This is a genomic window from Acinetobacter sp. ANC 4648 (genome assembly GCF_002135345.1).
Lineage (GTDB): Bacteria > Pseudomonadota > Gammaproteobacteria > Pseudomonadales > Moraxellaceae > Acinetobacter.
This window is the reverse complement of the sequence record NZ_NEGI01000005.1, coordinates 1-57,671: the sequence shown is the minus strand read 5'-3', so window position 1 is coordinate 57,671 and position 57,671 is coordinate 1. Positions and strand designations below refer to the sequence as shown.

The following is a 57,671-nucleotide window of genomic DNA, read 5'->3' as shown; positions in this document are numbered from 1 at the left end:
ACCTTGAAGGTGTTGGAGCAAGATGGTTTTATTTTACGAACGGTTTATCCTGAAGTTCCACCGAAAGTAGAGTATCAACTCACAATTTTAGGAGCACAAGCAGCAGAAAAAATGAATTATTTGATTGGCTGGATTGAACGAAGTTTGCCTGAGATTTTAGAAAATAAAGATCGTTTATCTAAATAATTGTAATTAATCGGTTGGCTTGTCTTTTTTAGTGAGCTATTTATTGCGATGTATCTGAATTTTTAATGATGAAGAGTAAGAGTAAGAGTAAGAGTATACAAGCCCATTAATATGATGAGCAAAGTATTGAGCCAAACTGACTTTAAGTGTTAGATGGTTAAAAATAAAATAATGGGTATAACGTTGAAGGTTGCTGTATTGCCATGAAATAGAGCTGCAATTTTATGTATAAAGCACACTTTTAGCGATGAAATTGGACAGCAATAGTAAAATTCATGTAATGCTGAATAATACTATTCGAGAAATTCTTTAAAATATGGCAGAATATGCGGTTTTAAAGTATTTAGAGGATTGGCAGCATGCGCTTTGTTGATGAAGCAGTCATTACCGTAGAGGCTGGCGACGGTGGCAATGGCGTAGCCAGTTTTCGCCGTGAAAAATTCGTACCATTTGGTGGTCCAGATGGTGGTGATGGTGGTCGTGGTGGGATGGTTTATGTTCAAGCCGATGATGACACTAGTACCCTCGTAGATTTTCGTTATACCCGTAAATATCGTGCAGAACGCGGTAAAAATGGCCGTGGTGCGAACTGTGCTGGTCGCGGTGGGGAAACGATAACATTGAAAGTTCCTGTGGGAACGACCATTGTTGATACCGAATCAGGCGATATTATTGGTGACTTAGTCGCAGATGGTCAAAAAGTATTGGTGGCATTGGGTGGTGATGGTGGTTTGGGTAATACCCATTTTAAAACTTCAACCAACCGTTCACCACGTAAGTGTACGCATGGTATTAAAGGTGAATACCGTGAAATTCGTTTAGAACTTAAAGTTCTTGCGGATGTTGGTTTGTTGGGTATGCCAAATGCAGGTAAATCTACCTTTATTCGTGCAGTGTCGGCAGCAAAACCAAAAGTTGCAGATTATCCATTTACTACTATGGTTCCAAATTTGGGTGTGGTCGATGCAGATCGTCATCGTTCGTTTGTCATGGCAGATATTCCAGGACTAATCGAAGGGGCTTCTGAAGGTGCAGGTTTAGGTATTCGTTTCCTTAAACATTTAGCACGTACCCGAATTTTGCTTCACATTGTTGATGTGCAGCCAATTGATGGTTCAGATCCAGCATACAATGCGAAAGCGATCATGGAAGAGTTAAAAAAATTCTCTCCAACGCTGGCGCAATTACCAATCGTTTTAGTTTTGAATAAATTAGATCAGTTGGATGATGATACGCAGGAAGAATGGTGTAATCATATTCTTCAAGAATTACAATGGGATGGTCCAGTATTTAAAACTTCAGGTCTACTTGAAGAAGGGACGAAACCCGTTGTTTATTATTTAATGGATCAAATTGAGCAACAACGTGAGTTGGAAGCTGAAGATCCTGAATATGCTGCAAAAATGAAAGCATTCCGTGATCAACTTGAAGCTGAAACACGTGAACAAACTCTTGCTGCCAAAGAAGCATATCGTGAAATGCGTCGTCAACAACGTCTTACAGGTATATTGGGCGATGATGAAGATGAAGACGACGATGGTGAAGATGGCGATATGGAAGTGTTTTACGTACGTTAATTTCTAATAGATAAGTAGCTAGAAGCGTAACTGAGGACAGGATGATAGAAGTGGTGGATGGGCAACGTCAGCTCAAGGCTTGTAAACGAATCGTTGTTAAAATCGGATCATCTTTACTCACAGCAAATGGGCAAGGTTTAGATATAAATGCAATTTCGCATTGGGCGAAACAAATTGCAGATCTACACAATGCAGGACACGAGATTATTCTGGTGTCATCAGGTGCTGTGGCTGAAGGGATGGTGCGCATGAAACTTGATAGCCGACCCACCGATCTACCCAGTCTTCAGGCATGTGCTGCGATTGGTCAAATGGGCCTCATTCATACTTGGTCGAGTGTGTTAGAAAAACATACTATTCAAACGGCTCAAGTTTTATTGACCCATGATGACTTAGCAGATCGTCGTCGTTATTTGAATTCGTGTGATGCTCTACAAAACTTAATTGATTGGAAAGTTATACCTGTCATTAATGAGAATGACACTGTTTCAACGGATGAAATTCGCTTTGGTGATAACGATACTTTGGCTGCGATGGTCGCGGGTCAGGTGCATGCAGATTTGCTGATTATATTGACAGATCAGCAAGGTATGTTTGATTCAGATCCACGTTCCAATCCAAATGCAAAACTATTTCATACCGTTCGAGCTTTAGATGAGAGTCTATTTGATATGGCGGGCGGTGGTGGCAAGTTTGGTCGAGGTGGAATGTTGACCAAAGTTCGTGCTGCCCGTTTAGCTGCGAAATCAGGTTGTCCAACATTAATTGCCAGCGGTGAAAGTGACCAAGTGCTTGCTCGCTTAATGCGTGGTGAGATGTTGGGTACTTTATTCATTACTGATAATGACCGAATCACTGCGCACCAACAATGGTTAGCTGCACACCTGCAAACAGCAGGACGTTTGGTTTTAGATGATGGTGCTGTTAAAGCCATTAAAGAAAACCATCGTAGTTTGTTGCCTGTGGGGGTGAAAGCAGTTGAAGGGCATTTTGATCGGGGTGATGTGGTTGAATGTGTGGATACGCAAGGCCAACGCATTGCGGTTGGACGAGTGAATTTTGGTTCACGTTCTGCTGAAATTGTGAAAGGTTTATCATCAGATAAAGTGCATCAAGTTTTAGGTGAGGCGCGTTCTTTAGAGATGATTCATCGGAATCATATGGCAATATATTAGCAATAACACACCATAACGTAACATAACACTAAGGCTTGATTCTGAAAGGGATTGAGCCTTTTTGTTGTGTAGTGCAAAAACATGCAATAGACTAACGAGAGGTTAAATTGGGAGGTTAAATGGGAGGTTAAAAAAATTAATCGCCATAAAATTTAAAAACTCTTAATTACCTGAAAGCTAAATAATTGCTGTGAGGTCGCCGTGTTATCTAAATTGCAGATTGATGCTATCAAGCCAACGAGTAAATTACAGAAAATTAATGACAGTGAAATGCTGTATTTGTTCGTATCCCCAACAGGTCGCAAGACATGGAAAGTCCTCTACACGCTTGATGGTAAAAAGAACACAGTCACACTGGGAGAGTATCCAAAGGTACTCAATGCCAAAGATGCACGGTTAAGACGTGATGAAATAAAAAAACAAATATCTGAGGGTATCCACCCAACAGAACAAAAACGACAGGACAAGATTAAAGATTTATCAGAAATGTCATTCGCCGATCTGATACAGCTCTATGCTGAAAAAGTGACACCGCATAAGCGTGGTGGACGTGTGGAAATTATCATTTTGAATGGCTATATAAAATCATTCCCTAGGTTGATGAAAAAGCCTGTTAATCAGCTTGGACAATTGGACATGATTCAGTTTAGGGATGAGCGTTTAAAAAAGGTTAAGAGTGCAACAGTAGCAAGGGATTTAGGCTTATTAAGTGCTGTATTTAAATATGCACGACAAGAACTAAGAATTATGACCAATTCCCCATTGGATGATGTAGCCAAGCCTAAACAGTCAGTGAGTAGAAACAGACGTATTTCACAAGATGAGATAGATAGAATCCTAGAGGCATTTAAATATGATGGATATTCACAGCCAATAACTAAAAAACAGCAGACCGCTTGGGCTTTTTTATTTGCTATTGAAACGGCGATGAGGGCAAGTGAAATAACAGGCTTAAAGTGGACTGATGTTTACGACAAGCATGTTGAACTTGAAGTCACAAAGAATGGCACAGCGAGAAAAGTCCCATTATCTAAGCGAGCAATTGAGCTTTTAAGCTATATGAGGGGAATAGATGAGATAGAGGTATGTACCGTTAAGAATAATGTTGCTGAGGGTGAAACAGGTAGAGGCGGATTGTCTGCATACTTTACCCAGGTGGTAAAAGGTAAATTAAAAATTAATGATTTAACTTTTCACGATACCCGACATGAGGCCATTTCTGAAATGTGGATTTAAAATCTGAAATTCTACCGGTACCCAAAATCAGGGCATACCTGACCACCAAAAATAACGAGCAGCATAAGATCGTCAAAACTGGCGAGCTTTACCACAAAGGACAAGATTCTAAATATGACCCTATCAGCATTTTAAATGTGGATGGGCGCATTTTAAATATGCTGTTTTGGTGCGTACTGACTGCGTACCGCGTACCAGTGCGTACCTGATCCACTAAATAGATGAGCAGCCTAAATGCTCACTCCATCAAATGAAGGAGGCCAAAAAACACAGCAAACCAATAACGACAAAGATAGATAATTCAAAAATAAAAGGCATGGGTGGGCTAGGCAGGGCAGTCATTAATAAATGGGTCAATACTTTTAAATATCCCCCTATACCGATACAGGAGTATTTGTATTGTTCACAGTGAATAAAAATAATTTATCACTTGAAAGCAGGGGGTATAGAACACGATGAGAGGTTAAATTGGAGGTTAAGTATTTAAACTTGTTAAAATAATATAATAAAAACAGTTATTTACATGGTTTATATATCGCAATCATATGGCGATTTACTAGATTCCTTATTCATAAAAAACTCGCTTAAATTAAGCGAGTTTTTTTTCATATTCTAACAGTGGGAAAGTTTGATTTTCACCGACCATATAGGCATGGCTGGCTAGACTTAGCATTGCTAAATCCTCTTTGCTATTACCATAAGCATAAATATTTTGGTATTGATTTATATCGTATTTTTCTAGAATACGTAACCGTTTTTGCTCACAACTACAATCTGGCGAGGTATAGCGACCTGTAAAATTATTATCTTTAATTTCGGTCTTGGTACAAATTAAATCAACCGCTAATAATTGGCAGACTTGTGCTAAATATAAATCAATAGATGCTGAGACAATCACAATATCATCACCATTTTGTTTATGTTTTAAAAGTTGCTGATAAATGTCTTGATCTAACTGTGATAGCAATTTCGGGGCATATTCTGCTGCTAATTCTAAAATTTCATCTGCATTAGCATTAGCAAACATCGCATTGAATAATTTTGGGCGCATTGCATGAGCAGGATAGATATTTAAATAATAGGCTTGAATCCATGGCAAAATTTTTATACCTTGCTTAACGATGTGTCGTTTGGATAAAGCATAAAAAATAAAGCCTGTGAAGCTATCTTTCTTGCACAGTGTCCCATCGAAATCAAATAGGGCTAAGTTTTTATTCGTTTTGCGCGTTGCATGCATGTTTCATATCGTCCGTTTACGCGGCTTGCATACCAGTTTGTATTATAATCACGACTGAGTTTAGGGCCTGAGATGACCACTTCGGGCATGATTGCATAGATTGGATCTTTACCGGTTTTTTCTTTGTATATCTTCGAGACAGCAATGTAGGTCTGAGTTTTTTCAAAGCCTTTTTCTTTTTCTTTTTTCAAGTCACTGCGTAATTGCCGCGGAGTTATTAAGACATTATTGCGAGAGAATAATGTAATGAGTGCTTTTTCTGTATCTGTTGTGGCAGGGCGAGCATCACCATTTTTATCATAAGACAATAAGTCACCATCCAAAGATAAATCAGATTCTGTCACTTTATTAATCATTTTTTGGAATGCAGCATTACGACTTGAATATATACCCGAGTTATAATCTGCAAACCGATAAATAGGTTTGTCATAGTTCGCTGGATACATCATTAAACGATGAATTCCGTAATAGAGTCCACCATATTCTGTATATAAATCATCACGTAATTCATTGATACTCATGCTGCTGCGCTTATTTTCTTTAGCGTAGTTAATATGTACCTGCATGGAACCTAATGTGGTAATTGGATTTAATTTTTCAGCAAAATCTTGTCCAACCAGTTTGGCAGCGCCTGTGAGGGCACTGACATGATAATGCTTTGACATATAGTCGAAAATTTCACGATATAGTACATCAAGCTCTTTTTCATTTTTAACACGGCTCATCTGTTTTAGATAATTATCTTCAGGTGAGGGTTGGTTTTTTAAAACTTGTTCAAAATATTCGGCAATAGGACCACCGAGGGTGACGCCTAATTTATCTTCAAATTTTTCTTTAAGCCGAGTGCTAACTTCATGGACTGCTTTGACACCTAAGCCAGGCACATTGGGATTGGCAATAAAGTTAGATTCTTGATCGACCACGGCTATGATGGTGCAAATATTATCTTTGCTACGTGGAATTTTTAGTTCTTCTGAGATGTCAAAAATATCTTGTGCCCATGATTTACGATCATTGACACGACTGGGAATTAGTTGTCGAATTTGTTGACTATCCAGTTGAGGATTATCTTCATTTGACCACCATGAACTATTACTACAAGCACTTAATCCTGAGACTAATGCGAGCAGATAAGAAGAATGAAGAATACAACGATGAACCGATTTTTTCATATTGATGAAAACACATTTAGAAATAGATGAGCCAAATAAGCCGCTATATTATACTATTATCATTATTAAAAGTATGGAGATATATGTATATCGCCCATTAACCACTGTCAAATAATTTAATCCTTGTTCCGATGGGAGGAGAATAACTTTTACTGTTTTTTATTGAGTTAGCTATGATTGGCTTGTGTATATTTTAATCATTTATTATCAGTGATTTATTTGTATATTTTTTGTGTATTTTATCTATCTATATCTAAATATTGGTGTAGATATTTACTGAAATTATTTCAACTTAAATACTCAATGTGTATTAAAAGAACTCATAACGTGAAAAATATTTTTGAAATTTACTAATTTTTTGATTGTGCTTAAGTTTCTTATTATTCTTTAAAGTGCAAATCAGCGTAGTACATGCTATTTATGCTGATTAAAGTTACTTGTTTAAAATAGGTTTATAGAAGATATTCTGCAAATAGATAACCTAGAACAACACCAATGATTGAATATAAGCTGATAATAAAGAATACAAAACTAACTTTATTTTTCTTTTTAAGAATTTAAAAATTTTGATATTTAGTCTCGGTAGTATGCTCTTATCTCACTTCTTAAAGAAATATCATATATCTAGCTTTCTTTTGTATTTAACAAATTAATGTTTTTTTAAATAAAATTTCATATCTTTAAGTTTAATAAAATAAGACTTATAAATTTAAGATTATCTTTTTGTAAAACTTCTATAGAAAAAGCACCTGATCCAATACATAGGAATAGAGTTACATTACTACATCAAGGGGAACGCTTGAACCTGAGAATAAATCAGATATGATTATAGTCAATATAGATATTTTTATCATTTCAGAAAACTTAGCTGAAATAAAAAAGCAATATATCAATAATAATATATTAACTTAATAAATTTCATATGATGAGCCGGCAGTCACTGCTAGCTCATTTTTATTTTAGATAGATTGTTAATTTATTTAGATATTTCAATATAATGACTTTATAAAACTAAAAAAGCAGAGCTGCATTTTGCAATTAATTTACCTTGTTGCCAAGCTTCGCTTTCAATATTTAAAACTTTACTCCCTTGTTTAATAAACCAAGCTTTTGCTTCTATGTTACCAACATGACACGGTCTTAAAAAATCGATATTGAGATTGACTGTTGTTGCAGGTTTTTCTGCTTTATTGAGTGCAGCTAAAATTCCCATAGCATCATCTAGCATGGCACAAATCATTCCACCTTCAACGGTACCTCTTGGATTGGTAAAACTTTCTAAGGTAATATATTTTACATGTATTTGAGCTAAATCTTTATTCCAGTGTAGATCATGACCATTTAACAGATGATGGATCGGTGGTAAGTTTTTTAAATTGAACATTTTTATTTCCTTAAAATAATCAGCCTTCATTAAAAAATGGCTGATTAAAATGATTATTTAAACTTCCATGTGTAATCGATATTAATTCGCGTTTCATTGTTAGGTTTAATATTGGCAGTAGGTAGCATGTTATTATCGTAAATTGCATAACGTGCACGTAAACCTAAATTTTTAAGTAGACCCGTTTGAAGGGTATAGCCTAGGTCGAAGTCGAGTTCATCTTCTTTTAAGTCTGTTCCACCCAAATGTGGTGCGTCAATATTATGACCAGTTGTATAACGCGTCATAAAATGAAGTCCTGGTATCGTATTTTTAAAATCATATTCGTAGCGAAAGCTATAGACTTTTTCTTTGGCATTTAAAAAGTCACCAGGCCATGTATCAATCAGTAAACCTGTTTCACCGCCTGATAAATAAGGAAATGCAGTTTCACCATGATGTTGGAATGTGCTCAAAATAAATTTATGGCTATCATGCTTTAATTCAAAATGTGCATGAAGCAGATCATTATCAACTAATCCAGCTTTGGCTTGCCCCTCATCACGACTTCGGTAATAACGTAATTGTGAGGTAAGATTCGTTCGTTCATTCAGCACATATTTATGCTGTATACCAACTAAGGCTTGATCATATAAATCTTCGACACCGAGATAAAATGACGTAAATTTAAAGGCTTTATTCAAATCATAATAACCGCCAGCGTAATAAAGACCATCTGTTTCCGCAGGTATGAAGCGTTTATTCACTCCAGAGATTTTAATATTTTCATAGTTGGTCGAGTCACGATGATTAACTTGATTGATATATGCCGCTTGTATATCTAAATGTTGAATATCCTTGGATTGAACCGAAATACCTCGATAGGTTTGAGGCAATAAGCGTGCAGGGGAAGCCACTAAAACAGGATTCATTGGCATGAGTGTTCCGACTTTAACTTCGGTTTGACTCATTTTAGCTTTTGCTGTTACACCGACCTCACCATAACTATCAGCAGGTTCATTGCTACGGGCATCACGCGGTAAGTTTCCAGTGCCAGCATGTTCCGCATCTGCATCAAGTTTAAATCCAGCAGTTGCTAAAATATCTAAACCAAAACCTATTTTCCCTTCGGTATAGCCTGAGTTTGCTTTAAGAATAAAACCTTGAGACCAATCTTTTGAAGCAGGATAAGCCGATTGTTCTTGAAAATCTCGATCAAAATAAAAATTCCGAGTGGTCAGTTCGACACTGCTGTTGTCAATAAAATTATTTGCAAAGACTGGTGTAGATAAAAGCATGGATGACGCGATCCAAATTTTCCACATAGTATTTCTTCCTGAAATATTTTTGTTTTCAAAATAATATTTTTTAATGGACAAGGAGGGAATGATGTTTTATTTTCCCAAGAGATCACGAGCAACGATTTCTTTCATAATTTCGTTGGTTCCACCGTAAATTTTTTGCACGCGTGCATCTACAAAAAAGCGTGAAATTGGGTATTCTTGCATATAGCCATAACCACCAAATAACTGGAGTAACTGGTCCATAATTTCGCATTGTGTATCGGTAATAAAGCATTTAAGTGCCGCAACTTCAGTGACGGTAAGTTGTTCACAACGATATAATTCGGCACATTGATTTACAAAAGCCTGTGCAGCCTTTGCTTTGATTTGAGCTTGTGCAAGGACAAAACGAGTATTTTGAAATTGGCTTAGTGCTTGACCAAAAGCTTTACGTTCTAGTACATAGGTTTTCGTCAGTTCAATTGCGCCTAAGATGGAACCCAACGCCATCATGGAAATGCTGAGTCTTTCACGTGGTAACTCTTGCATTAAATAAGCAAATCCTTTACCCATTTCACCTAAGAGCTGATGGGCTGGAACTCGAACTTGATCAAAAAAAAGTTCGGCGGTGTCTTGTGCATGTAAGCCAATTTTTTTAAGCGTACGACCTTTTTTTACGCCTTCAAGATGTGCATCGACCAATAAAATTGAAATACCTTTCGCTCTAGCTTGAGGGTCAGTTTTTGCCACCAATACGATCAGATCGGCATGATGACCATTGGAGATAAATGTTTTTGAACCATCTACTAAATAGTGATCATTTTGTAAAATAGCTTGCGTTCGAATGGCTTGTAAGTCTGAACCAGCATTGGCTTCTGTCATGGCAATAGCACTAACGACTTCACCTGTCACCATTTTGGGCAACCAAAAGCTTTTTTGTTGTTCTGAACCTATATTTTGAATATAAGGTGAAACCAGTTCACTTTGTCCACCTATTGCAACAGCGAGGGAAGTAAACCCAGCTTGAGCAGTTTCTTGTACTAACATCAGTGAATAGTGGACAGGAGCTCCATATCCACCATATTGCTCTGGTACATCTACGCAAAGAAATCCATTTTCACCCAGTTTGTTCCATATTTCACGTGGGATCAAACCTTGTTCTTCCCATTGCTCATAATAAGGTGCAACATATTCATGCAAAAAACGTCGAAAATTATCTCTAAAAAGTTCAAATTCACTATCTAATGGCATAGTTTTACCTTTTTTATAAAAAATAGAGTCGAAAAAGGGAACAACCCCAAAAAAGAGTTGTATAACTTTAAAATTTAGGAATGTTAGAGCTTAGTTATTTAACGTAGGAATTCTAATCAGCAGCGGATGGTCATTAACTTTGTTATATAAGGCATCTACGAGATTACTACGTCTTTTTAAAATATTGCTTTGATTCAGATTACCTTTATCTGTGACTTCCCCCAGATCTAACTGTGGTACTTCCGTCATCAAATACACCATCGAGACTCGATTTGAACTTCCTGTTGAATCTTTATTAAATTCAATTAAAAATTGTTTAAACCATTGCTGAACTTTGGGGTGCTGTAAAATGTCTTGAGCAGAATGTTGAGAAATGGACAAGCCTGCATAAGTTGCACAAGCTTCTAATTTGGGGAAAATCAAGAAACCAATAGCATTTAAATTTGAGCCTGTGATACAAACATCATGAATGAGTTGATTGCCTTGAATGAGAACTTTATTGCGTAGTGTGCCGACATTGACAAAAGTTCCTGTATTTAATTTAAAATCTTCCGCAATTCGTCCGTCGTACATTAAACCTTGGTTTGGATCAGAGACATCTACTAAACGAACAGCATCACCAGTACGATAAAATCCTTCATCATCGAATACTTCAGATTTTTGCTCTTCGGTTAAACGCCAATAAGCGTGCATTACATGTAATCCACGAACACAGAATTCTAGTTTATCGTTGTTAGGTACAAGTTTAATTTCGCAGCCAGGTGCGGGGAAACCGACGAAACCTGCCATGACATGCGGACCTGTAGAAAAGGTGCAAGATGGTGCTGTTTCAGTCATGCCTAAACCACACATAATACGAATTCGTTCGCCACAATGTTGTTGTGCAATATGGTCTAGTCGATTCCAACCTACTTCTGAAAGTGCTGCGCCTGCAAAAAATAGGATTTTGACGTTGCTAAAAAATGAGTCTCTAAGAACTGGATCATTTTCCAAAGCTTCGGTCAGTTCTTCCCAACCTTTCGGAACATTTAAATATACGGTGGGTGAAATTTCTTTTAAGTTTCGGATGGTTTCATCAAACTTACCTGCAACGGGTTTACCATCATCAATGTAGATTGTTCCACCGTTATATAAGGCAATCCCCACATTATGACTGCCCCCAAAGGTGTGGTGCCAAGATAACCAGTCTAATAAGATGGGTGGAGTCTCTTCAAATTCAGGGAAAGTTTGTAAAAGCATTTGCTGATTTACACATAGCATTAAATGTGTCGTTGGAACTGCTTTAGGTAGTTTTGTTGAACCTGAGGTGAACAAAAATTTAGCAATTTGATGTTCATTTAGGGTTGAATAATGCTGTTCGATATTTTGTGTGGTTGTATCTAATAAACTTTGAAATGACGTACAGTTTTGATCAGCAACTTTTCCAGAATAAGTCACAATTTCTACATCATCTTTTACACAAGTTTGAATCGCTTGAGCAAAGGCATTTCCATCATGCGCAAAGACCATGCCTGGGGTTAATACTTCGAATATATGTTTAAGTTTGGCAAAGTCTTTTGAAATAAGTGAGTATGCAGGGGATATTGCAGAAAAAGGAACGCCAGCAAGCATTGCAGCCATTGAAAGTGTCAAATGCTCAAGATCATTGCCAGATAGAATGACTAGAGGGCGTTGAGCAGAAAGTTCTGAGCGATTATGTAATGCCTGAGCAATATTCCATGCGCGTTTAACGGTTTCAGCATAACTTAACTTTATCCATTCACCGTGTTGATCTCTTTTAGCGGCAAAAGTACGATCTGGATGAGATTCAGCATATTGTAATAATCGATCTGTCAGTTTTTGCGGATAATTTTTCAATTGTTCTTTTGGAGAGATATAGAGCATTTCATTGTCATAATGAAAATTAATTTCATGTCCACCAAGTTTTACTAAACGCTCAGGATAGTTCCGCGGGGCAGCATTCATTTGCGCCATTGTCTTACTCCATGTAAATTTTTTATTACTATTTTTCATTATAGAAGGATAAAGAGTAATCATTCCTATTCTTTATCCTTACATCTGTTTAAATAGGATAGTGTCGTGGTGTCGTTTGAATGGTGATCCAGCGAAGTTCAGTAAATTCTGCAACTGATACTTTACTACCAAAGCGACCGTATCCACTTTGTTTTACACCACCAAAAGGCATTTGTGCTTCATCATGCACGGTTGCACCATTGATGTGGCAAATTCCTGATTCAATTTGTTTGGCTACCGCTAAGGCTTGTACAAGGTCTTGACTAAAAATAGCAGAAGACAAGCCAAATTCACTGTCATTTGCAAGTTGAATAGCTTCTTCATCCGTTTTAAAGCGTTGAATCGTGCAGACAGGTGCAAAAGATTCTTCACTATAAATCTTCATATCTTTAGTCACATCAATAATGACCGTCGGTTGCATCACTGTTCTCTGAATATTTATTCCGAGAGGTAAGCTTGCACCTTTGTCTTGCGCATCTTTGAGTAAGCCTTGTAGACGATTTGCAGCACGCTCACTTTCTAAAACACCCAAAGGGTAGTTTTCATTCATAGGATTACCTGCATGAATGGATTTGGTTTTTTCTACAAGTTTTTCAATAAATTGATCTGCAATTTTATCATCAACCAGCACACGCTCAGTTGACATGCAAATTTGTCCCTGATTGAAGAAAGCACCAAAAGCAATGGCATTCACAGCATCTTCGATATTGGCTTTATCCAGTACCACGACAGGTGCTTTACCACCAAGTTCAAGCAATACGGGTTTTAAATATTTTGCTGCAGTTTCTGCAATAATTTTTCCGACATGGGTTGAACCCGTAAAATTAATACGTTTTGTCAGTGGATGTGAAATGAGTCTTTCCACAATTTTAGGTGCATCTGCTGCGGAATGGGTAATCACATTTACAACGCCTTCACCAAGCCCAGCTTCTAATAAAATCTCTGCAATCAAGCGATGAGTTGCAGGGCAAGCTTCTGAAGCTTTTAATACAATGGTATTTCCACAGGCCAAAGGCATTGCAAGTGCGCGTGTTGCAAGAATTACAGGGGCATTCCACGGAGCCATGCCAACAATGACACCACATGGGGTTCGAATCCCCATTGCCATATTACCAGGCACATCAGATGGAATAATACTGCCATCGATTTGCGTCGTCATGCCAGCGGCTTCTCGTAGTATATTGGCTGCAAGGTGAACATTAAACCCATACCATGTTGCAGTTGAACCTGTTTCGCGCATTCCAGTCTGTATAAACTGTTCAGTTTTTTGATCCATTAAATCCGCTGCTTTCAATAATCTTAAGCGACGTTCCGTTGGTGATAATGTAGACCAGATTGCAAATGCCCGATGTGCAGATTCAATCGCACGATCTACATCTTCAATCGTTGCAGCCGCAGCTGTTGATGCGACACTTCCATCAATCGGACTAATACGCTCAAAAGTTTGTCCTGAACTTGAATTTATAGATTGTCCGTGAATCAGTAACTGTACATTTTGCATGGGGGATGTTTCCTTACATGTCCATTGATGAATAAATTAGCCTGTACGTTTGTAGCTTTGTAAACCTGGTTTAATGGCTTTTTCATCCAAGAATTGTTTTAAACCTTCTTGGCGACCACCTTCAGTATCACGGTGAAGGCATTGATCCAGTTTTGCGTACAAGTAATCTTCATTCTGATCCCAAGTAAGTTCACGGCAACGTTTAAAACCATTTTTTGCAGTACGTAGTACGACAGGATTTTTCTCAAGTAGAGTGTTGGCTAATTCTGTAACTTCAGCTTTTAATTGTTCAAGTGGGACACTTTTATTCACTAAGCCCATTTTTTCAGCTTCTTGACCACTAAAAGTTTTGCCCGTCATGATGTAATAAAGTGAAGTACGGTGACCAACGGTATCTGCCATAGCTTTACTGACTAAATTTCCTGGTGGAATACCCCAGTTAATTTCAGATAAACCAAATGTGGCTTCATCAGCTGCAATGGCTAAGTCGCAAGCCACTAGAGGTGAAAAACCTCCGCCAAAACACCAACCATTGACCATTGCGATGGTCGGTTTTGAGTACATGCGAAGCAATTGCCACTGCCAACGACATGAATCACGACGAATACGTTCGTTATAAATTTCAGGTTGTGAATCCACTTCACGGAAGTATTCTTTTAAGTCCATTCCTGCAGTCCACGAATCGCCTGCACCAGTAAGTACGACTACACCTGCTTCTTGATCTAATTCTAATGTTTCTAAAACATCAATCATTTCTTTATTGAGCGTAGGACTCATTGAATTTTTCTTTTCTGGGCGGTTTAACGTCACCCAAGCAATACCAGCTTCAACTTTTACATCCACTGTTTTCCAACGATTTTCATAAGTCATTATTATTTCTCCGTGATGACTAGGTCTGCTTTATGGTTTTTAATTTAATATCAGTTAAACTTACATTCAAGTCTTTTTTGCATTATTTTGCTTTTATTTTTTAAGTACATGTATTTAATAATTTAATTTAAAAAAAATAAAATTTAATAAAAATAATTGTTGTTTTTTATATAAGTTTAGGTGATATTTTTAACGTTATTTTTCGCAAAGAAAAATAGCTATACAGGAAGTGTATTAATTAAAATTGAAGACAAGGACAATACGAATGGAAAAAAGTGTAAGCCATTCAGGGAAGGCCACATTAACGCTTGCTTTGTGTTTTGCTATCGCAGTTTTTGAAGGTTTTGACCTGCAATCAATGGGCGTAGCAGCACCGCGTATGCGAGCAGAATTTGGTTTAGACAACGCTCAAATGGCATGGGCATTTAGTGCAGCAACTTTGGGGACATTACCCGGAGCATTATTAGGTGGGCGTTTTGCAGATAAAATTGGACGAAAAAAAGTACTAATGTTTAGTCTTTTACTTTTTGGAATCATGTCGCTTTTAACTGCTTTTGCAAATCAATACAGCTTACTCATTATCATCCGTTTTTTAACTGGCTTAGGTATGGGGGGAGCTTTACCCATGATGATTACCTTAGCTTCAGAAGCAGTATCGGATAAATATAAAGGAACTGCGGTCAGTATTATGTACAGTGGTATTCCTTTTGGCGGTGTGCTGACATCATTTGTGGCAATGGCCCTAGCAGGTGATAGCCAATGGCGGCATATTTTTTATATCGGTGGTTTGGCACCTGTATTGATGATTCCGTTATTACTTAAGTTCTTACCTGAATCGAATGCATATTTAATTAAAAATCAACAATCTGCTGTGTCTTTTATGCAAGTACTTTTTGCTAAAGAACGACGCTTTTCTACAATACAACTTTGGATCAGTTTCTTTTGTACCTTGGTTGTTTTATATTTATTATTGAATTGGTTACCGTTATTGATGGGTGCGCAAGGACTATCAAAAAACGAAGCCAATTATGTCCAAATCGGTTACAACATTGGTGGAGTATTTGGTTCAATTCTCATGGGCTTCTTAATTGATAAATTACGAATGAGTTTTGTTGTTAAATTTATTTATGTGGGCATTTTGGCTGCATTATGCTGTCTAGCTTTTTCACCAACAGTTGCATTACTTTCACTTTCAGCAATTGGTTGTGGATTATTTATTGTCGGTGGGCAATCTGCACTTTATGGTTTAGCCGCAAGATTCTATCCGACAGAAATGCGTGGGACGGGAGTAGGGGCTGCCGTGGCTGTAGGTCGAATCGGTTCATTTGCAGGACCATTATTTGCAGGAATGTTGTTATCTTTTGGTTCAAGCGCGGGAATGGTCATAGGAGCCAGTATTCCAATGATTTTTATTGCTGCAATAGCTGCATTAATGCTAGTAGGTAAACCTAAGCAACATACGCAATTATTAAGCAGTTCAACTTAATTATTTGATTTGAAGTATGGTCTAATAGATCATACTTCATCATATTTAACTCAGAATAGATATGTCTAACAATTTAAATAAACCAAATGAAAATTACTCACCTAAACTCAGCTATATGATTGCTCGAGTAGATCGGGTAATTAGTAAATTATTAACAGAACAACTCAAACAGCTTAACATTACTTTACCTCAGTACACTGCTTTATCTGTACTTGCCGCAAGGGGGAGTTTATCGAATGCTAAACTTGCAGAGCGTTCGTTTATAAAACCGCAATCAGCCAATAAAATTTTACAGGATTTATTAAGCTTAGGGTGGATTGAAAAGCACTCTGACCCAACGCATGGCCGTAGAATTTTAATTCAACTGACTACAAGTGGGCAGAGTAAAATTGCAGAATGCAATTTGATTGTAGAGCAATTAGAACAGAAGATGCTGAAGGGTATCGATATCAATTTAGCTTTGCTAATGCGAAATAATTTAGAAATTATGGTTAATAATCTAAAGTAATAAGTATTAAATGAGTCTATTATTTTCTTAAATATTTTTGATGTTTGTAAGACTATTTAGAGTATATAAATAGTAATTTATTTTTATACTCTAAATTCTTTTGGTCGTAAAAATCTATCTCTAGCAGCTTATTTACTGATAAATAAAATAGAGTTATTTAATCCTATAATAATAGACTTATGCAATAAAATAGTATTACATCACTAATGATTTTGTGATCCTTTTCTAATTGAATTAAGAGGCAAATTTTTGCATGATTTTATCCAACTTTTTATCAATTTGATTGCGATAAAGATCAGGCAGTACACGTGAAATTTTTGTAAGAATACGAGTTTGAGTACCTGGAATAATCATGAACTCAGAAGAAAAAATTGCTTGGTAAATTTCTTTACATGCAGTATCAACAGGCATGCTACCCCCCAATTGCTTTAATGCTGCTGTTATTGGTGAACCATTTTTCCGCTCTTCAGTAACAAGCGGTGTATCTACTTCGGGTGGGCAAACTACGGCAACGTCAATATTCTGACTGCGTAATTCCATACGCAGTACTTCAGCCAATCCAATTACACCAAATTTAGAAGAGCAGTAACCTGTATAACCATAGCAACCAACTAAGCCAGCAGCAGAAGCAATAAATACAAGTTTAGGGCGTTTACTTTGTTGAACTGCTTGTTTTAAATAAGGTAATGCCGCATGTGCAACATTACGGCTGCCGATGAGGTTAATATTGATTTGTCTTTCGAATTCTTGAGAAGTCATTTCATCGAAATTTTTAGCAATACTGATCCCAGCAGAGTTGATGAGAAGGTCTGGTGTACCAAAATTTGCAACAGCTTCTGCAAATTTAGCCTCCATAGTACTTTCATTTTGCACATCAATTTCAAAGCCACCGACTGCAGGTGAAATTTTTTGTAACTCAGTAACCGCTTGTTCAATTCCTGCGTGTGCAAAAATACATACTTGGTATCCATCGTTTAGTAAACGCTTAGTCAGTTCAAGACCAATACCGCTGCTACCACCTGTAACCCATGCTGTTTTCGTAGTACTTTTTGTCATCTCAATTTCCTTATGATTATTTTAAACTGTCGTCATTAAACGACTTCATCTTTGAGTAAAACATCACCAAATTGTTTACGGAGTTCTGCTTTCACAATTTTACCAGTTCCGTTAACAGGCAGAGCCGCAACAAAAATGACGGCATCTGGAGTTTGCCAGCGTGCAATTTTATTATCAAAGTAAGCTATAACTTCAGCTTCAGTGAGTGTTGAATTTTCTTGTTTCACTGCAATCAGAATTGGGCGTTCATCCCATTTTGGAGTGTTTAAATATTTTATGGTGGCTATATCAATATTTACCGATAAATTGTCATTTGATTATTAGCTCGCGAGTAAAACCAAGCTGGAGTTTTTCCAAGGATTATTTACTTGGACGATTAAGATTTGTAACAGAAGCACATTTAAGTATCAAAACTGAAGATAGTGCGGAGTTAATTCTATTTTTACAGCAGAAAAATTTTGATCATGTCGAGTTAACACCTACATTAGTTGAACAATTAATTCTAAAGACGGAAGGTTGGCTCACAGGTATCCAATTAATCAATTTATATCTGAAAAATTCTCATGATGTCAGTGCCGTAATTCAAAGCTTAAGTGGGGCACATAATCAGATTATCGATTATTTAAGTGAACAAGTTTTTATTCAACTTTCTGAAGAAATACAAGATTTCTTACTGAATATTAGTATATTGCGAAAAATTAATGTATTGAGTGTACAAGAAGTATCACAGAGTTCAGCATCTGTAAAATTCCTCGGGCTTATGAGCCAAAAAGGGTTATTTCTACAGGCGTTGAATGAGCAACATTCGTGGTATCGAATTCATCATTTATTTCGGGAGTTTCTCGAAAATCGTTTCAAACTCACCAGTATTGAACAATATAGAGCCGCACATCTTCGAGCAGCATATTGGTATAAGCAACAAGATTCTTTAATGGATGCAATTTACCATGCTGAACTTGCTGAGGATCAAGTTTTAGTTTTGGAACTGCTCAGTGAAGTGTGCCGTGATTTAGTATTAGATGGGCGTTTTTATACTTTACTTGAGTCGGTAAGGCTTATTCCAGATGAGCTTTTGATACAAAAAGCCACATTGTTGTATGACATTATTTGGTCATTGACCGTGACGCATCAGCATTTATTAGCCAACCATTATTTACAACTTTGGTTAAAAATTGATGCTGATAAAAATAGCGTTGGAGAAGAGTGGTTGGGGCTGGCACCAATGGGTGCCCTGATGGGGGATGATATTCAGCAAGCCTACCAATTGGCACAACAAAATTTATCTCAATTATCTGAAGATTCCTATTTTGTGCGTGCACCATTAATTGGTATTGGAGCCTTGTATCATATTGGTCTGGGTAAAATATCTGAAGCAAGAAAAATCTTAATTCAAACCAGAGCAGCCTATATACAGGGACATAATGTTTACGGTCTGATTTTTACCGATTGTGTGGAAGCATTATGTGATTATTTAGAAGGAAATTTAGACAAAGCATTGGTCAAATTTGATTATATTGGCAAAGGTGAAGATTATTTAAAACTTAGTTCAGATGAGCAGTTAACGCCGATTATCAATATGATTACGAGTAGTGTGAAAGCCAATTTATATTATGAGTTAAATGAAATTAGTCTGTCGGAACAAAGCCTGAAAAGTTTCAATAATGGTGAACATCTGATCATTCCTGATCTTGCGATTATAGGATATGAAGTATTATTACGTTTAGCCCATATTCAGGGTAGTATCCAGGCTGAGCAAGCGTGTCTCACACAAGCGCAAATTTGTACCAATGATTGGTCTATGTCAAGATTAAGTTGCATGGTTCAAGATATTTATGATCAACTTCAATGGTTTGGAAATAGGCAAAAACTTATTGATGCCTCGACAGAAGATTTAGAAATTCTTTGTCATCGACATTTGAACAAAACATTGAACATTTCCAATGTAGTGATGGGGGATGATTTAATTCTCTATCGTCAGCTTATTTTTACTGACAAAGAAAAGTTAGCGCTTGAATTTTTACCGCTAGAATTGAGCCGTATTCATGCTTATCCACTCAGGAAAGCACGCATTCTGCTTTTATTGGCATTAGCAGAATATCGATTGGATCAGATGGATGCAGCGGTGGGCTGGCTTGAGCAAGCATTGGTTTTAGTTGAGCCGACTAAAGCGATTCGCATTATTTTGGATGAGCATCCGTTATTGTTTACATTGTTGGCCGATTATATTCGGTCAGGTCTTAAAAATAAGCAGAAAAAAGAGCAGTCTACTTTTGGGTTTGCGGAGCGATTATTATCGCTTACAACCTCCGTATCTAAAAATATAGAGACGGGCATAGTCTCTGCCAAAGACAGTCAGGTTGAGATACTCTCAAAGCGTGAATTACAGATTTTACAAAAGGTTAGTGAGGGTTATACGGATATTGAGTTGGCGGACAAAGTCTTCTTATCGGTAAATACTGTGAAATGGCATTTACGTAATATTTATACCAAATTAGGAGTTCGTTCTCGGCTAGAAGCCGTAACAAAAGTGAAAAAGAAAGGGTTAATTCATTAGGTGATTTGTTTAGTAATGATCTAAGAAGCTACATGGCTATTGTCTTTTAAAATATTGAACTATTGTGGCGTGCTATAATCGTTTTAGTCAAAATTTTGGATAAACATTTCATCAAAACGATTGGTGTGAATTGTCAACATTCAAACCTTTTTCATATTTAAATTTAAAGGTTTGAATGTTTCTAGATAGATTGTTTTTTTAGAAAATTGAGTATGCACCATCTACTTTCACAATTGCGCCGTTTACGAAACTTGCTGCATCTGAAGCCAAGAATACGACAACTTTTGCAATCTCCTCTGGTTTTCCAAGGCGCTGCATCGGTGAACGTTGCATAATACTATTGAATACTTCAGGGATGTCTTTCAATGGCTGAATAAGTGGTGTATCAATCCAACCCGGAGCAACAGCATTTACACGAATGTTTGCTTGAGCAAAGCTCAATGCATGTGAGAAAGTTAATTGGTCAATTGCACCTTTTGAGCAAGAATAAGCTGGTGCAATAGCTGAACCAAATTGTGCATAAAGAGAAGAAACATTGATGATAGATGGATTATCTGATTTGGCTAAAGCTTTCGCCGCGACTTCACTAATATAAAAAACGGAAGTTAGGTTTACTTCGAGTACTTTTTTATAGGTATCTAATTCATGTTCAGTAATAGATCCCATACCCGCACCATTAAATAGAGTATCAATACGATCAACTTTTGCGAAGAATGCATCTATAGCTATATTGTCTGTGACATCTATTTCAACAGTTTCAATATCTAAACCGACTGGATAAACGGCCTTAGCTGCTTGTAAGCCGAGTGCCCAAACTTTTGCGCCGTGTTGTGCAAAAGCAATTGCAACGGCTTGACCAATACCTGAAGTTCCACCAGTAACGATAGCGACTTTATTTGTGAACATTTTTGTGTTGAAGGTTTCCATTTCTGTTTTGATCCTATTTTGATTTATTGAATTAATGCTAACTCACTTTATGAAAACTAACTTTTTATAAATTAAATGAAAAGAATGGATGATAAGAACCATTCTAAAGAGCGGAAAATGTGCGCAAAATATTCAATTTGTATTTAGAAAATACTCAAAACTATTCGATAACCATTCTTTTGCATGGTTGCACCATTCGTTAATGTTGCTAGTCTTCAGAGTGTTGATTGAATTCTGAGTGAATGAACGTCATAAGTCATATTTTAAATAAATCGATCATTAGCAATAACGATGGATTTATTTAAAAAATTTAGCTTGTTATAAAATATCGATGTGAAATCGAATGATTATTGAGTGTATAAATCAGATTCGAAAAGAACAGACGTGTTTATCTCTTGTCGGATTACAAGAGAATGTTATTCAAAAGGATTGAGAATCAAGATGGTTGATCAGAATAGCCGAATCACAGTTGAAAACATTCCAGTTTCACCAGCAATGAAACTTGTGCATTCAAATGAACTTTATCAATTTCATTCGATGGTTAAGCCAAGTGGCGCGCAGTGCAATATTGATTGTGAATACTGTTTTTATTTATATAAACAGGAGTTTTTACAGCAACCGAAATATCCGCGTATGGAAAGTTCAGTTTTAGAATTGCATATTCGTCAATATATTGAAGCGCAAACTGGACCTGAAGTGGTGTTCAGTTGGCAGGGCGGTGAGCCGACTTTAATGGGACTGGATTTCTTCAGGCACGTGCTTACGCTACAAGAAAAATATAAAAAACCGAATCAACTTATATTTAATGATTTACAAACGAATGGTTTGTTATTGGATGATGATTGGTGTGCTTTTTTAAAAGAAAATCACTTTTTAGTTGGGCTTTCAATTGATGGGCCTGAGCATTTACATGATATTTATCGACGCACGAAAAATGACAAACCGACGCATCCTTTAGTGGCCAAAGCCATTGAGTTATTACATCAGTATCAGATTGAATTTAATGCATTGTGTGTTGTGAACAATGTAAATGCTCAATATCCGATAGAAGTCTATGACTACTTGAAAGATGTTGTTCGTCCTAAAATGATCCAGTTCAGCGCAGGGATTGAACCTGTAGAGCCTGAATGGATGATTAAGCCGAAAGCAAATACGAACAAAAAAATGGATGTTTCGGTGAGTCATTGGACTGTGAAAAGTCAGGATTGGGGGACTTTTCTGGCAATAATATGGCAAGAGTGGTTCACCAAAGATTATGGCACTGTTTTTGTTGATCAATTTGAAAATGTAATTTCACAATTATTTGGTTTTGGACCACAAAAATGTACAACAGGGCAAATTTGTGGCAAGTCGGTTGCAGTAGAGTTTAATGGAGATGTTTATTCTTGTGACCACTTTGTTTTTCCAGAATTTAAACTTGGGAATATTAAAGAAATCCATGAAGGGGATTTAGTGTTCTCAAAACAACAGGAAAAGTTTGCATACAACAAATATCAAACTTTACCTAAATACTGCCAGCGCTGTGATTACTTACAACTCTGTTGGGGTGAATGCCCAAAAAATAGATTTATCAGCACGCCAGAAGGTGAAGCTGGATTAAATTATTCATGCGCTGGATTAAAACTATTCTATAAGCAAGTTATCAAAGACCAAGATGTATTAATACAATATCTGAATGCAAGTTAGCTTCATAACCCGCTGATTCAAAATATAAAAAATATTCCAGTTTAAGCTGGAAGGGATAATTTTGCCTTAAAAGTGATCAAGGAGGATACCATGCGTATCAAGAAGTCAAAGTTGTGTTTGTCGATAGGGACAGCTTTATTATCAGTTGCAATGCTGTCAAAAACGGCATATGCCGTACCTCAGCAAAGCTACCAAAAAGGGAAAACGATTGCGGATGATCCTTTTCTGAAAGCTGTAGTCACTTCGGAGAATATGGAACCTGCAATTATTCATCCTGCACAGCGAGCAGCTGCTCAGAAAAAAATTGATGCTTATAAACAAAAAACAGGAAAAAACCCGAACATTCTTATTTTTATTGTAGATGATATGGGGTGGGGAGATATCGGTGCCAATGGTGGTGGTGAAGCCGTTGGTGCACCAACACCAAATATTGATAAATTGGCACAAGGTGGCTTACGTTTCACCTCATTTTATGCGCAACCTTTAAGTACGCCATCTCGTGCAGCCATGATGACGGGACGTTTACCCGTTCGTACAGGTTTAGTTCGTCCAATTTTGACGGGTGAAAAACTGAAAGGTAATCCGTGGGATGGTGAAGTTACTGCAGCAGGTCTTTTACAAAAGGCAGGTTATCATACGGGGATGATTGGGAAATGGCACCTAGGTGAAATTGAAGGTGCGTATCCACAACAAAATGGTTATGACGAATATTTTGGTTTTTTACAAGTCGTCTCTAACTTAAATGAAATGATAGATGAGCGTTTATATCCAAACTTAATTCATGATCCTGAACGTTTGGAAGCGATGCGAGCTATACAACCACCAGAAATTACCAGTGGTTTGAAAGGTGGTGCAATTAAAGTTGAGCAGTCTATTAAAACGATAGATGACATTAGTAGAATGGATCAAAAATTTGCTGATTATTCAGATGGATTCATCCGCCGTGCGGGTAAAAAAGATGATCCTTTCTATTTAGTACATTCCTTTTCGCGTTTACATAACGACAATTACCCAGCACCTGGTTATGCAGGTAAGAGTCCAGAAAAATATCCATATAAAGATGCTGTTATTGAAGTAGATGACATAGTAGGGCGTCTGATGAAGACACTAAAAGATACAGGTCAGCTAGAAAATACGATTGTATTTTTCACATCGGATAATGGTGCAAATGAGGATGTATGGCCTGATTCAGGTTTTCATCCATGGAAAGGTGGCAAAGGAACTACATGGGAAGGCGGGATTCGCGTACCGGGAATTGCATATTGGCCAGGCATGATTAAAGCGGGTCGAGTCAGTGATGGTATCTTTGATATTCTGGATTTATTTAATACTTCAGTTGCTTTGGGCGGACAAACCAACCACATTCCGAAAGACCGTTATTACGATGGTATCGATCAGACCAGTTTCCTACTGGCAGATGATGGTGAGTCGAATCGTGAAACATCGTATTTCTATTCTGGTAATCAATTTACCTCATTGCGCTGGAATGAGTTCAAAGTGCATTTCAAAGTTATGGATACGACTTCACCACGTAAGAATATTGATAGCACAGTGCTGTCTGTTGCTAATCCTGCACCTTGGGCATACAACTTATACCTAGACCCTAAAGAGCAGATTCCAAGCCATCATGGTTTTGAATGGGGATACCCGCGTGCGATCAATCTAGTGCGTCATCACATGGGCACTTTTAAAAAATACCCAGTAAAAGATATTGGGCTAAATGTACCTTGATCACCGATAAATATGGCTTATCTGATTGAATAATAGACTATTTAATCAGGGTGTGAATGCTGTTCATTTGAATGATTGGCATTCACAGATATATATCTTCACTAAAGGAATAGAGATGAAGCGAAATAAGAAAAAATATCTTATTGTTGGAATGTTGTTCGTATTTTCGGGAAAAAATTATGCAGCAGGATTGGAACGTTCACCACAACAAATTGATGCCTTATTTGAATCGGGGACTTATGCAGAAGTCGGCTATTCCTATATTTCTCCAAATATTATGGGTAAGGATATCCGTGGCAATAATATTTCTGATATTGCTGGAAGTTTTCAAACTGCGAACTACGCAGTAAAAACAGACTTAAGTCCAAGCTTACGTCTAGCTATAATATATGACGAACCATATGGTGCAAAAGTAAAGTTCGAAGGCACAAATAATTTTATTGCCTTAGATATCCCCGTAGCGGATGCGAATACACGTGTTGAAGTGGAATCGAAAAATATCACTACATTATTAGGTTATAACCTGAATAAAAACGTCATGATTTATGCTGGTCCAGCATTGCAAGAGCTGGAAGCAGATATACATTTACGTGGTTTAACTTATGTTGTAAATAGCGGTTATAACAATAATTTTGATGATATTGCTGTTGGTTGGGTTGCTGGTATGAGCTATGCCAAGCCTGATCTAGGGATTTTAGCATCATTAACTTACCGTTCTGAGATTAAGCACAAAACAACAATCAACGAGGATGTACCATTAGCGGATATTGTATTTGGTGATCATTATTCACATGAAAATAAGGGAAGTGTTACTACACCAAAATCCGTGAATTTAAATCTACAAACAGGTTTAAATCCAACAACAGCACTTTATGCCAAAGTACGTTATGTACCATGGAGTGATTTTGTATATTATCCACCAATATTAAAATCATCAACCGAAGCCGCATTGGGGAAAGGTTTACCCTTACTGAATTATCATGATGACCAAACGGCAGTTGAAATTGGTGTTGGTCAAAAAGTCATGCCAAATCTTACGATTGCTGTTTCAGGTTTATGGGACTCTGGTGCAGGTGACCCCGCACCGACTTTAGGCCCTGTGAATGGCTATTGGGGTGTAGGCTTAGCGGCTAAATATAGCGTGAATAAAAATCTTAACTTTAGCTTAGGTGGTCGTTATATGTGGTTCGGTGATGCGAAAGGTGAGGTTTCTGATGGACGTATAGTAGGCGATTTTCAAAATAATACGGGTTATATCGTGGGAATGAAAATTTCTTATTCTGCTCAATAAAATATAAATAGTGTTTATTATGAGTCATTCAAGTCTTCACCGATATTGATTAATAGTAAAAATGATTGGACTTACTATAAATAAAATAAAGGCAAGTTAGATCTTTGTTTTGTCTATAATCGTTAGATTGTGGTCTGAATAGAGTATCGGAAGATAGTCTTTTTTGTTTCATAAAATAACATTGAAATAACTATATTTTGTTAAGTTTGAATTTTAACCAGTGTGGGTATGTTATGAAAATATTTGCAATTCTTAGCTTAGTTCTAATGGTGGCTTTAACTGCTTGTCAGAAAAGAGATACAGACACAAGCGAGCAAGATAAAGCAACAACCCCTCATTCAATGGATAAAGATAAGTAATTCATGAGTTGTTTTTATTTAGGCGAGGGCGCTCAGATACTCTTTTATGAGCTATTTGCTTAATTTTTGATAAATCTGTAAATAAATAACAACTTAATTAAAACACCATCAAACATAATCCCTATATTATCTATACTTAGTGATGAGTTACTTGATGCTATCTTTTAGTTATTCCAATAATTCAAGTAATAGAACTATAAATATCAAAATGATAATTGAGAAGCCTACTTAATTTCAGAGAGTTAAGTAGGCTTTTTATTGTTTGAATTCTAATTATAGTAAATTATGTAAATTTAAAAAATAACAAATTTAAATAACTATTTTCACAAATTTACACTTTAGTGTGACGTATTCGCTATTATTTAAGGTGCTGTATTTAAGAAAACAGCTATGTCTAGTTTGTCTCTCCTCGTAAGAGAGCCTATTTATTTAAATTTCACTACAAGGGAGAAGTGAAATGATTATTAAAATAATTCAATCGATATTTTGTAGACATGATTATAGGTTATTTCGGATTATACAGCGGAATCCAGTTCACCAAATGGATCCTTTGACTAAGTGGAAGTGTTTGAAATGTGAGCGAGTTGTTTATAGTCGTTACATGGATTATGTGGAATAACTTATTAAAAATAATGGTTCTGTGAAAAGTCGTGTTTCATCCTTATATTCTAATTTCAACCTTTCCTAATATGCTGTTTTTTGTTTAAAAGTAGTGGGAAATATTACAAAATATAAAACTCTATCGCATTCTATATATTGATAGAGTTTTCTTTTTTATGGTTGGTGAATATCTAAAAACTCTTACTTAGTTTTATAGTAGATTGGGTCACATATCGTGGGTGTATAAATTTATGAAGCGAATGAGTATGGCAGGTATATGGCTTCTACTTTACAATTACTTATTCATGATGTGTCTCTAATTTCTGATAAATATTATAAATTTGATTTTTAATGAAAAAATTTAAATTGGAGTAAATATAGATAGAAATAAAGTTAAATATTGAATATTAGAGGGACAAAAAATACTTTGAAAATTTTAATTCGATTCGTGAAGATTTTTTTTAGTATTGGCTTTATCAGCAATTATTATTCATTTTACTTTTTTAAATAAACTTATCGATTGATTTGTGGATAATCTTTTTCCCAGTTATATTAGCAACGCTAATAGCTGGGGTTGGTTGGATATTCAACCTAGTTATTGGAATATTAAATTAAGCAATTTAAGATACTAATTTATGAGAAAAATAGTTAGGAAAGCAAATCAAAGTGATTTGGATGACATTACAGAGATTCATCATAAATCGTTTGTACGTCAATCAGCTTCTAAGCAGTGGATAGAGTCAACGCTTGCTGCTTACCCTAGATATTTCTGCTATTTAATCGAAAATGAAAAAACGTGCGGTTATATTTTTTGGGCACAAAAATCAGGATTTAGAGCGGAGGTGATATTAGAGTTGGATCAAATAGCAATTCATCCTGATTTTCAAGGATTAGGGTTGAGTAAGATACTAATTGTAGAGTCTCTTAAAAATGTAGAAAAGGAATTATCAGTAAAAAATCAAAAGATCAAAAGTGTATTGGTATCCACAGGAGTTAATAACTTTGCCAGAAAAATCTATGAAGATTTATTAAATGCAAACGAGGTTGCTATTATTACGGACTTATATAGCAGTCCAGAAGTTTATTTGAAAGCAGATCGAGAAGATTTAGTATTTTTGAATTAATGATTAATTTCCTTACTATTTGATGCAGTATAAGTTGAAAATTAGATATAATTAATCTTGTCAAGATGTTAGATAAAACCACCTTTAGGTGGTTTTTATTGGGTATAGTTTAGAGGTCTTGATAAGTATAAAGCCATAAAAAAACAGCCACCTAAAACAAAACTAGGTACTAAGCCATTATTTAAGGCTAAATAAAGTATTTTGCAACTGAGGGAATTTTTAAGAAAACTTCCAATGTTTTTAAAATAAAATTCGAAAAAAATTCAGTTTAAATCTACTAAGTATTGGCTTTTTTATTTCCAGTTAATAGAATTTTAATTGATATTTCTAGTGGGTTATGATCAAACGATGCAGGTTTGGGGAGTTGAAAAGTAATTGAAAAGTGTTATTAAAAAAGCCCTTTAGTTAGAGGGCTATCTCGCATAAGGGATTCATGTTAAATAAATAATTGCTTAAGATCTTATGAGTATTAAATATAGCAGGCATACTATACTTATAAAAATAACAAGTTGGTTTAAGCAATTTCCGTTTCACCCACATGATGATAAGCACGATTAAAATAAGCAAGACCATGTTCCTGCTCACTTTGTTGAATAGCGACAGTACGACAAATAAAAATAGTATGCGTTCCGACTTCTTGAATTTGCTCAATATGACAATCAAAACTCACTAAGGCATCTTCTAAAACTGGTGCTCCGGTTGTTAATTCTGCCCATTTTCCATGTTTAAATCGCTCTTCTGAACTCATTTTAGACGCAAATACTTTAGAAATATGCTCATGATGCGTGCCTAAGACATTCACGGTCAAAATTTTATTTTCTATAAAGTGTGTATGTGATCGAGAAGCCTTATTCATACATATCAGTAATGTCGGAGGTGTATCCGTGACACTACACACGGCAGATGCTGTGAATCCATGACGACCAGATGTTCCTGTTGTAGTCACAACATTGACCGCACTTGTTAACAAAGACATTGCATTTTTAAAGTCTGTTGCTTCAATCATCACTTTATTCCTAAATTGAACCGTAGCTTTTCTTTAGATTTCGCTATACTACGCAATTGTGCCACGAAAGCATATCATCTGAATGAGTTTTGAGGAGAGCTGACTCTTACACTTATTTTAAGATGGGGGTTATCGGCTTGATCAAGAATTTCCAATCAAACCGAAAAGATAACACTTTATACATCATTATTTCAGTTAGTGCTAAGCCGATAGTTCTCTTCGAACAATTTCTGCACCTGCACTTAAAGCATTAAGTTTTCCTCTTGCAACTTCACGAGATAAAGGTGCCATGCCACAGTTGGTTGAAGGGTAGAGCTTATCTGCATCTACAAACTGAAGTGCTTTACGTAAAGTGTTGGCAACTTCTTCCGCTGTTTCAATAGTATTTGTTGCCACATCAATGGCACCAACCATGACTTTTTTACCGCGGATGAGTTCAATGAGATCCATTGGAACACGAGAGTTTTGGCATTCTAATGAAATGATATCGATTTTAGATTGTTGCAGCTTAGGAAAAGCTTCTTCATATTGACGCCACTCTGAACCGAGTGTCTTTTTCCAATCTGTATTGGCTTTGATACCATAGCCATAGCAGATATGTACGGCAGTTTCACATTTAAGACCTTCAAGTGCTCTTTCTAAGGTAGCAACACCCCAGTCATTGACTTCATCAAAGAATACATTAAATGCAGGCTCATCAAATTGAATAATATCAACACCAGCAGCTTCTAATTCTCTCGCTTCTTGATTGAGAATCTTAGCAAATTCCCAAGCCAGTTTTTCGCGACTTTTATAATGATTATCATAAAGCGTATCGATCATGGTCATCGGACCAGGCAGCGCCCATTTAATCGGTTGTTTGGTTTGCTGACGTAAAAACTTGGCATCCTCAACAAAAACTGGCTTTTCGCGAGTCACAGCCCCAACGACTGTCGGTACACTTGCATCATAACGATTACGAATTCTAACAGTTTCACGTTTTTCAAAATCAACGCCGCTCAGGTGCTCAATAAACGTGGTGACAAAGTGTTGACGGGTTTGCTCGCCATCACTGACAATATCAATACCTGCGTGTTGTTGCTCTTGCAATGACAAACGTAAAGCATCGTGTTTACCTTCAATAAGTTGCTCATCTTGAAGTTTCCAAGGGGACCAAAGTTTCTCTGGTTCTGCAAGCCAAGAAGGTTTAGGTAAGCTGCCAGCTGTAGACGTCGGTAATAATATTTTCATAATCAATAATCTTCTATATTTCGGTAAATTAAGCAGCGTAACTCGCAGCCCATTGCTCAAGAATATTTTGGTAAGGCTTGATGAACTGTTCTTCAGTAAATTTGCCTTGTTTAACCGCTAACTGGCTACGTTCCTCTCGGTCATACACAATCTGAGTCAATGAATAATCTTGGTATTTCAAACTCGGTTGATACACTTGACCTGCTGCTGAATTGGCATTGTAAATTTCAGGTCGGTAGATCTTTTGGAATGTTTCCATGGTGCTGATGGCACTGATCAACTCAAGGTTGGTGTAATCACTCAGTAAGTCACCACTAAAATAAAATGCCAATGGCGCAACACTATTTTTCGGCATAAAGTAGCGAACCGTTAAGCCCATTTTCGCGAAATATTGATCTGTCGGAGAAAATTCATTTTGCTGATACTCAACGCCCAATACAGGATGCTGATTTGAAGTGCAATGATAGGTCTTACTACTTGATACACTGAGGCAAATGACAGGTGCTTTATTAAAATTCGCTTTGTATGCATCTGAATTTACAAAGTATTGAAATAGTTTGCCGTGCAGGTCGCCAAAATTATCTGGTGTGCTTAACTTGGTTTGGTTTTTATTATGTTCTGGTAACACTACGCTAAAATCATAATCACGCACATAAGAAGAAAAACTATTGCCAACCATACCTGCAATACGTTGATTATTTTTGTGATCCACAATAGTCGTTTTCAATACTTCAATTGTTGGAAAGCTATTACCATTGCCTTCGATATCAATATCCACAGAAACGATTTCAATTTCGATCGCGTAACGATCTGCTGTAGGGTTATCCCAATTTGCTAAAGAGTTAAAACGATTGTTCATCATTCTTAAGGTATTGAGCAAGTTCTCTTGGCGACTTTCACCTCTCGCCAGATTTGCAAAGTTGGTGGTCAGACGCGTACTTTGTGAAGGGTGATAGTTTTCATCAAAACTGATGCTTTTAATATTTAATACAAATTCTTGACTCATGTGATCTAGCACCCTATTTTTGCGTTAAAACCTGAAATTAATTCATGCTCTTTTAGGCTATACAATTTCCATTTAATTCTTTCTAGCCAATCGTATTCTCAGTCTTTATAACTTTGTTAATAATAGACAGGGGATAGACTAACTGTGAATATTGTCTTTCATTAAGAGCTTGGTATAATTTATACCTTAATCAATAGATGAATAAAAATGATTTTATCTCACTAGTAGGTGAATATAATTCATGTTTTGGGGCTGTGTCATTAAGCGTGAAGGCATTACTATTTTTTATAAGGAACTTAAGATGAGTCTGTGAACCCACCAAAGCCCTCATATATGAAAAGTAACAAGTGATTAAATTATTAAATATTTTAAGATAATATGCTTATGTGAATTAAAAATAAGCTAATCTTTGATCATGAACCCACAGCGAACAGTATGCTCCGACAATAATAATAGATTTAAATAAGGATAGTGAGGTACGACAGGCATCATACTTTACGCAAGAAATAAATAAAAAAGCCCAACAGAATATTGGGCTTTTTTATTTTGTGCTGAGCTTTAATTTTATCAAGATAAAATTAAGACCAACCTCGTTCACGATGACGTACATAAGGTAAAATAGAAACCAATGCTAATACTGCCAATACTGCACCAATCCATAAGCCAGAACGTAAGCCATAACCATTCATAATCGCTAAACCACCAATATAGGAGCCACCACCTAAACCAATGTTAATCACGGAGGTGTGTACGGCATTGACCATAGGGCCTGGATGGGCAACACTGACAATTCTCGCCATCATTGCTGGATTCATTGGAACACCAGATAATCCAATCAAGATGATTGCGATGATTGCTACGGTTTTATATTCGGCAAAGATTGCAAAAGCGAACAACGCCATACTTAATACGGTTAGTCCGACGAGCATAATCTTAAGACTGTGATTGTGTGCTAATCGGCCAGTGATCATATTGCCCACAATGTTTGAAAAACCAAATAGCATCAAAATAAAGGGTACAACTTGCATGCTAAATCCAGTGATATCGACCAAAACTGGGACGAAATAACTAAATGCCGCAAAGCTTGCACCTAGAATCAAACAACTTGTAGCACAGGCTTTCCAATAGGCTTTATTTTTAAAGGCTTTAATCTCTTCTTCCATTTTGATTTGTCCACTACCAGATACTGCTGGCAAAAGACGTACTAGAGCGATGAGACAAATAAATACCAAAATAGCGACTAAGCCAAAAGTGATACGCCAACCCCATTGTTGATCGATCATCGTAGCAAGAGGAACTCCAAACACATTGGATATCATAAAGCCACCAATAACGATAGCTGCTGCGCGAGGGCGCTCATGGTTTGGAACCATAGCCATGCTTATGGCGAGTGAAAGGCTCAAACAACCTGCACATAAGACACCCGTAACAAGACGAATTATGATTAAAATAGTATGGCTCGAGGTAAAGGCACTTAAGCCTTGAATTACTACATAGAGTGCTAAAAGAATCAGTAATACTTTTCTATACTGAACTTTATATTTGAGGAAAAAATAGGTGAGTACAGGCCCACCAAACAGAACCCCAAAGGCATAATATGAAATTAAATGTCCAACCTCACCGACACTGATTCCAAACGCATGGGATAAAGTGGCTGTCATACCAGCGACCATCAATTCTGCTGTGCCAATTGAGAAAATTGCCAGACCCAATATATATACTGCTAACGGCATTTTTTTAACGCATTCCTATTCTTTAATGATCATTACAAAATTTAAGGGTTTTATTTCATTTCGGCTGGTGATGCAGTTACAAGTTGGCTAAAAGGCCATTAACTACATCTTCCAGAAAACTTTTATCTGAAATATTTTTATTCAGTACACGCAACCCGTAGTAACCAGCTAAAAAGCCTCGCGCCATTTCAAGAGCTGAAGCTTTGGTACTGAATTCCCCATTTACTTGTCCTTCGACAAATACTGTGAGGAGAGAATTCTCTAGGCGTTGTCGATATTCTTGATTCAGGCTAGAGACGGCCTGATCTTTATCTCCCATTTCCAAAGCAGAGAATAAGACCATGGCTTCGTGCTGTTCTGATTGTGAGAGATCCTCGGCAATCCCCCAAAGTAAAAGGGATCGTAATCGATCTTTGATCAGTCCTGACTGTGTGAGAATGGATAATTGTGCTGCCATGGTTTGTTGATGGCTACGCAATAAAGCTTGTTCATATAAGGCTTGTTTACTACCAAAAGCGTTATATAAACTTCCTCGACCTAAACCGGTACTGTCACATAAATTTTGCGCAGAAGTACCTGCATAACCGTTGGTACTAAAGACCGCTACGGCTGCGTCGATGATCTCTTTATCTTCAAACTGTCTAGGACGGCCTGGATAATTCGATTTTTCATCACTCATGGATAAGATCGAGAGGGAGTAAACTGAGGCTGCATAGTAGGTATTTTGGAACGATTTGTCAAATATTATATGAAGTATTTAAAGAGTACATAAATAACTAAAATAGAGAATTAAATACTGTTTAAACGTGTAATTAACTGTACCAAGTTGACATAATACATGCTAAGCGCAGCCTAGCTCTTATGTCTGTGCTCCTTTGATTTGGTGTAAGATTATAGCTAAATATTTACAGATTAATATCGAGTAGGATTTTCCTGATATTGAGGAGCCAAATTTATTATTTCATACCAAACAGGTTTTGATGAGACGAAAACATGGAATTGATTTCCTCAAATAGGATCATCATCGAGGCAATTAAGAGGTACTGGAAAAGATTCATTTTTTGGACCAATTTCACCCAGAGTAGATCCACACTTTTTACAAAATGTTCTTACATGAGTAAATGGGGGGTAAACTTACTAAGTCTGTATAAACTCGTTACCTTTAAGTAGATTAAAAAATTCTTTTTTAACAAAAAAGAATAGCACTTGAACCTAGTTTGCAGCTCTCTTATGCGAAAAAGAACTCTAACAAGAAATTGTTTTTTTTTAACAATATTTTTTACTAGCTCGTTGACTAACCTAACCCTGCATCGTTTGACCATCTACTTTACTCATACACCAAACTGATATAAAAGTAATAATTTAGATAAAATTTAACATCAGAAATAAATCATTTATTAAAAATTCACATCACAGCTGTATTATAAAATATAGGAAAAAATTATGTTGTGAAAAATAAGGATAATAGCTGAGATGTTCGGATAAATTTATACTGTATTGTACATTTCTATTAATATTTCTATTCTTTTTTTATTATTCATTTAAGCTAATCGTTTGGCAATATAAGGATATAATGAAAGATGAGATTTCTGTAAGGTAAATATCTGACAGAAGCAGAAAAATTACGAAATTTAAAAGCCGTTATTTTTGTAATTCAATTAGAAAATACAATAAGAGAAAAATCATGGGTGGTATGTTAATGATAATAAGGTATTTGTTTCTAAATATAATTTAAGCAATGATAATAAAATGATAGAGCTGATTAGCAATAAATAGTAAGTTTAGTTTTGAGATACATATAAGCTTTGTATATGAGAGACAAATATCATTCTTGAATTTAAAAATGTTAGTACTGGTATTGCAGAGTTATATCATCACATTTATTATTTACCAATATTACTAGGCTGTAGAGTAAGTTTATGGTATTTAATTTAGCTCTTGAAATAACTGAATTAAATTATTGTTTTAATTACTTATTATCAGGTAAATAAATATATATAAGAAAGCTTGATTATTCTTTTATATAGTGTATAGTTAATTCAACTAGAAAAAAGTCTTGTTTCGGTAAATCTTTCTTAAGTATCGTCGTTTTAGTCATAATCCTTCGTTTTTCAGATTTTAAGTGCCATTCTTTATTATTTTCAAAGTTATAATCAGTCAATAAAGTGGCTAAAAATTATTAAAAATCAATAGGATTTATTATGTCTAACTCTAATGTTATTAAAGGTACTGTAAAGTGGTTTAACGAAACTAAAGGTTTCGGTTTTATTCAACAAGAATCAGGTCCAGATGTTTTTGCTCATTTTAGTGAAATTGCGAGCTCAGGTTTCAAAACTTTACTTGAGGGCCAAGTGGTTGAATTCAGTGTGGTTCAAGGTCAAAAAGGACCTAATGCGGTAAATATTGTTGCTATCTAAGTAGTACTTTGCAGTCATTAAAAAGCACTTATAAGTGCTTTTTTATAATTCAAAAATAATTTTAAAGTCATTTTCCAAGCTGGAAGAGTCTTCACAAAATAGGATAAAAGTTGTCAAAAATAAATGATTTAATTGCAAAATCTAAAAATGGTACTGAAATTATAGTATCGTTAATTCCCTTAAATAAATTACAAAATACACGCCAAGGCTTAAAAGAAATTGAAGTAGGTAAGAGGGTTCTTCTTCAGTCTGGGATTGAGGTTGACTTAAATCTAGATGGTCGTACATTTTATACTTCTTTAAATCAGTTGTTTAAGTTAGATCACCGAGTTATTTAGAAAAATTAAACAAATATTAAATGCTTGGGTAAATATATTTTATCCATCTTAATATTCTTAAGAATACTTAAGTGCTTAATCAGATTATGCATGTGGAAGATCAATTCAGTATTAAGTAATCTATTCAAGCAATGGTAGATAAGCATTTTGCTAATATGCAATCTTACTCTAAGATAAAAAAGACTACTGTTGAGAGTGAAGATATTGGGTCTAGTTTTGAAATATTTTTCAATGTACTTTAAGTGGAAAGATATTCAAAACTATATAAGTTCTTCTAAAGAAGATACACCAATAAACTCTGGCATTTTATTCTGTACATTAAAATTTTAGCGGTGAATTAATAAAGTTTTTAAGGCTAATTTTTTGTATTAGTCAAAAATTAACCTTGAATAATTATCATTATATTATTGTTGAGAAAATCTAATAGTTGTTGGGTAATCTAAGTATGAACCCGTTTTCTTGGATTTACATATTATTTAAGGCCGTTCTATGATGAATCTAATGCTTTGCAATTGTGAATCTATCTTCAGGAGCAAATAGATGACACATACGATGATTAACTGTGCTCGATATTTTATTCATTCTCATGATAATCACTTAAAAATAGGCTAGTTATTGACTGGCCGACCAAGATATGGCATATTTTCATTATCGTGCACGAAGTATGTAATTTGCGCAGTAATAAGCTCATCGAAAGGTGGGCTTTTTTAATGCTCGGAGATAAAGTCATGAAAGCTTAGGAAATCTTTGAGTAGCTTATATACAGCACGTTTAAACTGGCATTCAGTAATTACCATGGAGTTAATGGGAATTCAATACTCGGAAAAGAAAACTGGTTGAACCGGTGCTAATAGCAATCAGTACGATTAAAAAGAGATAAGCACAATACTCAATAATTCCATTCGTAGGGTTGTTTAGAAAATATTGATGAATAATATATGCAGCAAAAATTAGAATAATTGAAATTATGATAGACATTTTAAACCCAAGTTTTTTTTAAATTTAACATAAATCCTGAATTACAGGATAGCTGTCTAATAAGAATCCCTCTTATATCCTAAATACGGGATTATCCCTTGTTTGGTTTAGACATAATCTTTGACATTATTTAACTTATTCAAGTTTTAAATTTTTGATAAATATAAGAAATATTTTGACACTTTCTTTGATATTTAAACTTGTTATTTGCTTGACTTAACTCAAAGAGAGTCAAGCTTTCTTGTTTCTATAATTTGATAAAAAAAGGAGAATTAAATGCTCCAATTTTTAAGAAGTCTATTTTGTTTTGGCTTTCATATCTATGAATATGAACATGACGAATTAGGCTGGGTGGTTGAGTGTCGGAAGTGTGCAAAAGTTAAAAATAACTGAGCATATTACGGCACATAAAAAACCTCGCATTCTAGATACTGAGGGTTTTTCCTTTTCTTTTGGATGGGTGTGCCTACTGTCCTGAATAGCGCATAGCTCAGAAGGGGGCTACCTTAGTTTAGTGAATAAAAATGAAATACTATCTGAAAAAATATATACCTTTGCACCTTTTGATGATGAGTGGAATGCACTGTACGTTAATCTGATGTGGCGTGAACATACTCCACATGTTCAACATATAGATGCACAAAATCATCTTATTAATATTCGTATTATTTCTGGTAGCTTTGAAGGAGTTGATGCAATACCTCGTCCTATTCACTCTTGGGCCGCTGATAAAAATAATAAAGTTAATATCTTTATGTTAACGCTAGATGCCCATGCAGAAATTAATATTCCAGCAACAAGCCCTACATCGAATCGTTTTGCTTATTTCTACCAAGGCTCAACTTTAGAAATAGAAAATACAATTATTCAATTTAAACATTTAGTTGAGCTTAAACCTGATGAAATTATTCATATTAAAGCAGGAGATGAAAAAGCTTGTATTCTATGGCTAGAGGGTGAACCAATTAAAGCACCAGTAGTATTAGGAGGCCCTTTTGTTTTAAATACTGATCAAGAACTTAATTATGCATTTAAACGTTATCGTGAAACTCATTTTGGGAAATGGCCTTGGGTAAATAGCGCACCAGTATTCAGTAGAGAGCAAAAACGTTTTGCTAGTTATAATGGCGGTTCAGAAAAAGAATTTCCAGAATAACTCATAGATCTATAACACGTTTTAAAATAAATGGTCAGTTACCTTCAGTTTCCAAGTGTTTTTGATGCATATGTTTTCTTTTGACCGAACATAATACAGCTTATGTGAAGCACAAGAAATATTTATTTTATTATCAACACCTTAGCTGAAGTCATTACTTTGCTCAGAGTGAAGTAATGACTTATTGATTGAATTTTCACGTTTCACGATAGTATTTTTAAAAGTTTGCTCATATTTTTATTAGTTAGGATTAATTATTCATTGATATTGTCACTTAACAATCGTCAACAACTCATCCCACTTAAAATAATTTTTGCTTAATCTATCTCGACTCATAGACCATTTTCTGTCTTTAAAATAAAATGGATCCACAGAAATTTTAGCTTTGCTAAACTGTCTAAATGTACTCATGAAAGAGCTTGTAAACCGATGAGCTGTAGGGTGAGATTTATTTTAAAAAGCCCTCAATTGAGGGCCTTTTAATCTATGTCATTTTAATAAATTTTCCAAATGCAGTTTTCATATTTGATTTAACAAATGGATACGCATAATTTATTCTTCATATTAGATCACTTTTTAATAAGATTCGAAATATCAGCATTAAAATATTTAGAAATATCAAACCATTTTTTTATTTCTTTTTTCCATTTGTACACACGATCATCTTCAATTTTTAATACATCTGAACCTTTGATGCTAAAGTGAGTTGTGTCATCTGGAAGCTGTTTCCAATCAACAGTCCCATTATCATTAAACCAATTTTCCCAAGCATTTTGTATGTATGAAACCACAAAAGACTGTTGCACATCGTTCCATGCAAATATGTTCTGTATATTGGATTTTTCTTTATACATATCTTTAACACTTTTAGTTGGGCGGAATGATTTCATGAATCTTTCTAGCTGCTCTTTAGTAAAAGAAAATTCAGTATTTATAACGTCAGGTGTTTGAACTTGAGAATAAGCTTCCTCTGCATCTGCAATATCAGCTGCTGATACATATCTTTGTTTTAAAGCAAATTTAGAATAATTATCGTCATATTGTTGTCGAGCAAATTGAATAGCAGTCTGATAATCTAAGCGTTCACCACGTTTTCTTAGATTTACATAACGTTTAAGACTATTCCATGACGAATGTAGTGTAATCGTTTGCAGTTGAGGTATTGTAAAACCATCTTCCGCATAGCGTGTCGCTGCTTCGTGGCGTAAATCATGAAACCTTAAATCTTCAATTCCATTTAAGCGACATGCTCTACGAAAATAATCACTGACTGTTTGTACATTGACAGGTAAAAGAAGCGCATCACTATAACCGAGCTCCAGCATTCTTTTTCGAGTGGAAGGTTCAAGTAATTCTTCAATAATGAGAAGGGCATTAGGCTCTAAATGGGCAAACTTATGATTTCCTTTTGATCTATCTGGATTTTTAACGTCTCTGATTTTCCATTGGTTATTCTTCTTGTCAAAATCATCTAAACGCATTTCACATAGTTCACCTTCACGACGACCTGCATAGATCGCAAGCCACATAACCAGATGCATTAGAATAGCATTGCGAACACGCTTCCATCCTTTATAAAAGTGATTGGTCAGGATATGAAGTTCTTCTGGTGTGATTAAACGATCACGTTCTTTTGATTTAGTAACAATACGAGCTTTTTTAAGACCAATAAGTGAGTGTGATAATTCATTCTTGGCATGAGCGATATCTTCACCCCATACAAGTTCTGCATGATTTAAGACTGATGAAATATGGGATAAATCTTTTAACGCAGTTGAAGGAGCAACTCCATCTATTCCTTTTACTAGATCGCCTTTACGACGTAAAATGGCATGCTCAGAAAAGTCTTGTCGTGTTAATGAATAGATATTTTTTTCAAAAATCTCTAAACTAGCGATGTGATTTAGTGCACCAGTTTTTGTTCTCGCAAAATTATCAGCTTCATCTAAATATTGTTTAATAAAATTTTTGAGTGTTCTGTGTTTAACTCAGCCTCAGGATTAAGCATCTTTTCAGGATTTAATTCAATCTTAGCTTCAGTACGTTTTATCTATTCGTCTGCAAGTGATTTTTTGCTGAAAGTTTTAGATGTTTCAAGGGGCGGGTAGTGTTCACGCTGTACATGGACCTGTGCTCTATAGCGAGTAGTGCCATCTATTAGTTGACGTTTTGTGACAGTACCCATGCTACTTGCACCATTATAATTCTAAGGTGCAAATATGGTGCAACTAAAGGGTATTAAAAGTCAATAAGACGCAACTAAATGAAGTTAAAAGAGGTTAAGGAAATTGAGTCAAAGTACCGTCATTAAAGATTTGTTTGATAAATCAAAAACTCCGCAAGTGTTCGTCGCACCGATGGCGGGTGGGTTAGACTATTATTAATAATAATTTAAAATCAATATCTTATGGTTTTTTACGTGGCGTAAGGCGTAAAATTGGCGTAAAAAATGAGGTGAAATCAATTCACCTCACTCCAGTTCAAGCGTGATTCCTTCTGAAGCGTATCCAACCAAACAGCAACATCAGTTAAGTTTACAAAGTATTCAGATTTATTACCATCTACCTTAAATGCTGGAAAAGGCAGTTTACATTTAGCTGCTCGTTGTTTTGCAGCTGCCATATCTAAATGCGGCATGTAATCTTCAACAATATCTTTTAAGGCAACAACAGGTCTTTTATAACGCAGAATCAACATCATTGATGTGTCGATTTGGTCATTTCGATTGATAGCTACTCCCATCACGACACCTCCTTCAAACTTTTAACCACTTCTTCGGGTAAATCTGTTTTGGGTTTAGCCCACCATAAAACAGGGCCATCTTCAGTATCGTACGCAGCAATCAAAAATAAGCCTTCCTTAGGTGGTTCTGGTTTCCATTTTGACCAGTCAGCACAATCATCTTCAGGTATTACGGGTATATCTTCGTACTCATAATTTTCATAAATAATCTCAACACCAAGATTTTTTTGAAGTTGTTCCCATTGTTCTTTGGTGTAATGTTCAGCGCCATCATCAATAGTGTCGTGTGACTCAATGTCAGGATGAAACCAGTTGCTATTTAAGTCATCAGGTAATTCTACTGGTTTGATTTTAAATGCTTGCTCAATCATGACTTTGCTCCTGTGCTTCAATCATCGATTTCTTGGCTTGCTCCTCAGTTTTGAAAACTTTAAATTTTTTTGCTGTTCCATATGAAGTTTCTATTTCACACCAAACACCATAAAGTTTCTCTTTAGATATTTCAGCTTGGTTGTATTTGTTTACAACCATTACGTCACCACAATCAAGACCATCACCAAGAATGTCTAAGTCAGATTCAAGTGTGCAGAAATTCTCAGGTTCAGAATCATCTTGATAAAATGTGCTTAAATTTTCATTTGGCACCAAAACAAAACCTTCAGGCACCGCTTGAGCTTTTTTAGTACCACCAAGAAAAAACAAATATGCAGTGTTAATTGTGATTGAAGCAAAAAGTAAATCTTGATTAGTCAAGTTATCCCGAACACCTGTCGATATATACTTCCCGTTTTCTGCTGAAAATTTGAAGTATTTAAAATGACCATTACCCTGTAGCCACAATTCCTCAAAAGCTTCTCTTTCTTTTTTAATATCCATCACTTCCTCCAAATCGCTTCTTTAAGTTTTGCATCGATCACCAGAGCTTCAATTTCACCGCTACTGACATTGGAAAATACGTGGGTCATTTTCTCCCCGAACACATTGAGTGTCCGGGTGATAGTGGAGTAGTGATAGCCCATCATGAATTTAGCTCCACCTGATCAACCTGATTTTCAAGCTCAAACCTACGTTGTTTTGCAACATCCATTAATTTTGGCTGAATGTCAGGATGACGAGTTCTTACCTCGGCTTCTAATTCATATAGTTCAGCTATATCAACGGCATTCTGAATTCTCACCATTAAAGAGGGAGGTACTGTAACCTCTGTATTTTGTTTACTCAGTTCGATTAAGCGCTTATTCATTGCCATGATGACGGGTTTACGCTGTTGCTCAGTCCAAGTTTTTGTATAGCGGATGAGGGCATTAACTTCGACAGGTGTTTGTGCTAAAGCCACATCATTAAGCAATGTGTCTAAATATTCTTGATGTTCAACTATTTGTGCAGACTTAGGTGCATATTGCTCAGGATCTAGTTCAAGCAATTTATCTTCGGTGAGCTTGCATAGGTGTTGATGATCCTCACGCTCAAGATGACCATTTGCTAAAAAGATAGATCGTAGACCCAAAACCGAATCTACAGTGTTGCATTGCGCTATTTGAGTTGTAAATTTCTCAATCAATTTCACAGCCTCGGTTTCAATGACACCTTCTAAAGCTGGTTCTGAAGCCATAAATGCTTCAGCTATTTCACGTGTCTCTTTTAATGTTTCATGGGCTTCTTGAGCACTAGTTTTCCACACTTCAGGTTCATTGGTTATTGCAGAGTCACAAGATGTCTTTTTTTCTACTGGAACTGAGGCATCATTTGCCGCAGTTGGAGTGGAGTTATTAGCCTTTTTACCAGTATTACGTTTAGGCTTGTCAGTACCAAGTCGAACAACCAAGCAGTCGCCATTCAACTCACGACCTAAAACCTTAGCCATTGCTTGTAGTTGTAGCTTGGCATTTTCAGCATCACGCTGCACAAATCCACTGTTAATAGATTCAATTAATGCAGGACAAGTCATCTTGCCAAATTCACTAATATAAATAGATTGACCATAAGTGTTGATCGTAAAAACATCTTGGCCATCTTGAATCTCATCAAGGGTCAAAGGCTTGGTAAAAGAAATACCCCCTAACTCCATCATTTCAATTTTGATGCAAAATTCATAACCGGCTTTCGCAAAAATAGTCGCAGGGAATTGATCAAGATCATCAAATTCAATTAACTCACCTGCAGCACGACATAGAATATTTTTACCCGCCATCATTGCTGCAAAAGCTTCATTACTATTTAAAATATTCATGCTTGAACTCCAGCTTTAGCTAAATTATCTATTTCTTGTTTTACGGATTGGATCTGAGCAACTTCAATTTGAGTGAGTGCATCGATACCGAAATGCTCGCAGATTGTTTTAGTATCCAATCCACGTTCAGTGATAAATGCTTGAAGATCATCACGCTGAGCATCATTAATGCCTATGAATTCAGCAGGGCTAATCCACCGACTCGAATTCATATCAAAAGTACAACCAAGATTTTTGGCAGCCTGAAGCATCATTTGACGCATTGATTGATAGTAGATATGTGATTTATCTAATGACTCGGTTAATTGCTGAAGATCACCTGCATGTTGAACTTCCGTACAACTTTGTTCCCAGTTACCTAGTTCTTCCAATGCTTTCATTGTTGCAAGCTGATCAGGGGTAAGTGTGTTGATATGGTCTTTAGCTTGCTTGATTAAATCAGCCAAAAAATTAGGATTGGTTTTAAGATCTGGTACCCAAACTTCACCTGTATCACCACCTAAACCACCAGCATTTTTAGCATGGTGAGTAGGGCATGGTTTAAAACTGATTACTCGAGCATTTCTCCCTTCACCCGTGGTAACAGTGGTTAAATAACCCATGATGTCGGCAATACGGTAAAGCTCATTACGATTTTTACCACCAAGATCTGGTCGGTAAATGACTTGATCACCGCTCTGGTCTTCAGAAGCATGGGCGATAAACACAACATCTTTACCTGAAGCGATAAGGCTATTCACATACTGCTTGAAGATATTGTTTGCTAAACCTTGAGCTTTTAATTTAAGAGAGCCATCTTTTTGCTTATTGGTAGAGTTCAACATCAGGTGAGTTTTAATGCTTTCAAGCATTGCACCGACTGTATCGATCACAATCGTATTAAAAGGTTCAAGGTCATTTGCAGTTAAGTTTGCAACATCAGCCCATTGTTGAACCTGAACCACGGCACCGCGACGTAGTTCACCAGTACGATGTGAACCCTTGTCAAAGTCGAATGAAATTGCCTTATCACCAGTGAAACCAATAGACGTTTTACCTAGACCAGGATCTGCATAAAGATAAACAATAATTGCTTGAACCAATAAAGGCTGATCCGCTGTAATAATATTTATAGCCATGATATTTCCCCTTAAACCGCACGATGGCTTTTAGACCATTTCTTATATTCTGGTGATTGAAAGTGGCCAGCACTTTCTAACGCTTGGTTGTACTCAGAATTGCGCTTCGCTTTACGAGCAACCAGTAATGCTTCGATTAACCATTTAGGCGCGGTTGCCTTATCTACAAGAGTCAGACTGCCGTTAAATTCTTTATAGATATTGAAGCCATCTAAATTAGTACCGCTGCGTCCAGCAGGTTTAAGGGTATAAAAGCTAGGTCGATCTTTACCTACACGGTAACGCTCATTGCCATCACCATCTAAATTAAGAAATTCAGAGAAAGCATTTGCAGATATATTTTTTAGATCACGTTGAATGCCGTTGTCTAAGCCTTGAGAGAAACGAAATTTGATGAAGCCACCGAAGAAGTCTGCAAAGCCTAAACGCGCTTGAGGGGTTAATGGTTCCCAGTCGTTAGTTTCAACTTCTGCATAGTCGATATTTAAACCTCTAGCCAAAGCTTCAAAGACTTGAGCAGGAGCGAGGGTTTGTTTAAGAGTTTGAGTATTCATGATTGAGCACTCCCAATCTTCGCCACTGCATTTTGATGCGCTGTGCAACTGAATAGACCGCCACCACAAACAGCAATGGCAACAATTGAAGCAAGGACTAATCCTGACTTAGATTTATATTTCACCGTGTTGGCAGTGGTTGGGTGTTGGAACAAGCGTGGAGTTGTTTGACTGTGAACTTTGGAAAAGCTCGCAGTTTGACTCTGGATAGGGTTTTGATTCATAATCATCTCGCTAGTTAGCAAAACTGCCTCAGGTCTCAAACTTCGGCAGTTTTTTATTATCTGGTGAGATGAATATAGATAATTCTATATATTCAGTCAATAGATTTATCTATAAAAATAGAAATATCTTTAAATTTTATAGATTATTCTTTTAATAAATAGATAAAAAGAATTGTAATTTTTTACATTTGAGTTTTAATAGACAAAAGAAAACCCACGCAGGGTGGGTTGTTTAAAGGGGTTGAAGTCTTAGCTTGCAAGTCGGTGTGAAATTTTCTTTTGTATAATATCTACTTGAGTTAAATCGGGTACAAAATCATTTGCCACACCCATTAAACGATTCATATCCTGTTTTGGAACTTTATTTGAATCATCTAGAACAACGATAGAGTTGAAATCTATATTGTGTTTCTCTAAATGCTGTAAAGTGATTACTGATAAACGCACAGCATCTTTATTGTTCGCAGCAAACAAGAATAGAGGTGTATCTGCATCAATCTTATAGTCAATTGTATAATCTTCAGCATTTGGTAAATTAGGAACAATATAATTTTCATGCACTTTGTCTTTCGGCAAAATGCTATACAAAACATCTCTCAATTCATCTCTAAAGTTTGATGCTATTCGATACTGTTTAAGCAACGATAAATCACTAACACGACTCATTAAATTAGTTAAGGTAAATAAGCCACCCAATAACTGATCAGCTGGAACTTCGATAAATAATTCCCCGTCATCGTATTCTGCACCAGCATCCGCAACATGACTATTAAACAAATCTAGGCGCGATCCTTTTAATAAATCATCAATATCATGCTCGTAACTCAAACGCATGACTGTGCTAGCACCGTCAGATAACAACCAGCCCGCATTGGATCCTTTAATATAGATGCTGTATGCATCACCATCCCTATCATAATTAGGTAAGGATATGATAGCTCCACCATTTTTTAACTCTTTAAACCCAATATCTCGGCAAAAACTATTGCAAAGTAATTGCTTAACTGTACTGTAATTCATCATCAAACAACCCTCCTTGCTCAATTAATTGTCCGATACTTAGATCCATTATATGGAAATCATTTAATACACATTGTATCGCACCTTGTAAATTTGTATATCGATTTGTTGACTCAGCATAGTTTTCAATTTTTTTAGATATTTTAAGGGAGTTTTCATTGGCTTCATGTATGTGGCATTTAAAGTCAAATCTCCTACCATCGCATTTGTTGACGTGAACATGATTGCTTCCATTGTATCGAGCAAGAGTTATGTCGTTATTACCACTAGCAACTAAGCTTATCCCGCAAGAAAAATTATCTTCATCCATTACTGCTTGACGCATATAAATTTGAAAATGATGATTTCCACCATAAAGCTCAATAGAAAGTTGCTTAACCTTTAAATTAACAGTCCATTTTTGTTTCAGAGGCTTTGTAAGGTATTTAGGTATATTTTTAAATACCAATATCTCTTTATTGTTTAGCCTTTTAGACATTTCCCCTCCATTCATCATACCCGATCATTCTAAGGACTGCGTCGGGTTCGCAGTTAAATTATTTTCAATTACACAAAAAGCTGAATTCTCTTAAATTCTTTATTGGCTTCAATATTATTTCTATAAAATTTATCCCTATCAGGGGCATCAATAAATTCCGCGAATGTACTTGCTTTAAGAAGCCTATATATGAACCTTTCACCAGTTCTAAGTACTACGGTTAATAAGTAGTGCTGATAAAGCACATGGCTAATTTTATTGGAATTTATTTCAATTTTTTGCATTAAGTTTATTAGTCATAACTCCTTAGTAATTTTTCAGCACCAGCACTTTGAGTGACAAGTGACTTACTCTTAACTTTTCCTCACTTTCTTCTTGGCTCTTTATACCTCAGAATATTTTTCTAAAAACTCATCTATCCATCCTTGCGCTGTCTCAAGATTGGTTATGTCAGTTAGCTTTAGATTGGTTTCTTCTGCTTCGTTAAAGCCTTCAATAATAGCTTCAAAGATATTTGCCTCACTAATGACCTCGCGTGCCATTTCCGCAGCGTCATAGCTTTGTTTGGCTTTTTTAAGCGAGACTATTTGTTTATCAATTGCTGTGCCAATTTTTTCTAATGCCAACTTAAATTCTTGACGATTAATTGTTAGCGCAGTTTTAGATTTATTAAGTGTTGCGATCATTATGCTTTCCTTTAAGGCTATCCAGCTCTATAAAATTGTCGTCCAATTACCCTGAAATTAGCGCCATTAACATCACTTACTGTTTTATCTTTATATTTGGAGTTTAGACTGTGAAGTACTAGTTTTCCTCCTTCCTCCTTAAATATCTGCTTAAGCATTGCCTCACCCTCAAAGTAGACAGCATAAAACTCACCATCCTTGATATCCTTATCAGTTAGATCAATGCCAAATATATCGCCAGTACAGATATAAGGCTCCTGAGAATCACCCGTAGCAAGGGCTAGCTTCATGTTTTCAGGTTTAACACCATATTTTTTAAAAAAAGAAGGTTTAAATTCATATTGATCAATAACCTCATCAAAATGAAATTCAATTGATTCGCCATCACCGCAAGAAAATCTTATATTCACAAGGTCAATCCAAATCTTATTTTGATCATTATTATTTAGACTAGTTGTGACGACTGGAGACCCATCAAGCAATTTTTTGACCTTATCATCAATATTTGATGATTCTTCACCCGTAGCGAGCCAATAAGGATCAACACCCAAGGCTCTAGCTATAGCAACTAAATGAGATGATGATTTTTTATTATCAGAATCAGCCTTCTCTAAATATTGATAAGAGGGCTGTTTCATGCCAACCCTTTCCGCTACTTGCTTTTGAGTAAGGCCGGCTTTTAAACGAGACTCCTTAAGTCTCTGTCCTAAAGTCGTCATCAAGTTAATCTCTGCATTCATTTTATAGGTTTCTCTATAATATTAATAAAAACGTCTTTTGTCATATCTGCACAGAAGCCATAAAAATTACAAATATAGAAATATCTATTCATAAATATTGACAATAAATAGAACAATCTATAAATTGGGGGTAATTAATAGGGGTCTTGGTATGCTTAAAAATAAATTTAATTTAGTTATTGATTACTTTGGTAATCAAAAAAAAACAGCTGAAGGTCTTGGTATTACACAACCTTCTGTCAACTACATTCTCTCGACAGGGAATATCTCTGTAGAAATTGCTTTACGCATTCAAAAGAAAACAAATGGGAAATTTTTAGCTTTGGACTTGAGACCAAGTCTAAAGCGAGATTTTTCTTCAATTGAAGTTGCTTAACCCAAGTATCACTCGGTCAATGTTTTAAAGAAACGTTCTAAGAGGTTATAAATGAACATATTAGATGCTGCATATCACACAGTACACGATTTTAGAGGTGGGGCTAATTCGCTTGCACCAAGAATGGGGATTAAAAGTCCAGCGGTACTTAACAGCAAAGTTAATCCAAATACAGATACACATCATTTAACGCTTTTAGAAGCATCAAAAATGATGGGAATCACTGGTGACTTTCGTATTTTACAAGAACTTAATGCTGAACATGGAAAGGTGGCAATTGATTTACCTGTAATTCCAGAATGCCGTGATACAGCCTTAACTGAACTTGTTTTAAGCACAGGAATTGGCGGTGGTGATATTCAGTCTGTATTCAAAGAAATGATGGCAGACGGACGTATTACTGAAGGGGAAGTGGTGGACATGTCAGCTGTCATTAACAAGCTTCATGTCATTTTAGCTGAACTGAATGCAAAGGTTCGTTCATGCATGGAAAAAGAAAAAGCCTGATGGTCAAGGTCAGGCTTTTAGTAATTCAAAACTTTAGAAGGCATTGAATATGAAATCAAATTTAGCACATGAGCCACCAAAGCCGCAAGGCAAGGTAATTCAATTTCAGAAAAAAGAGCCAAAAATGACGGAAAGCCTTGAGAGGGGCTTCATCGCGAAAAGTCGTCTTTTTCACAATGAGGTGGAGCCGTTTTTAACCGATGCGGCAAAGAATGTTTATTCAGCACTTATGGGTTACATCACTGGCTTCAATAAAGCATCTGACCACATTAGTACACGACAGATTCAAGGAGGGAAGCTTAAAGGCTCAAACAAGCTTGGTTCCGCAACTGTGAACAATGGAATCAAGGAGCTTGTATGGTTTGGCATTATCACTGTGCTTGAAGTTAATTATCGCATTGGTAACAAATACCAGATAAACGAAGTGTCTCTTGTTGAAGCATTCGAGAAGGTTGACGCTTCAAAAATAAAAGCTCTTCGCTTACAGAATAAGTGCGCTTCACTAACTGAAGCGCTTTCATTAGTGAATAGCAGTGCTTTCGTTAGTGGGGTAGCTAGCGCTTTCGTTAGTGAAGCATCAATAGATATTATTTATATATATTTACCAATAGATAAAACATTAAGTCACTTCGCTCCAAAAAATCCTTTGAAAGCTAATTTTTATGATTTTCAGGATTTCAAGAAAACAAATCCAGATGCTCATATCAAAATTTTCATTCTTGATCAACAAAAATTGGAATCTGAGCAAAAAGCAAAAGCCGAAGCTGAGCGCAAAGACAAGACTCGCAAATTATCTTATGACGAAGTGATCAAACTGACTTCAGATAAATTTGCAGTTCTCTGTGATTTCTTTCTTTGGGAGCAATACGTTTCTAGTCGCTCAATGACTGCAAAAACCAAGCTAACCAAAAATGCCCTAAACACGATCTACAAAGATTTTCAGAAATGGGGATTTGAAGGCAGTAATCAGTCTTTGAAAACCTCAATCACTGGTAACTACCAAGGTCTGTTTGAGCCTAAGCAGCAATTCCAGCCTAAACAAACCCAAGCATCAACTCGCATGTCTGAAATTCAAGAACTCATCGCACAAGAGGAGCAGGGCAATGCAACTTACGGCTTCTAATCAAAACCTTGGTTCAATTAATTCAGCACAGCTTGTTGGTGTGTTTAAAGCGATTGCACCACGTTCATTTGAAAAAACTTTTGATGGAGTGGCTACAGCACAAATCAACACAGCAATGAAAATCTGTATCGATGGCCTAACTCATGATCAAGTAGCTTTTGGCTTATCTCAGGTTCGTGATAACGGCTTTTGTCCAGATCCAGCAATGTTCCGTAAGTGGTGTCTTGGTATCACTGGTTTTGGTACTGAGCAACAGCGCTTACAAGATTCATTCAAGGGCAAGCATGCAGCATTGGCAAACATCATTAAATGGACAGGTGATAACAATCACACCATCACCAATGCTGAAAAAGAATCATATGACCGATGTTATGAAATGTTTACGAATATCAAATGGGCTAAGAACACAGACCGAGCTATGTATCTGGCTTATGAGGCATTCAAAGATAACTACGCTGATGTAGTTCAAGAGTTCTCTTTAGCTAGTGTTAGTCAAACGATGTGGATCAAATCTGATGCGATTGAAGACAAGAAATTAAGCGATCTTTTTCGACCAATACCTAAATCTTACTTCCCTGAACAATCTCCTGAAGAAAAAACATGGATTGAAGCTCGCACTAAGGAATTGCAAGAAATAGGGTTGAGTTTTCCGAAAGCGTTATTGCAGGCTGGCAGTGAATATCAGCGTTTAGGGGGTGGGGTGTGAGCTTTCAAGTACCAGAAAAATATCGAATCACCAAAGGTGCAATGGGTAGTAATGAAGGTTTTGGCAATAACGGTGCATTTTGGGTAAAGACCAAAAAATGCGTTTTCACTGTCATTGCTAGTGATCAAATGGGTTGGGAGTATGTGAGCGTCTCATTACCTTTGCGCTGCCCCACATGGGAAGAAATGTGTTTTATCAAATCTCTTTTTTGGGAGCAGGATGATTGCGTTATCCAGTACCACCCAAGCAAAAAAGATTACGTAAATAACCATCCGCATTGTTTGCATATGTGGCGACCAATCAACCAAGAAATCCCGACTCCACCAAGTTTTATGGTTGGAAAGGTTGGTGCAGCATGAAAACCTCACTAGAAATCAAGCAAGCACTGATTCAGATTGCTGAGCGTAATGGTCGCCCACCTTTTGAGCTTTATTTTGTCCGTGAAGTTGTTCGTGCAATCAGGAGCGGTGTTTATCACCCAATGGGAACAGTTGTTGAAGCCGAAAAGATTGATAGTGATTTTTTTGCAACACCTTCTTTAAACACAAAACAAGATCAATTAGCTGCTTTTTGTGCACCACGTGGCATGAGAGAGATTTTATCCAAAAATAGCGGTGTATCAGTTTCATACATATCTAGCGTACTTAGTCATGGCACTTTATTAACTGATTCAGCTTGGGAGCGATTGTCTAGCGCATTTGATCGAACCGAAACCGAGGTTCTAAGAAATTCAAGAAACACCAAGCCACACGGCACAACAACAAGATACAACTTTGGTTGTCGATGTGCTGATTGCAAGTCTGCGATTAGTTCGGTTAGGAAAGATGAATATCAAGCCAAAAAATTAAAAATGATGACTGATAAATATTGTGGAGTGAGAGTATGAACGGTTTAACGATAGAGCAGATAGATGAGCTAAATATCTTCGACAAATTCATAAATTCAGGCGGCTTTGAAGCTGCAATTCAACAGCAGCTGCAAAGTGAAATAACTAATTGTTCTGCAAAAGAATCATGTGAGATTGGCGACACCGATTCATGCACCGACAATCTCTCCCATTTAACCGACCATTGCACCGACATTCGTAACCACATTAGCCCTTTGACTGAGGTGATTGAGCGATGAGTGAATTTGATAAATGGATGAGCACAATAGGTCTGAATGTTATCCGTCATGCTAATTGTTGCCGCATAGCTTTTGATGGTGGTCGGCAATCCCGACAGGCTGAGATTGATGATCTTCAAAACCAACTCTCATGCTGTCGTGAAGAAAATAAAATTTTATTAGAGAGAGTAAATGACCTCAATTTCCCTCGCTGAATATCACAAACAATTTGGAGGTGGTCGGAAGACTGCCTCTAAACGCAATAAATTCAATGCTCAGAAGATTGAAAAAGATGGAATGAAGTTCGATAGCCAAAAGGAGTACAAACGCTATATCGAGCTTACAGCGATGCAGCAGAGAGGTGAAATTCAAGATTTAAAGTGTCAGGTCAAATTTGAGCTTGCACCTAAGGTGAAAATTGCAGGGGAAAAGAGGGCTAAACCTGCATTGAGATACTTTGCAGATTTCACATACATCAGTAATGGGGTGTTGGTTGTTGAGGATGTGAAGTCAGTAGTAACACGGAAATTAGCAAGTTTTAGAAATAAGAAGCATTTGATGAAAACAGTACATGACATAGACATTAAAGAAGTTTGAGGGTGATTGGGATGAATGCAGTAGCAGACAAGTTTGAACAATTTGAATGGTTGACTCATGGCATTACAGCTAAGTCACCGCAATTCAGTGATGAGGCACATGGTACAGGAGAGAAACCTTTGGACTATCAAGATCGTTTGGGTGCTATTGCAAGCATGGAAACTCAGTTGGAGAAGTCGATTACTTCGGTGATTGTTTTTGGGGAGTCATCTAAGGGTGATTTTGAGTTTATTCAGGATCATCTAGCCAATATTATGGTGGTGAATGCTGAAAAGGATAACCGTTTAAAACCGAAAAATATTGAACTTTGTGTTTTGGCAAATCGGGTCGCATTGATGGTTTTGTTGTTTGCATTAGACCCAGAGTATGAGGCTAATTTTACTGCAAAAGGTCGCTTATATGCAGGCGGTATTAAATCTTATGAAATGGATTCTGAGGCATATAGAAAAACATGGAAGCAATATGAAAATCTGATGGTGATAGCATTAGAGACTTCAATTAAATGTGCATCTGGAGCAGTAGAAAAGTATAGAAAAAATACTTACAGGGAATTAAAGGTTTAGGGATTCCATTATTTCGGAAACTAGGGTATCTTATTTCTATACTGGTCGTATTGCAGTTTGACCACACAGTTTTAAAGTTTATATACCCATCCTCCAAATGAGTGGGTATTTTTTTTGCTTAATTAATACCAATAGGTAAGTTTTAAATAAGATTAAAATAAGTACAATGTGTTGGTTATTTTAAGAGGGGGGTAGTCTATGTGGAATTTTATTAGTAGTTTTAATAACTTAAATACTTATTTGTTTATTTCGATAGTATTGCTTTGTGCGGTTGTAGGTCTTTTTTTCTTGAGCACTGAGAGTTAAAAAGGCGTTTAGGTTTTTTTTAAATTTAACGTATATATCATTTTTTGCTAAAACTGTTGCGTTATTTAACACTAATAACAAACAAACCTTAATCAGCGCAAAAGATAAAGGTTGAAGCCTTACAGAAATGTGAGGCTTTTTTAATGCCTGTAAAAAAGGTGCTTGTGACATGCACAAGTAACATGATTGGGAGATTTATCATGCCAGCATATGCATAAGGGTAGTGCGCCACCCAAAGGGCGATTTTGATTTGTGACGCTGCTATACGAGTTTGGTATATCAGCTATAAGCGCAAACGGTGGGATGCTGAAACCAGCCGTATAAATTGGTTTGAATCCAATGTGATTTCGTCACACATTGAGTTAGCCTTAGAGCCATAAATTGTGGTGACTCCCGACCAAAAAAGATGAAAGACACAAAGCAGATCAATAGCTAACTTTGAGAAGTTTATTGTGTTGAGTAGCGGTAGATCAGTTGCCGAGCTGATCAATATCGTAATCTAAGGCAAGGATGTGGCAGATCACCATGTCCTTTTTTATTGCGCCATTAGCTCAATTGGATAGAGCATCCGCCTTCTAAGCGGATGGTCACAGGTTCAAGCCCTGCATGGCGTGCCATAAAATCTGATAATATTTCTTAAATCCAATAGGTTCTTTCCATATTTATGGTATAAAAAATATCTAAGAAAACTGAGTTTAAAAATGAATATCGTAAAGACGCAAGAAGAAGCAGTAAAAGAACATTTGGTTAGTTGTATTAGTTTAATAAAAGATTTAAGCAGGAACCTTAAGTTAGAAGGTAGTAATTTGGAGTTTGCGATTGAGCAGTTTAATAAGCCAGTGGCTGAGATGAATATTAAAGAATTAGCTCTGTTAAATGAAATGTTGATTGGTGCTTGTCTCAAACAAATAGCATAAGTTAAAGCCTGAGAAAAAGACTTCCGTTTTAGGAGGTTTTTTTGTCAGGAGAAAAGTCATACTCAGTTTTAGAAGTTTGCTAATTGACTACATTTCTGGTGAAGAAGTTGAAGTGTGTCGGGATTGTTTGAAGGAAACTTAAAGCAAGCATAAAAACCTTTAAAAACATACATATGCAAGCATTTATTTTCTGTTTTAATAATGTATAGTGGTAAATAATTTAGCCTCATGGATTATTTATTTTGTTAAATTCAACTGTTAAACAAGAAAAGTTTTATATATACAGCTGTGATGGTGAAACAAACCATCATTTTACTTTGGATCGAGGAGATAGTTTTACTCATTATGGATTTAGATATCCATTGCCTTGTGATCAAATGCATCCAGAAATGTTTGAAAAAGCCAATCATAGAACACCTCAAAGATTCAATAAAAGAACTCTTGAATTGAAAGGTGTTGGTTTCTTGGATTGTTATTTGCATGAAAGTGAATATGAGTCGTACGCAGTTGATTACTTCTTAAAAAGAATGGAATTAAAAAATCTAAAAACTATTGATGATTTAATTACATCAATAAACGGTATGATTTTGGAATATCAGCCAATTAATTAGCTATTTAAAAGATTTTGGAGTCGACCTTTAGCTACGTTTCCTTTGTCTTTGCCGAACGTATTACGGCACATAAGACCCCGCTCAATATGCATTATTGGCGGGGTTTTTCTTTTCTATTCGAGGTATCCATGACAGATCGTGTACAAGCTAAAAAAGATTTGCAGTTCTGTTGTGATGAACTGAGTAAGTATCAGAATTTAAGTCGTGCAGGTTTAAGGCATAGTGAGCTGGTCGCTATAGACAATATTATGATTCGCTTGAAAGAGCAGATTAAGAATTTGCATTTTACGCTTGAAAATTAAGCAGATATCCATATATTACTCAGATAAATAATAAATTTTAAGAGGGTGATTATGGGGTGGTTGAAAGAAAAGCTTTGGCAGTTAAATGATGTTTTTGAAGAGTACCCTAGAGTATTTTGGTGCATTGTATTTTATATGGCATTAGCTGTTGTTGCTATGTTTAGTTACCTTCCAATTCTGAATGGGATAGCTAATCTTAATATCTTGGGAACACGCCCATTGTTTCAATTAGTTGTGGAGAACTTTAGTTGGTTGCGTTGGGGTGTACTTATCTCACCGATTCTAATCCTATTGCTAGGGTGGATCCACGCAGACGAGCTTCACGCTAAGCTAGGGCGAAGAAAGTACCGTTAGGATAGAAGTCCTCTTAACGTGCTTGAGTACAGTACGTCGATGTATGCGTAGTTATAAGTGTATCAATGTATTTTTACTGTAAATAGTGAAAATACGTCATCGGATATGTCATCTGCTGTAACGCGCACCGTGACGTAGTTTCAAGCAAAACCGCTACCGAACAAACCGCAAATATCATAGTTACGCCATATTGACGTAACTGTAAATAGTGAATATAGTTGTGGATAACCCTAATGTCGTTTGATAGATAGGGTATTTTTGTCAATATCAGAGGTGCTTATGGCTAAATTATTAAACAATTACAATACCTTAATTTGGTTCTCTAACATGACTATTGCATCGGAAGGTTGGGATGGCTAACCCTCCAGCAAAACAGATTCTTAATAGCAGAATGACGCTAATTTTAGCGTCTTCTGCTTTTTTAATATCTACATATACTGTATTACCCCAAGTGATCAGTTTTTATGATTTTAAAGATTGGAAAGTTGCTGATTGGCTGCTTTTCTTTCAGCTTTTAGTTATTGCTATATCCGCTTATATCGCACTATCAACAATTAAATCCTCTAGAGATAGCTCAAGGGAAAGGGCTACTTTAGATACTATATTGAATGATAATAGTGATATGGAGTTATCTGTTTCCAAGAATATAGTGCTAAATTTTGATAAAGACCCATTTAAATACCTTGGAATTGCTAAGCAAGACTTTGTTAATGACTATAAGAGAGAGCCCTGTACGTCGCTTTCAGAGCTTTGCGAAATGGAATCTAATAAGTTGCAAAAGCCAGAGTACGAAGTTAGAGGGCATTTACTTCATGTTCTAAATAGGCACGAGTTTTATGCTATTGGTGTAAATACTTGCTTAATGGATGAAGTACTTTTCAAGCGTATGCACTGTAATAACATGATCAGACTTTGGGAAGCAGTTAACCCTGCGGTTACGCATTTAAGAAGTAAATCCCAAAAACCAACATACTATAAAGAAATTGAGCTGTTGGCTCTAAGGTGGAGAGAAAATCCACTTACAGAAAATGATCTTAAAAAATAAACCTCCTTCGGGAGGTTTTTTTATGGGTGCAATTTATGGATGAGAAAGACTATTTCTGGAAAACCAAGAAACGCCCACTTAAAAATAAGCCACGCGCTAAACCACTGCCAAAAGCCAAAGAAGCATATCTAGAAGCTGAAGAGGATTTTGAGCAATCACTTATTGTTCTTGAAATTAAATACGAGAAGAAATTTCAGTTTAAATCTACCAAGCATTGGCGTTTTGATTTCCATTTAATTGAACACCGAATTTTGGTTGAGATTTCGGGCGGGCCTTGGTCAGGTGGGCGAGGTGGCAAGCTTAAAAACAAGGCTTGGAGCTTGGATCATTACGATGATGCTGAAGCAATGGGTTTTACAGTTGTTCGATTAGAGTCTGCACCATCGTTTAAAGATATTGAGTCAGGGCCATTGCAAATAAAGGCTCACTTGGCATCACAGTGGCTTAGAGATTTAAAAAGGCATATTTTCAATGGAACAGATCAGACCATTTCCACCGACAGAACTGATTGATCGAGCAGAAGAGCAAGAGGCAATTTTGCTTATGCCAGCTGTAGATCTAAAAGAATGGGTCATTAAGAATTGGCTCACCATTGGTGGCGAACTTCATAATCCTGATCATGACCATATTGCAGAGCTAATACATGACGATGAAACCTTTTTAGCATTTGCTTGGGCATCATCTGCATGTATGGCTAAAAAGCGCATGGTATTGGGCCAATGTGAAAAAGTGATGTTTAACCAGGGCGGATGGAAGAAGGCACGGCAAGAGCAACAGATGCGTGATTGGTTTGGTTGTGTACCAGTTTATTTGATTACGATTGATGCCAGTTACTGTGAGAATACGACTGACCGTGAATTCTGCCGACTCATTGAGCATGAGCTTTATCACATCGGTGTTGAACGTGATGCGGATGGTGAAGCGATCTATAGCGATAATACTGGTCTGCCTAAACATTACTTAGCTGGACATGATGTGGAAGTGTTCTTCGGTGAAACAAAACGATGGGGTGCTGACGATTCAGTCAAACGGCTTTTAGAAATTGCCAAGAATGCACCGTTTGTTTCAGAAACTAATATTTCAGCGTGTTGTGGGAACTGTGTAATAGGTTAGCTTCAAGTTTTTTTGCCCATTTACCTTGATGTACCTTGATGGATAGTGAGTTATGGCAAGGCTTAAAAAAGTAGAAAAAGTCTTTATTGTACGGTCACTTGCGCAGTTTATGACACCTACTGAGGTGGTGGTGGCTATCAAGGAAAACTTCAGCATTGATGTATCCCCTCAACAGGTTGAGGTATACGACCCAACAAAGACTGCG

The 57,671-nt window shown here is 36.3% G+C and carries 60 protein-coding genes, 1 tRNA gene and 2 pseudogenes (1 of these 63 running past the window's edge); 32 read left to right on the top strand and 31 right to left on the bottom strand.

From position 1 onward, the window contains the following. From B9T27_RS09795 to B9T27_RS09780, 4 genes are all read left to right on the top strand, one after another. Positions 1-186: the 3' end of a winged helix-turn-helix transcriptional regulator gene (locus B9T27_RS09795; protein WP_086206646.1), read on the top strand. It extends 189 nt beyond the left edge of the window; the window shows 186 of its 375 coding nt (coding positions 190-375); its start codon lies off the left edge, out of view; its stop codon occupies positions 184-186. Between the two features lie 359 nt (positions 187-545). Then, positions 546-1,763, top strand: coding sequence for an Obg family GTPase CgtA (gene cgtA, locus B9T27_RS09790; RefSeq protein ID WP_086206645.1), 1,218 nt, complete (start codon positions 546-548; stop codon positions 1,761-1,763). A gap of 41 nt (positions 1,764-1,804) precedes the next feature. Next, positions 1,805-2,938 carry a glutamate 5-kinase gene (gene proB, locus B9T27_RS09785; protein WP_086206644.1) on the top strand — a complete coding sequence of 378 codons (1,134 nt, stop codon included), beginning with the start codon at positions 1,805-1,807 and terminating at the stop codon, positions 2,936-2,938. Positions 2,939-3,139: 201 nt separating this feature from the next. Continuing rightward, complete coding sequence (locus B9T27_RS09780; RefSeq protein ID WP_228146201.1) at positions 3,140-4,174, top strand: tyrosine-type recombinase/integrase; 1,035 nt, start codon at positions 3,140-3,142, stop codon at positions 4,172-4,174. A 589-nt stretch (positions 4,175-4,763) separates the two neighbouring features. Here the strand turns inward: B9T27_RS09780 and B9T27_RS09775 are convergent. The 9 genes from B9T27_RS09775 to B9T27_RS09735 all read right to left on the bottom strand — a co-directional run bounded on the left by B9T27_RS09775 (position 4,764) and on the right by B9T27_RS09735 (position 14,870). Further along, the gene (locus tag B9T27_RS09775) at positions 4,764-5,411 is read right to left on the bottom strand and encodes an HAD-IB family hydrolase (RefSeq protein WP_086206643.1); all 648 of its coding nucleotides are present in this window, start codon (positions 5,409-5,411) and stop codon (positions 4,764-4,766) included. Continuing rightward, positions 5,378-6,583: a DUF1615 family protein gene (locus B9T27_RS09770; protein WP_086206642.1), complete on the bottom strand. Its 1,206-nt coding sequence runs from the start codon at positions 6,581-6,583 to the stop codon at positions 5,378-5,380. The genes B9T27_RS09775 and B9T27_RS09770 overlap by 34 nt, the downstream gene beginning before the upstream one ends. Before the next feature lie 452 nt (positions 6,584-7,035). Continuing rightward, on the bottom strand, positions 7,036-7,140 hold the full coding sequence (locus B9T27_RS15070; RefSeq protein WP_086206871.1) for a hypothetical protein: 105 nt from the start codon (positions 7,138-7,140) through the stop codon (positions 7,036-7,038). A gap of 446 nt (positions 7,141-7,586) precedes the next feature. After that, positions 7,587-7,967, bottom strand: coding sequence for a PaaI family thioesterase (locus tag B9T27_RS09760; protein WP_086206641.1), 381 nt, complete (start codon positions 7,965-7,967; stop codon positions 7,587-7,589). A gap of 53 nt (positions 7,968-8,020) precedes the next feature. Then, on the bottom strand, positions 8,021-9,271 hold the full coding sequence (locus B9T27_RS09755) for an OprD family porin (RefSeq protein WP_086206640.1): 1,251 nt from the start codon (positions 9,269-9,271) through the stop codon (positions 8,021-8,023). Between the two features lie 69 nt (positions 9,272-9,340). Beyond that, entirely contained in the window at positions 9,341-10,480 is a 1,140-nt protein-coding gene (locus B9T27_RS09750) for an acyl-CoA dehydrogenase family protein (protein ID WP_086206639.1), read from the bottom strand. A gap of 90 nt (positions 10,481-10,570) precedes the next feature. Then, positions 10,571-12,454 (bottom strand): feruloyl-CoA synthase, encoded by a 1,884-nt coding sequence (locus B9T27_RS09745; protein ID WP_171263380.1) that lies wholly within the window; start codon positions 12,452-12,454, stop codon positions 10,571-10,573. A gap of 88 nt (positions 12,455-12,542) precedes the next feature. Further along, on the bottom strand, positions 12,543-13,994 hold the full coding sequence (locus tag B9T27_RS09740) for an aldehyde dehydrogenase (RefSeq protein ID WP_086206638.1): 1,452 nt from the start codon (positions 13,992-13,994) through the stop codon (positions 12,543-12,545). Positions 13,995-14,030: 36 nt separating this feature from the next. Then, positions 14,031-14,870 (bottom strand): p-hydroxycinnamoyl CoA hydratase/lyase, encoded by an 840-nt coding sequence (locus tag B9T27_RS09735; protein ID WP_171263383.1) that lies wholly within the window; start codon positions 14,868-14,870, stop codon positions 14,031-14,033. Between the two features lie 259 nt (positions 14,871-15,129). Here B9T27_RS09735 and mhpT point away from each other — a divergent pair, with 259 nt between their 5' ends. Together mhpT and B9T27_RS09725 are read left to right on the top strand one after the other, a co-directional pair. Then, positions 15,130-16,350 (top strand): 3-(3-hydroxy-phenyl)propionate transporter MhpT, encoded by a 1,221-nt coding sequence (mhpT, locus tag B9T27_RS09730; protein ID WP_086206636.1) that lies wholly within the window; start codon positions 15,130-15,132, stop codon positions 16,348-16,350. 61 nt (positions 16,351-16,411) lie between these two features. Continuing rightward, positions 16,412-16,858, top strand: a complete 447-nt coding sequence (locus tag B9T27_RS09725; RefSeq protein WP_086206635.1) for a MarR family winged helix-turn-helix transcriptional regulator — start codon at positions 16,412-16,414, stop codon at positions 16,856-16,858. A gap of 234 nt (positions 16,859-17,092) precedes the next feature. On the opposite strand, the gene B9T27_RS09720 is transcribed toward B9T27_RS09725, so the two are convergent. Next, positions 17,093-17,914 carry an SDR family NAD(P)-dependent oxidoreductase gene (locus B9T27_RS09720; RefSeq protein WP_086206634.1) on the bottom strand — a complete coding sequence of 274 codons (822 nt, stop codon included), beginning with the start codon at positions 17,912-17,914 and terminating at the stop codon, positions 17,093-17,095. A 35-nt stretch (positions 17,915-17,949) separates the two neighbouring features. Then, positions 17,950-18,174, bottom strand: a pseudogene (locus tag B9T27_RS09715) (AMP-binding enzyme); the annotation flags it as partial. A gap of 500 nt (positions 18,175-18,674) precedes the next feature. Between B9T27_RS09715 and B9T27_RS15065 the strand changes: the two are divergent. Continuing rightward, positions 18,675-20,468 carry a LuxR C-terminal-related transcriptional regulator gene (locus B9T27_RS15065; protein ID WP_322853576.1) on the top strand — a complete coding sequence of 598 codons (1,794 nt, stop codon included), beginning with the start codon at positions 18,675-18,677 and terminating at the stop codon, positions 20,466-20,468. Between the two features lie 198 nt (positions 20,469-20,666). Here B9T27_RS15065 and B9T27_RS09705 read toward each other — a convergent pair whose 3' ends face one another. After that, the gene (locus B9T27_RS09705; RefSeq protein ID WP_213033016.1) at positions 20,667-21,395 is read right to left on the bottom strand and encodes an SDR family NAD(P)-dependent oxidoreductase; all 729 of its coding nucleotides are present in this window, start codon (positions 21,393-21,395) and stop codon (positions 20,667-20,669) included. Between the two features lie 441 nt (positions 21,396-21,836). Between B9T27_RS09705 and B9T27_RS09700 the strand changes: the two genes are divergently transcribed. From B9T27_RS09700 to B9T27_RS09685, 5 genes are all read left to right on the top strand, one after another. Further along, positions 21,837-23,081, top strand: a complete 1,245-nt coding sequence (locus B9T27_RS09700) for an anaerobic sulfatase maturase (protein ID WP_086206632.1) — start codon at positions 21,837-21,839, stop codon at positions 23,079-23,081. A 90-nt stretch (positions 23,082-23,171) separates the two neighbouring features. Continuing rightward, on the top strand, positions 23,172-24,812 hold the full coding sequence (locus tag B9T27_RS09695) for an arylsulfatase (RefSeq protein WP_086206631.1): 1,641 nt from the start codon (positions 23,172-23,174) through the stop codon (positions 24,810-24,812). A 115-nt stretch (positions 24,813-24,927) separates the two neighbouring features. Further along, positions 24,928-26,103, top strand: coding sequence for an OmpP1/FadL family transporter (locus B9T27_RS09690; RefSeq protein ID WP_086206630.1), 1,176 nt, complete (start codon positions 24,928-24,930; stop codon positions 26,101-26,103). Positions 26,104-26,336: 233 nt separating this feature from the next. Further along, a complete protein-coding gene (locus tag B9T27_RS15135) occupies positions 26,337-26,462 on the top strand; it encodes a hypothetical protein (protein WP_265733421.1) in 126 nt (41 codons plus the stop codon). Positions 26,463-27,697: 1,235 nt separating this feature from the next. Beyond that, complete coding sequence (locus tag B9T27_RS09685) at positions 27,698-28,186, top strand: GNAT family N-acetyltransferase (RefSeq protein ID WP_086206629.1); 489 nt, start codon at positions 27,698-27,700, stop codon at positions 28,184-28,186. 514 nt (positions 28,187-28,700) lie between these two features. Here the strand turns inward: B9T27_RS09685 and B9T27_RS09680 are convergent. From B9T27_RS09680 to B9T27_RS09660, 5 genes are all read right to left on the bottom strand, one after another. Then, complete coding sequence (locus B9T27_RS09680) at positions 28,701-29,192, bottom strand: flavin reductase (protein ID WP_086206628.1); 492 nt, start codon at positions 29,190-29,192, stop codon at positions 28,701-28,703. A gap of 201 nt (positions 29,193-29,393) precedes the next feature. Beyond that, positions 29,394-30,422 carry a methionine synthase gene (locus B9T27_RS09675; RefSeq protein ID WP_086206627.1) on the bottom strand — a complete coding sequence of 343 codons (1,029 nt, stop codon included), beginning with the start codon at positions 30,420-30,422 and terminating at the stop codon, positions 29,394-29,396. Positions 30,423-30,450: 28 nt separating this feature from the next. Continuing rightward, positions 30,451-31,428, bottom strand: a complete 978-nt coding sequence (locus B9T27_RS09670) for a DUF1852 domain-containing protein (protein WP_086206626.1) — start codon at positions 31,426-31,428, stop codon at positions 30,451-30,453. Positions 31,429-32,006: 578 nt separating this feature from the next. Beyond that, entirely contained in the window at positions 32,007-33,161 is a 1,155-nt protein-coding gene (locus tag B9T27_RS09665; RefSeq protein ID WP_086206625.1) for an MFS transporter, read from the bottom strand. 76 nt (positions 33,162-33,237) lie between these two features. Next, positions 33,238-33,840 carry a TetR/AcrR family transcriptional regulator gene (locus tag B9T27_RS09660; RefSeq protein WP_086206624.1) on the bottom strand — a complete coding sequence of 201 codons (603 nt, stop codon included), beginning with the start codon at positions 33,838-33,840 and terminating at the stop codon, positions 33,238-33,240. 1,522 nt (positions 33,841-35,362) lie between these two features. Between B9T27_RS09660 and B9T27_RS09655 the strand changes: the two genes are divergently transcribed. From B9T27_RS09655 to B9T27_RS09640, 3 genes are all read left to right on the top strand, one after another. Next, the gene (locus B9T27_RS09655) at positions 35,363-35,578 is read left to right on the top strand and encodes a cold-shock protein (protein WP_086206623.1); all 216 of its coding nucleotides are present in this window, start codon (positions 35,363-35,365) and stop codon (positions 35,576-35,578) included. Positions 35,579-35,688: 110 nt separating this feature from the next. Next, entirely contained in the window at positions 35,689-35,916 is a 228-nt protein-coding gene (locus B9T27_RS09650; protein ID WP_086206622.1) for a hypothetical protein, read from the top strand. 1,492 nt (positions 35,917-37,408) lie between these two features. Further along, on the top strand, positions 37,409-38,050 hold the full coding sequence (locus B9T27_RS09640; protein WP_228146200.1) for a pirin-like C-terminal cupin domain-containing protein: 642 nt from the start codon (positions 37,409-37,411) through the stop codon (positions 38,048-38,050). Positions 38,051-38,619: 569 nt separating this feature from the next. On the opposite strand, the pseudogene B9T27_RS09635 reads toward B9T27_RS09640, so the two are convergent. From B9T27_RS09635 to B9T27_RS09575, 13 genes and pseudogenes are all read right to left on the bottom strand, one after another. Further along, positions 38,620-40,235 (bottom strand): annotated as a pseudogene (locus B9T27_RS09635) (tyrosine-type recombinase/integrase). A 275-nt stretch (positions 40,236-40,510) separates the two neighbouring features. Beyond that, positions 40,511-40,792, bottom strand: a complete 282-nt coding sequence (locus B9T27_RS09630) for a pyocin activator PrtN family protein (protein ID WP_086206621.1) — start codon at positions 40,790-40,792, stop codon at positions 40,511-40,513. Then, positions 40,792-41,163, bottom strand: a complete 372-nt coding sequence (locus B9T27_RS09625) for a hypothetical protein (RefSeq protein ID WP_086206620.1) — start codon at positions 41,161-41,163, stop codon at positions 40,792-40,794. Before B9T27_RS09625 ends, B9T27_RS09630 begins: the two co-directional genes overlap by 1 nt. Continuing rightward, the gene (locus tag B9T27_RS09620) at positions 41,156-41,668 is read right to left on the bottom strand and encodes a hypothetical protein (protein WP_086206619.1); all 513 of its coding nucleotides are present in this window, start codon (positions 41,666-41,668) and stop codon (positions 41,156-41,158) included. Before B9T27_RS09620 ends, B9T27_RS09625 begins: the two co-directional genes overlap by 8 nt. Before the next feature lie 142 nt (positions 41,669-41,810). Beyond that, positions 41,811-43,022, bottom strand: coding sequence for a hypothetical protein (locus tag B9T27_RS09615; RefSeq protein ID WP_086206618.1), 1,212 nt, complete (start codon positions 43,020-43,022; stop codon positions 41,811-41,813). After that, positions 43,019-44,140, bottom strand: coding sequence for an ATP-binding protein (locus B9T27_RS09610; protein ID WP_086206617.1), 1,122 nt, complete (start codon positions 44,138-44,140; stop codon positions 43,019-43,021). Before B9T27_RS09610 ends, B9T27_RS09615 begins: the two co-directional genes overlap by 4 nt. 11 nt (positions 44,141-44,151) lie before the next feature. Further along, positions 44,152-44,694: a hypothetical protein gene (locus tag B9T27_RS09605; protein ID WP_086206616.1), complete on the bottom strand. Its 543-nt coding sequence runs from the start codon at positions 44,692-44,694 to the stop codon at positions 44,152-44,154. After that, the gene (locus B9T27_RS09600; RefSeq protein WP_086206867.1) at positions 44,691-44,918 is read right to left on the bottom strand and encodes a hypothetical protein; all 228 of its coding nucleotides are present in this window, start codon (positions 44,916-44,918) and stop codon (positions 44,691-44,693) included. Before B9T27_RS09600 ends, B9T27_RS09605 begins: the two co-directional genes overlap by 4 nt. Positions 44,919-45,167: 249 nt before the next feature. Beyond that, on the bottom strand, positions 45,168-45,941 hold the full coding sequence (locus tag B9T27_RS09595; RefSeq protein WP_228146199.1) for a DUF1828 domain-containing protein: 774 nt from the start codon (positions 45,939-45,941) through the stop codon (positions 45,168-45,170). Continuing rightward, positions 45,919-46,416, bottom strand: coding sequence for a hypothetical protein (locus B9T27_RS09590; RefSeq protein ID WP_143222574.1), 498 nt, complete (start codon positions 46,414-46,416; stop codon positions 45,919-45,921). Before B9T27_RS09590 ends, B9T27_RS09595 begins: the two co-directional genes overlap by 23 nt. A 68-nt stretch (positions 46,417-46,484) precedes the next feature. Then, on the bottom strand, positions 46,485-46,700 hold the full coding sequence (locus B9T27_RS09585; RefSeq protein ID WP_086206614.1) for a KTSC domain-containing protein: 216 nt from the start codon (positions 46,698-46,700) through the stop codon (positions 46,485-46,487). A 99-nt stretch (positions 46,701-46,799) separates the two neighbouring features. Further along, the gene (locus B9T27_RS09580) at positions 46,800-47,102 is read right to left on the bottom strand and encodes a hypothetical protein (RefSeq protein ID WP_086206613.1); all 303 of its coding nucleotides are present in this window, start codon (positions 47,100-47,102) and stop codon (positions 46,800-46,802) included. A gap of 17 nt (positions 47,103-47,119) precedes the next feature. Beyond that, positions 47,120-47,842: an XRE family transcriptional regulator gene (locus tag B9T27_RS09575; RefSeq protein WP_228146198.1), complete on the bottom strand. Its 723-nt coding sequence runs from the start codon at positions 47,840-47,842 to the stop codon at positions 47,120-47,122. Positions 47,843-47,993: 151 nt separating this feature from the next. Between B9T27_RS09575 and B9T27_RS09570 the strand changes: the two genes are divergently transcribed. From B9T27_RS09570 to B9T27_RS09525, 9 genes are all read left to right on the top strand, one after another. Next, entirely contained in the window at positions 47,994-48,218 is a 225-nt protein-coding gene (locus B9T27_RS09570) for a YdaS family helix-turn-helix protein (RefSeq protein WP_086206612.1), read from the top strand. A 51-nt stretch (positions 48,219-48,269) separates the two neighbouring features. Further along, the gene (locus B9T27_RS09565; protein ID WP_086206611.1) at positions 48,270-48,725 is read left to right on the top strand and encodes a phage regulatory CII family protein; all 456 of its coding nucleotides are present in this window, start codon (positions 48,270-48,272) and stop codon (positions 48,723-48,725) included. Positions 48,726-48,774: 49 nt separating this feature from the next. Continuing rightward, positions 48,775-49,848: a hypothetical protein gene (locus B9T27_RS09560; RefSeq protein ID WP_086206610.1), complete on the top strand. Its 1,074-nt coding sequence runs from the start codon at positions 48,775-48,777 to the stop codon at positions 49,846-49,848. Further along, a complete protein-coding gene (locus B9T27_RS09555) occupies positions 49,829-50,554 on the top strand; it encodes a hypothetical protein (RefSeq protein WP_086206609.1) in 726 nt (241 codons plus the stop codon). The genes B9T27_RS09560 and B9T27_RS09555 overlap by 20 nt, the downstream gene beginning before the upstream one ends. After that, positions 50,551-50,913 (top strand): hypothetical protein, encoded by a 363-nt coding sequence (locus tag B9T27_RS09550; protein ID WP_228146197.1) that lies wholly within the window; start codon positions 50,551-50,553, stop codon positions 50,911-50,913. The genes B9T27_RS09555 and B9T27_RS09550 overlap by 4 nt, the downstream gene beginning before the upstream one ends. Continuing rightward, positions 50,910-51,440 (top strand): hypothetical protein, encoded by a 531-nt coding sequence (locus B9T27_RS09545; RefSeq protein ID WP_086206608.1) that lies wholly within the window; start codon positions 50,910-50,912, stop codon positions 51,438-51,440. Before B9T27_RS09550 ends, B9T27_RS09545 begins: the two co-directional genes overlap by 4 nt. Then, entirely contained in the window at positions 51,437-51,679 is a 243-nt protein-coding gene (locus B9T27_RS09540) for a hypothetical protein (protein ID WP_086206607.1), read from the top strand. Before B9T27_RS09545 ends, B9T27_RS09540 begins: the two co-directional genes overlap by 4 nt. Before the next feature lie 171 nt (positions 51,680-51,850). Beyond that, positions 51,851-52,255, top strand: a complete 405-nt coding sequence (locus tag B9T27_RS09530; RefSeq protein WP_086206606.1) for a DUF1064 domain-containing protein — start codon at positions 51,851-51,853, stop codon at positions 52,253-52,255. Positions 52,256-52,266: 11 nt separating this feature from the next. Next, positions 52,267-52,818 carry a hypothetical protein gene (locus tag B9T27_RS09525; protein ID WP_086206863.1) on the top strand — a complete coding sequence of 184 codons (552 nt, stop codon included), beginning with the start codon at positions 52,267-52,269 and terminating at the stop codon, positions 52,816-52,818. 228 nt (positions 52,819-53,046) lie between these two features. Here B9T27_RS09525 and B9T27_RS09520 read toward each other — a convergent pair whose 3' ends face one another. Further along, positions 53,047-53,295, bottom strand: a complete 249-nt coding sequence (locus B9T27_RS09520) for a hypothetical protein (RefSeq protein WP_086206605.1) — start codon at positions 53,293-53,295, stop codon at positions 53,047-53,049. 369 nt (positions 53,296-53,664) lie between these two features. Here B9T27_RS09520 and B9T27_RS09515 point away from each other — a divergent pair. From B9T27_RS09515 to B9T27_RS09480, 8 genes are all read left to right on the top strand, one after another. Then, a tRNA-Arg gene (locus B9T27_RS09515) sits at positions 53,665-53,741 on the top strand. A gap of 84 nt (positions 53,742-53,825) precedes the next feature. Further along, a complete protein-coding gene (locus tag B9T27_RS09510; RefSeq protein WP_086206604.1) occupies positions 53,826-54,041 on the top strand; it encodes a hypothetical protein in 216 nt (71 codons plus the stop codon). Between the two features lie 242 nt (positions 54,042-54,283). After that, positions 54,284-54,652: a hypothetical protein gene (locus B9T27_RS09505; protein ID WP_086206603.1), complete on the top strand. Its 369-nt coding sequence runs from the start codon at positions 54,284-54,286 to the stop codon at positions 54,650-54,652. 128 nt (positions 54,653-54,780) lie between these two features. Next, the gene (locus tag B9T27_RS14910; protein ID WP_171263379.1) at positions 54,781-54,954 is read left to right on the top strand and encodes a hypothetical protein; all 174 of its coding nucleotides are present in this window, start codon (positions 54,781-54,783) and stop codon (positions 54,952-54,954) included. 706 nt (positions 54,955-55,660) lie between these two features. Continuing rightward, positions 55,661-56,353 carry a DUF4760 domain-containing protein gene (locus B9T27_RS09495; protein ID WP_086206601.1) on the top strand — a complete coding sequence of 231 codons (693 nt, stop codon included), beginning with the start codon at positions 55,661-55,663 and terminating at the stop codon, positions 56,351-56,353. A gap of 35 nt (positions 56,354-56,388) precedes the next feature. Continuing rightward, positions 56,389-56,865, top strand: coding sequence for a hypothetical protein (locus tag B9T27_RS09490; RefSeq protein WP_086206600.1), 477 nt, complete (start codon positions 56,389-56,391; stop codon positions 56,863-56,865). Then, a complete protein-coding gene (locus B9T27_RS09485) occupies positions 56,825-57,466 on the top strand; it encodes a putative metallopeptidase (protein WP_086206599.1) in 642 nt (213 codons plus the stop codon). The genes B9T27_RS09490 and B9T27_RS09485 overlap by 41 nt, the downstream gene beginning before the upstream one ends. A gap of 52 nt (positions 57,467-57,518) precedes the next feature. Then, positions 57,519-57,671 (top strand): DUF2280 domain-containing protein (locus B9T27_RS09480; protein ID WP_143222573.1); only part of this gene is annotated, 153 nt, incomplete at its 3' end.

Coding starts and splice junctions, on each gene's coding strand:
- B9T27_RS09775 (WP_086206643.1), bottom strand. CDS start 5,411: ATGCATGCAACGCGCAAAACGAATAAAAACTTAGCCCTATTTGATTTC.
- B9T27_RS09520 (WP_086206605.1), bottom strand. CDS start 53,295: ATGTCACAAGCACCTTTTTTACAGGCATTAAAAAAGCCTCACATTTCT.
- B9T27_RS09595 (WP_228146199.1), bottom strand. CDS start 45,941: ATGATGAATTACAGTACAGTTAAGCAATTACTTTGCAATAGTTTTTGC.
- B9T27_RS09665 (WP_086206625.1), bottom strand. CDS start 33,161: ATGCCGTTAGCAGTATATATATTGGGTCTGGCAATTTTCTCAATTGGC.
- B9T27_RS09575 (WP_228146198.1), bottom strand. CDS start 47,842: ATGAATGCAGAGATTAACTTGATGACGACTTTAGGACAGAGACTTAAG.
- B9T27_RS09630 (WP_086206621.1), bottom strand. CDS start 40,792: ATGGGAGTAGCTATCAATCGAAATGACCAAATCGACACATCAATGATG.
- B9T27_RS09660 (WP_086206624.1), bottom strand. CDS start 33,840: ATGAGTGATGAAAAATCGAATTATCCAGGCCGTCCTAGACAGTTTGAA.
- B9T27_RS09690 (WP_086206630.1), top strand. CDS start 24,928: ATGAAGCGAAATAAGAAAAAATATCTTATTGTTGGAATGTTGTTCGTA.
- B9T27_RS09625 (WP_086206620.1), bottom strand. CDS start 41,163: ATGATTGAGCAAGCATTTAAAATCAAACCAGTAGAATTACCTGATGAC.
- B9T27_RS15065 (WP_322853576.1), top strand. CDS start 18,675: ATGAGCCAAAAAGGGTTATTTCTACAGGCGTTGAATGAGCAACATTCG.
- B9T27_RS09725 (WP_086206635.1), top strand. CDS start 16,412: ATGTCTAACAATTTAAATAAACCAAATGAAAATTACTCACCTAAACTC.
- B9T27_RS09560 (WP_086206610.1), top strand. CDS start 48,775: ATGAAATCAAATTTAGCACATGAGCCACCAAAGCCGCAAGGCAAGGTA.
- B9T27_RS14910 (WP_171263379.1), top strand. CDS start 54,781: ATGACAGATCGTGTACAAGCTAAAAAAGATTTGCAGTTCTGTTGTGAT.
- B9T27_RS09570 (WP_086206612.1), top strand. CDS start 47,994: ATGCTTAAAAATAAATTTAATTTAGTTATTGATTACTTTGGTAATCAA.
- B9T27_RS09705 (WP_213033016.1), bottom strand. CDS start 21,395: ATGGAAACCTTCAACACAAAAATGTTCACAAATAAAGTCGCTATCGTT.
- B9T27_RS09655 (WP_086206623.1), top strand. CDS start 35,363: ATGTCTAACTCTAATGTTATTAAAGGTACTGTAAAGTGGTTTAACGAA.
- B9T27_RS09685 (WP_086206629.1), top strand. CDS start 27,698: ATGAGAAAAATAGTTAGGAAAGCAAATCAAAGTGATTTGGATGACATT.
- B9T27_RS09545 (WP_086206608.1), top strand. CDS start 50,910: ATGAAAACCTCACTAGAAATCAAGCAAGCACTGATTCAGATTGCTGAG.
- B9T27_RS09740 (WP_086206638.1), bottom strand. CDS start 13,994: ATGCAAAATGTACAGTTACTGATTCACGGACAATCTATAAATTCAAGT.
- B9T27_RS09565 (WP_086206611.1), top strand. CDS start 48,270: ATGAACATATTAGATGCTGCATATCACACAGTACACGATTTTAGAGGT.
- B9T27_RS09495 (WP_086206601.1), top strand. CDS start 55,661: ATGGCTAACCCTCCAGCAAAACAGATTCTTAATAGCAGAATGACGCTA.
- B9T27_RS09745 (WP_171263380.1), bottom strand. CDS start 12,454: ATGGCGCAAATGAATGCTGCCCCGCGGAACTATCCTGAGCGTTTAGTA.
- B9T27_RS09555 (WP_086206609.1), top strand. CDS start 49,829: ATGCAACTTACGGCTTCTAATCAAAACCTTGGTTCAATTAATTCAGCA.
- B9T27_RS09750 (WP_086206639.1), bottom strand. CDS start 10,480: ATGCCATTAGATAGTGAATTTGAACTTTTTAGAGATAATTTTCGACGT.
- mhpT (WP_086206636.1), top strand. CDS start 15,130: ATGGAAAAAAGTGTAAGCCATTCAGGGAAGGCCACATTAACGCTTGCT.
- B9T27_RS09525 (WP_086206863.1), top strand. CDS start 52,267: ATGAATGCAGTAGCAGACAAGTTTGAACAATTTGAATGGTTGACTCAT.
- B9T27_RS09510 (WP_086206604.1), top strand. CDS start 53,826: ATGAATATCGTAAAGACGCAAGAAGAAGCAGTAAAAGAACATTTGGTT.
- cgtA (WP_086206645.1), top strand. CDS start 546: ATGCGCTTTGTTGATGAAGCAGTCATTACCGTAGAGGCTGGCGACGGT.
- B9T27_RS09490 (WP_086206600.1), top strand. CDS start 56,389: ATGGATGAGAAAGACTATTTCTGGAAAACCAAGAAACGCCCACTTAAA.
- B9T27_RS09755 (WP_086206640.1), bottom strand. CDS start 9,271: ATGTGGAAAATTTGGATCGCGTCATCCATGCTTTTATCTACACCAGTC.
- B9T27_RS09675 (WP_086206627.1), bottom strand. CDS start 30,422: ATGAAAATATTATTACCGACGTCTACAGCTGGCAGCTTACCTAAACCT.
- B9T27_RS09605 (WP_086206616.1), bottom strand. CDS start 44,694: ATGAATACTCAAACTCTTAAACAAACCCTCGCTCCTGCTCAAGTCTTT.
- B9T27_RS09760 (WP_086206641.1), bottom strand. CDS start 7,967: ATGTTCAATTTAAAAAACTTACCACCGATCCATCATCTGTTAAATGGT.
- B9T27_RS09670 (WP_086206626.1), bottom strand. CDS start 31,428: ATGAGTCAAGAATTTGTATTAAATATTAAAAGCATCAGTTTTGATGAA.
- B9T27_RS09770 (WP_086206642.1), bottom strand. CDS start 6,583: ATGAAAAAATCGGTTCATCGTTGTATTCTTCATTCTTCTTATCTGCTC.
- B9T27_RS09600 (WP_086206867.1), bottom strand. CDS start 44,918: ATGAATCAAAACCCTATCCAGAGTCAAACTGCGAGCTTTTCCAAAGTT.
- B9T27_RS09580 (WP_086206613.1), bottom strand. CDS start 47,102: ATGATCGCAACACTTAATAAATCTAAAACTGCGCTAACAATTAATCGT.
- B9T27_RS09620 (WP_086206619.1), bottom strand. CDS start 41,668: ATGGATATTAAAAAAGAAAGAGAAGCTTTTGAGGAATTGTGGCTACAG.
- B9T27_RS09530 (WP_086206606.1), top strand. CDS start 51,851: ATGACCTCAATTTCCCTCGCTGAATATCACAAACAATTTGGAGGTGGT.
- B9T27_RS09680 (WP_086206628.1), bottom strand. CDS start 29,192: ATGATTGAAGCAACAGACTTTAAAAATGCAATGTCTTTGTTAACAAGT.
- B9T27_RS09610 (WP_086206617.1), bottom strand. CDS start 44,140: ATGGCTATAAATATTATTACAGCGGATCAGCCTTTATTGGTTCAAGCA.
- B9T27_RS09615 (WP_086206618.1), bottom strand. CDS start 43,022: ATGAATATTTTAAATAGTAATGAAGCTTTTGCAGCAATGATGGCGGGT.
- B9T27_RS09485 (WP_086206599.1), top strand. CDS start 56,825: ATGGAACAGATCAGACCATTTCCACCGACAGAACTGATTGATCGAGCA.
- B9T27_RS09700 (WP_086206632.1), top strand. CDS start 21,837: ATGGTTGATCAGAATAGCCGAATCACAGTTGAAAACATTCCAGTTTCA.
- B9T27_RS09695 (WP_086206631.1), top strand. CDS start 23,172: ATGCGTATCAAGAAGTCAAAGTTGTGTTTGTCGATAGGGACAGCTTTA.
- proB (WP_086206644.1), top strand. CDS start 1,805: ATGATAGAAGTGGTGGATGGGCAACGTCAGCTCAAGGCTTGTAAACGA.
- B9T27_RS09590 (WP_143222574.1), bottom strand. CDS start 46,416: ATGTCTAAAAGGCTAAACAATAAAGAGATATTGGTATTTAAAAATATA.
- B9T27_RS09540 (WP_086206607.1), top strand. CDS start 51,437: ATGAACGGTTTAACGATAGAGCAGATAGATGAGCTAAATATCTTCGAC.
- B9T27_RS09720 (WP_086206634.1), bottom strand. CDS start 17,914: ATGACAAAAAGTACTACGAAAACAGCATGGGTTACAGGTGGTAGCAGC.
- B9T27_RS15135 (WP_265733421.1), top strand. CDS start 26,337: ATGAAAATATTTGCAATTCTTAGCTTAGTTCTAATGGTGGCTTTAACT.
- B9T27_RS09585 (WP_086206614.1), bottom strand. CDS start 46,700: ATGCAAAAAATTGAAATAAATTCCAATAAAATTAGCCATGTGCTTTAT.